The organism is Cohnella massiliensis, assembly GCF_900169535.1.
In the GTDB taxonomy this organism is placed as follows: domain Bacteria; phylum Bacillota; class Bacilli; order Paenibacillales; family Paenibacillaceae; genus Cohnella; species Cohnella algarum.
On record NZ_LT821255.1, the window covers coordinates 257,550 to 315,220 of the forward strand.

Below are 57,671 nucleotides of genomic sequence, written 5' to 3' on the forward strand. Positions count from 1 at the left end.
GGCCTTCTTTTTGGTCAAAACTCAACAAACAAGGATAGTTGAGTCTTGTCAAAATATGAAGAAGGTCTCTAGTGGCCTGAGATCGGAATCCAATTCAAGTGAGGTTTCAGAATGAAGATTCTAAATAATATTGACTCCAGTCATTTCAACGATATAAAGAACTTGGTCAAGGACGCCGACGAATTGCACATTATCAGTCCGTTCCTGATGGAATCATTCGATGTATTCTTCGATGAGATTATCGCTCCCTCTGGAGTTAAGCGTATCGTCTTAATCACAACCTTACGGGACAATGATCCCGACCTGTTCAAAAAGGCCAACTCCCTCTACTCGTTTTCAGTAAATTGTCTCACTCGCTCGATTGCGTATAGAGTACACGTTGACAACAAACTGCACGGTAAAATCTATATTGCGAGTAAAGACGGCAGTCCGATCAGGGGTATCATTACATCAGCGAATTTCACGGATCGGGGGTTAAGCCACAATCACGAGTGGGGTGTTCAGATAGATGACTCGGCAGCGTTAAAGCAAATCATTGCCGATATCAGTAAAGTCAGCAGTCACGCTCTTACGAATGAGGAGCTTCACAACATTATTGTTAAAATCGACAGTTACACTAAGAACTCGGGAGAACCGGTCGCTCCTAAGATCAATCTGGAAGTAAATAGCTATATCAAGCATAAGGTTATCGAAACCAAGTCGGACGTTCGTTATTTCATAAAGCCGGTTGGATTTTCAGATGAACCCTTCGAGCCTTCAAGGAAAATATCGAGCGATATTGAAGTAATGCACTTTTCGAAACGACGCCCGAATTCAGTTCGGGTTGGAGATATTCTAATCTGTTATGGGGTCGGCTCGACAAAGCTATTGGGGTATTTCAAGGTGATAAGCGAACCGTACATATGGAACGAAAATTACAGATGGCCTTGGGAAGTAAAAGCTAAAAACCTCTGCCCGAAGTATAGTCAAGCTTGGTTTACATTAGATAATACGATCTCGAGTATTCAGGCTTCTTTTGATTCGAAGCTGCCCATTACTTATGTCGGAGGAAGAACGCTCGGCGCTTTGCAATTTGGTGCAGACAAAATTAGGCTTACTGATGAGTTTGCCCAGCATGTAATTAGTATCATTGAGGGCAGCGCATAAGAGTTCAATACTTAAATTCTTACTATTGGATCGGTGACTTAAGGTGGCACATATCATTCATTCTTCAAAAAATCGGCTATTCGGAATTTGTGGTGGAATAGACTCTGATGACATTATATCATAAAACGGATAATTATCTGGAAACATACCAGGGGTTTACCTTTGGTATGTTTCCCTTTTTGTTCCGCAACGCTATACAAATTTATTATAAAAATGGAGACTACTCATGAGCTATATATTCAAATCGATAATGGCTGTCTTTATTCTAGCGATGATCGTTACTGCTTGTGGTCATGAAAAGGGGGGAGAAAACCAAGCACCAGCACCAGCATCAAATACGCCTACTATCAATAAAGTTGTTGACCAGCCAACGAAAAACGAAAAACCACCTGTAACTCAAGCGCCGTTCTCTTTACCCGATGGGTATCAAACAGTTGAAGCGTCCACGTTTACTTTTGCAATTCCGAACAGCTGGCATGTGGAAAAGGGGAGTGGTAAAGACGCTTTCTCATTCCAAAAAAATGGGGAACAAATAGGTGAAACCGAGATATTAGGATGGTTTGATTCTGAAACATGGAAAAACTTCAAGCCTAATCATGCTGAACAGACAGATTTCAAAGAACGCAACGACTTATTAGCAATTGCGAATATGGATGTTCACATTTATAAGATTCAGTTGACCCACACGAAACCGGCTGCTGATAAGGAACCCGAATGGAAGTACAAGGAAATCCGCTGGTATGTGTCCGTTAAGGAAAATGGCCGTTCATACGGCTTTTATTTTAACAGCGAAAAAATAGACGAAAATGTGATGGAAACCGTACTATCATCATTTCGACTTAAACCCAAATAATATAAGCCCGGCAAAACAAATTGGTCACAGAACTTAAACCAGCAGCGTAGTTCCAAGATATTGCCTGTATAAATAGGAAGAAAGGCAGTACAGAACTCTCACGATCTGAGTTTTGGCACTGCCTTTCATTTCCGAAGAGATAAAAAGGTTGCTTGTTTTTCGTTTTATGACTCATTCGCGTTATTCGCATGTTCAACAAAAGCTCTCAAGGCATTATTCCAACTGCCGAATCGTTTTTCATATGTACTTACTGAATATTTCGATATTGAAGGAGAAAGATCATCATAGCGCGGCTGTCTGCCGAGAGAAGTCCATACCGCTCTTAAATTATCGAACAAATCTTCTTCCGAGATATTTATCGGACTTCGTGTCGGTTGCAGCCTTGCCAGTTCAAGACAGGTAAACCATGACCCGAATCGCCTTGTCAGAGTAGTGCCATGATACTTTCCGTTAGCGTTGTATTCTTCAAGAGTAATTTTTGTTTTATTCAGTTCTACGGCAACTCTCTTTAAGTCATTGATCAGTTCGTCATCACTCAGGAACCTATGGACTTCCTCTAACTTAAACTCCATCGTAGTATCCCCCGTAACAACATAATCAAAAGGCTTCTATATAAAGTCTACCACAAAACGGCAGTAAAGAACTCCCTCTCCCGATTCTCGACGTTGCCTTCTTGGGCTAACTCGTAAAAATCCGCTCTACGAGGCTCACAAATCGATTTTATGGTTCTCTCACCTCCGCTATCGGGGTTTGATCGCTTATAAGCCGTTACACGGCTAAATTGGGGCACCCGCTCTCAATGGTTTGCTTTTGCCTTTCATTCGGTTCGAATAGATCGTCTGTCGGTTAGGTGTTCAAGAACTTCCCCATCTCGGGGGTTATAAGAACAGTTTTCTTCTCTGCCCAAACCGCTTATACGCAACTTATAATTTATCGCTTTCGTCTATTGGTTATGGAGATGTAATAGATCGGAGGTTTCCTGATGAGCAGAAAACGATTCATCATATTTTTCACTGTAATACCTTTTTTGTTCGGATGCGAAGATAAGTCAGGATTCCAAAAGCCAGCAACTCAGATACAACAGTCTGCGCAAACCCCTGACGTGAAACGAGCCCTTTCTTATATCAAAACTGATCCAAACGATGAATATGAAGGATTCGTTTACGAAGGCGTACTACACAAGGAACTGAGAGAAAACGAATTTGGTTGGCCATTGTTTGATGTTGCTAAGGCGTTCGGGATTGCTATTCAAGAAATTGAGAAGCCGGAACAATATCAGGATTTCGTGATACCATACGAGTTCAGAATTGGAAGCAAGGATAATGAGGTCACCTTTAGGTTGGATACGAGTCATAAAGAAAGCTTAAAGTATTTGAAATTCGCTGAAGGGGCTAACGCAACTTATCACGTTTTTCAGAACGACCATGAAGTGAAGATGGAGACACAGCCTTTCACTCATCATGGAGGCGGTATCAATATTCAGCCTTTGGAGTTATTGCAGTTGCTTCATATCGGATATATCCAGAAGGGGCAAACCATTTATGTCGGTCAAGATAAATCAACGCCGATCAACGGAAAAGTGTTGTTTGACAATAAGGTTGAGATAGGCAGCGACCAAAAACTCAATGTCAGCCTTGTTTATTACTATGATCCGGGTACAAAACCAAACTATGAGAAAGTCGAACTGATTATTGATGGAGAGCCGGTCATCCTCTTTGATCAAGACCATAAAGGAAGTTCCAACTACTATCAGAACGGTTTTGTTGAAGCCACTACTTTTAGAGGAAACCAGCTTCTGAAAGTAAATTTGGATGAAGATGCTATCATTCTAAAGAGAACCAGCAATCGTTGGGAACGAGTTTTTTCACCGGAAAAATATAATTCTATCCTGCATGGCACTCTGTCGCTTCAGATTGCTTCTGATGGATCAGGAAAGTTTATCGATAGCGAGCATCATCTGGCACATGAAGTAAGTACCACAGGCGGTATGCCTAATACCGTGTATCCAATTGACTTGATCTCTTTCGGACATTTCGAATTAGATGAAGCACAGAAGAAACTAGCAATTACGGCGGAGTTAAGCGCAAGGAATGAAGGCCGGAGTATTTTTAACATGAAAGTCCGATTCCTTTTCGACGGGACAACATTTATCCCGAACAGAATGGCTTCTTGGGATGATGGTAAATTCGGGGCGGATAAAAGCTCCGGTAAAGAGATAAAGTCCTTGGACGATTACATGCAGTTTTCGTATTCGCTGTAAATGATCTCAGAAAATTGACAGTTTAGGACTCCTGCCCTGAGCTTTGTACTTTCCGAAAGTTTTTATCTCGTAAATTCTGTTACGAGGCTCACAAATCGATTTTCTTGTACTCGTCCTTCTGTGATCGGGGTTTGATCGCTTACAAGCCGTTTAACGGCTAAATCGGGGTATTCGCCCTTAATGGTATGCTGTTGCCTGTTATTTGGACGCATAAATCGTCTGCCGGTCAGGTGTCCAAAAACTTCCCCATCTTAGGGGGTTAAAAGAACAGTTTTCCTTTATGTCCAATCCGTCGCTTTATTTTGGGGTGTACAATTATAGAAGGAAAAGAGGTTGCACATTCTGCTTTCGTTGTGAATATCTGTCCGGTGTTCCTACTACTCGATGTAACAGTACCATATGGTTAAGTCAGAGCTACTATGTCAATAAAGTAGAGCCATGTTATTATACAGAGCCAGGCGGGGATTAAGCTAACGGGCAGATATGTTAAACAATGGATATGATGGTCATAGTAAAATGATAGTAATTTGAATGGGGAGATACGATGCCGATTTTTTCTGTAATAGCATTTTCTTCCTTGGTTTTATCAATTGTGTCATTATTTTTCGCAATAAGAGGGAAACATCAACTTTACTGGATCTCAGCCATCGGAATTTATATCTTTAGTTTTTTAGCGGGATTTTCGATAGGCCAACTAACAGTTGGTTTAACTTTTATTCCATTAACTTTGGCAATCGGCTATTCATTGGGATGGATAAAAAACAAAGGACACAGCATTTTTTCTTTTTGCTTAGGAACTTTAATTGGAACCTTGATGGTGGTTTATGTAGGTAACATGCTATTCTATCCGCTGTTTCCATTTTTGAATTAACGGATACGATAGTTCAATTTTACAACTGTGAGCCACCTCAGATCGAGGTGGCTCACTACGTTGTGAGCATGGCTCTATTTCGTTAACAATGTGGCTCTTACTTATTAACCAAGCGGCTCTGTCGCACTAATTTATTCATACTATTCAGAAAAAGGCAGCAAAGGACTCTCCCTACGAGTTCTGACTGTCTTTCTTTTTGTATCTCGTAGAAATAGTTCTCCAGGAAGCCGCAGGTACGGGTTCTATTAGGCAGTGTAACACGGAGCCAATATACATATGTCATGGATGCGGTATCGCTAACCAGATGTGTACTCCCATCCCTCCTACGTGGGTTCTCGTTCTTAGCGATCCGCATCCGTACCAACAGTCATGACACAGTCATCCGAAGTCTGCCCAAAAGAACAGGTTTCCTTCTTTCCGTGGTCAGGGGGTTTTATTCTGGTCGACATGAGGTTCACTATGCCCGGAATCCCCTCCCTTCTAACTCGTCGCACAATAGTCATTATATGACGAGTTTGGTCTTCGGGCTGGCGGTTAACGCCACCTGTTCGGGCATATCTCGTCGTACAATGTACGTTTACAACTCGTCGTATAACGTTTGGCAAGGGGGTGCAAATCTTGAGAATCGATGCGGTCGCCGCGCTGTGCTTGAAGCGGTTGGAAGCCGATGGGAAATCGGCAAATACGCTTAGAGGCTATGAAATGTGCTTCAGGCGGTTCCTGAATTGGTTGGCAGCTTCATGGGGTGAGGTTACGGAGATCGAGGACGTGACGCAGACCGTAGTCCGGGACTTCAAGGCGTTTCTCCAATCAAGAATGGATGTACGGACACAGCGGCAGTTTGCCCCGGCGACGATAAACCAAAATTTGATTGCCTTAAGGACGTTGCTTGTATTCGCAGGAACCCTCGGGGTACAGTTCCGCTCCGACCCGATCAGCGCGATTAAGCTGATCCCGGTTGCCAAACAAAATGAAACCAGATGGCTCAATCAAGATGAAGTCGCAAAAATCTTCCATGCCATTGAGTTATTAAAGCGCACCAGCGACAAAAGAAAGGCGCTCTACAAAGCGGTCGTTTCCGTCTTAGTCAACTGCGGTTTGCGTGTCGATGAAGCCGCCAATCTAATGTTGACTGATGTGATCTTACAATCCGGCCTGATTGTTGTCAGAAGCGGAAAAGGCGGAAAGTACCGGCATGTTCCGTTCAAGCAGAAGACGAAAAATACTCTCGAACGCTGGCTATCTTACCATGATAGGAAATCGCCATACCTGTTCTATTCGCAGCGGAGCAACCGTATGACGACCCGGGCGATTCAGCACATGATCGAGAAGTTGTCGGAGTTAACGAAGATCGATTTTACGGTACATCAGCTCCGCCACACGTATGCTAAGGGGGTTGCCCGAGAAAGCGGCCAGATCGAAACGGTCGCATCTCTGCTCGGACACGCCAATATTCAAACGACCAGGCGGTACATCGAGCCTTCGATGCAGGAGATGGGTTCGGTCATTGAACGAGTGGAGTTTGAATGAATTTGGTTACTCAAATCAAAATGATATGGAGTGGTATTCAATGAACGTTATCGGCGGAAAGTTTATTCCTGTGGTGGACGAGCAATTCAAAATTGTTGCTTATGAGGCTGGAATTGAGCTAATGGAGTTGGAAAAGGAAGAGGCCGATTTCAGTCTCGACGGCATCGACCTAAGCAAGCTTTTCGCTAACCCGGACTATTTCATTCAAAAACTTGCTCTCGAGAATTACCGAGGATCGGTTCCGTTAATTCTTAAAGCTGACTGTGCTGATCCACTTCCCGATTCGTTTCCAAGACCCGAAGGGGTTCAAATCGTTCTTCTGTTGAAAGAATGGATGGATATAAAATATCTTGATCGCGTCTTCGAACTCTACGCTGGCGAGGGGATTTCGTATGCTTTGGCGGAAAACGCGCAAGGGGTAATGCCTTGGCCTTTTCACTTTAATGCTCACCCGGAGTTTATTAAGATATCGCCGGATCGACGTTTTCCTCGCAATCAAATGCTTATTGACTATGCGGGAGATAAGTGGGCATTGAACAACTTGTTCGAGTGCTTTTATAAGCCGATCAAAGACATGGGTATCCGTATCATCGCTTGCGATATTCTTTCCGAAGAAGATTTTGAACTTATGAAGCCGGTTGCCGATGCGTTCATGGGGACTTGGATTTCGGAGCAGGTGGCATCTCGAAAAATCGAGGTTCACAATGGAGCCGAATAAACCCGTCTCCACATTACAGTTGCATCCGGTGTACCAACCGATTGTCGACCGCCAGCTATCGGTCATCGGTTACGAGTCCTTTATCCGGGGTACAGATGCGAGTCAAGTATTAGCCGATTTCCTCTCTCCATCTTTTCAGCGGCTGGATCGGATCGTGGCGATGGACACGTTATGCAAGCAGCTGGCGCTGGAAAAGTACACGGAATCCGCTCCCTTATTTCTAAATTCACATCCGTACTCTTGCGATCCGTTCCCGCAGCCGCTCTCGCTTCCGAAGCGGCATGGTTTGGTCATAGAACTAACCGAGCATGCACTGGTGTATCAAGAACAACGTTTGTTGAAAAATGTCGAATGGTTGTCGGCCAGAGGGGTTCGCTTTGCCATAGACGATTTCGGCTATGGCTTTCTTTCTTTGCCGTTCATCATGCGGCTCCAGCCGCAATATATCAAGCTGGCCAAGGAAGTCGTCCAATCCTGCTCGGATGAGCGATCTCAGGACGTATTGAAAAGGATTTTACAGCCGTTCCGTGACATGGGTATCCAGATCATTGCCGAAGGTATCGAGTCGGAAGCACAATTTGAGAGTTTGCTTTTGGTTGTTGATGCTTTCCAGGGGTTTTGGATTTCTAAACCCAAAATCCTGCTTGGAGCATAAAGAAGCGCGGCGCGTTTAATGGATCATGCGCCGCGCATTACAAGTTGTGGATTTTAAGTGAGGGGTTCCGACAATGCACATAACTGAAAAGCAAAAATGGAGCGAGTTTGGTGTTCAAGTGGAGTTTGCGCCGGTTGTTAATCGAGATTTTCAGCCTATCGCTTATGAAGCTATTATGCAGTTCGATGCTTCCTATCAGGAGCGGTTTTCGTACCTTGCTTCAGACCGGCATAATGTTCAGACCAATCTGGATTTTTACTATACAAAGTTGTCCGTCGAGACTTACAAGGGAACGGTTCCGCTGATCTTGAATTCTCGGCCAGAAGTAACCGATCCTTTTCCCAACTTGTTGTTGCACCCAAACAGTGAGATCATCCTTGCAGTCGAATATTCTCAGATGCTGTCTTATGGAAGGATGCAGCATCAGTCAGATCGGCCATCTAGAAATGGGATTCAAATTGTACTTTCGGGTTTTGTTCAATGCTTTATTTCTTTGCCGATCTTGATCGATATTCGACCAAAGTTTATTAAGTTGGCTTGGGATGTGATTCAGTCCTGCGCAGACGATGACACAATGAATGGTTTAGCTAAACTGTTGAAGCCGCTTAAAGAGTCGGGAACTTTGATTATTGTTGACGGTATCGAGAATCGAGATCGGTTTGAGCGCGTAGAATTGGTTGCCGATGCCTTTCAGGGGTTCTGGTTTTCGCAGCATGGGCGGCAACAATCTATGCACAACAAAGCATAAAAAAGTAACATTCCGTTGAAGGTGCCGATAAAACGGCACTCTTTATTTTGGCGAGACGTTTTTGTACTGCTGCTTGTTTTACTGGAAAAAAGTTTTTTCGTACACCGGATACTCATTTCTCTACAGGCAGTATGCAACGGAGCTTAAATACAGCTTGTATGGATGCGGTATTGTCTCTGGGGTACATATTTTTCTAACCATACTGCTTCCAAAATGAAGATGATGAGGAGGAGTTTTTGTGAACGTTTCGTCCCATGAAATTAACAAGCATGTGGAGATGGCAGGATTGAGTCCGCTTGAACTTGCAAAGCTTAGGGCTGTGACGGCTGTTTACGCGCGTATGCTCATTATGTTTTATGAATATTCCCTTGAGAAGTATCTCATGACGAAGGAATGTCGCACAATCGTGGATTGCTCCTCGGCAATTGAGGAGTTCAGTAATTCAAGAGAGATCAAGGATCGAATCTTCACTGAAGTTCAGTCCAGGTTATTTAATTTTATTGAATTAGAGAAGGTATGTGGTAACGTCGGCCAAGCAACATCTATTCAAGAGGTTCAAGCCTTTATGAAGAAATTTGAAGCAAATGAGCACCGCCTGAGAAGAAGAGTAAAAGTGTGGCTCGACAGGAGTTTATATAGAACCAAGTAAGTGAAACGCGACGAATGTTCACAAATCGGCAGTACAGACCTCGCTACTCGAGTTTTGGTACTGCTGCTTCTTTTTTACTGGCAAAAAGTTACCCCGTATACCGCATACTCATTTCTCTACAGGCAGTATGGCGCGGAGCCTAAATACAGCTTGTATGGATGCGGTATTGCTGTTCTGAACCCCAGTGGGTACATTCAGTTGGCTAACCAAGTCCCATTTCAATTCAAGGAGGAGTTTTCAATGAGTGAGCTTTACAGAGAAAATCAAACAGTAGGTGTATACCTACCGATTGTCGACCGCGAGTTCAACATTATCGCGTATGAAGCAGCGGTAAAGCATGTTGAGACTGGCGCAGAACATGGAGATTTCGATTTGAGCGGCTTTCAAGACAACGAGGTAACGAATATCTGGGACTATTACTACCAGTACCAGGCCATCTCAAGCTACAAAGGGACTGTTCCCCTGCTCGTTCGTGCCGATGGTCGAGAAGCTTGCCCTGAGATTCTACCCTCTGCGACCGAGAATAATGCAAATATCATTTTTCTCTTAAAGAAGAGAAACATCGATTACGACTATTTAGACCTTCTTCAACTCAATCCGTCGTTCGCTTTGGAAGAGAATAGCGAAGGAGTCCTTGTTTGGCCTTTCTCGAGCAATTGGACGATTCCTGCATTCATCAAGACCTTTCCTTCGTTTATTAAGCTTAGGAGCGGGGATGGAGACCGCCCATTTATTCGTTCTGAATGTATTGAGGGTGGCGATGAAAGTTTTGTCGACCTGATCTTATCTCCCTTTAAGAAGCTTGGTGTCAAGTTCATTGTATCCGGGGTTAACTGCAAAAAAGATTTCGAGTTAATGAAGTACGCCGGGGACGGCTTCATGGGATCGTGGATCACGGAGCAAGTGAACGGTAACAAATATGAAATTCAATAAGTAAAGCCAGTCACTCAGGGGTTCGCTCTCTTCGAAGGGAAGCGAGCCCTTTTTTATGCGATATATATCTTCGGGAAAAATAGTTCAGCTTGAGCCTTTTGGCCTAGTAGGGTATCATTAAAGGATAATGTTACCAAGTACAGCAGGAGGCTCTATGAACTTTTCATATGATAGAGAAGCTGAACTGAGGGAGTGATTCTGGTTGTCATGTGTCTATCCTAATTTGGGGTTCTGATAATCACTCAATCGATATTAATCAGTAAGAGAGACGTAACTCCCTGTCCGGGGTAACAAGAAATTTTGCTCTGTGCAAAATTATTTGTCCGACCTATCCAGAACGCAGTCATTTTCCCAAGAACAATATTTTCGACCGTATATACAGATGTAGTAAATATACATCAAGCAGGAAGAAGACAACGGCAGCCAATGAGTAATACTTCATAGATCGTTCAAGCCAAAGACTTCAATTCTAGTTAATGCGGTTAGAGGCGAAATTCGTGCTGGGGGTTATGCCCTTCTTTTTGTCCATTATTATCATGCCATCTCGTTTGGTTCCTCGGCATCCTAGCAAGCAGCCGCAGAGTTTTATTGGCGAGAAGCTTATACCGCGCCATACTCCTTTTTAACAAGTTGGAAGTGACTTAAAGTCCGTGGCAGGATAACATCAATTCTGCTTATCATTGATATTGTAATAATCAGAGTGATATCGAGACAATGAAGGGTGTGGTTTACATGGAGCAAAAATTATCGGCAACAGTTGAATTGGCTTCAGGAATGATGGAGATCGCTGGTTATTTGTCACACTTTAAATGTTGAATTTTATTGAAACATCTTCACTTTCACATCTTTGAATGGAGGCAGTATTAATGGCTATCAGAATGACAGACCAGCAAAAATTGTATGCTGAGATGCTTATTAGGGTTTTAGGTTTTCAAGATGACATGGTCGATCTATTTTTTAATGAAGGCACCGTCATCTCAAATGTATATCATGAATTATGTCAGCCTACTGTGTCAGAAGAAAACCAAGTTATTAAAGATCTTGAAAAACAAGATTTCATTACTGTTCACGTTCTTAGGAAGTTAACGATGACTGATGAAGTAGAATTTCGTGAGGTCAGCTTTTACATCGGCTTCCATCTTGGTGATGTACCTGCTGACTTTACAATAAGCAATCAAGAGAAAGATGATGTTATATATCTTTCAAACTTCTTACTTGGGCCAGGAGTAGTAGGAAGAGAGGACTTGCTTCAGTTCGTACAGAAAGCAAATGAAGTGTGTATTGGAAAAGGCATACCTGCAAGAAAGGAACCAGTAGTTGGGGAACTTCTTTTTATTAAAGCATATGTGGTTGAAAAGCCTGCGAATAAAGGATATTTTAAGAACGTTGCAATCGGGAGAAGAGCTGGCACTGATAGTTCCACTAAGTCCAATCTGGATGTAGCTCTTCTATCCAGCGAGTTCCATTTAACTGAGATAAATATATTCGATATTGGTTATCTGGCTTTAGAAGAAGCAACAGTCCCCCATGAAATAGTGGATTCACTAAGACGATTACCAACATCTCCTTGCGGTTCCGATCTCTTCATAGAAGCTGAGGGCCTGTCAGAAAAGATTTTGCCTTCATTGGATTATGATTCGATATGGGCACACTTAAATAGCGATTTTAGCGTAAAGAATATGTCGATAGTGGTCAGAAGTATTTTGAACCAAAACATTGACATTGATGAAGTGCCAGATGCACAGGCCAAGGGCGCAAAGAGGTTATCTGATCCGGTTTTAATATTACGAGAGGGTGATGGTGAAGATATCACTAAGAGATTTCTTGTGTTATCTTATGAAGTGGATACCTTGAATTATCGAGAAATTAATAGAGTAGTCTACGGAATTTGTGGCGAATACGAAGATATTTTTTATACAGACATTGCCCCATTTTATTCAGATATGGAAGGTAAGCATACGATCTATTTGTCAATTTTTATACATACTTCAAATGGAGACTGGGGGTTAAGCTGGGTTGAACTAGTACTCTTGGGGTCCGAGAAAGGAGCTACAATTAAAGCTGACTTTTATCAGGATGAAGTGCATCATTTATTTTCTCGTTACTTACTGGAGAGTTGGAGAGAAGAATCCTCACTAAGGTTATTGGAGGGCTACATAAAGAGGATGTTTTCCATTAAGTTTAGCCGCCATGAGGAATAATAACAGCTCACCCCCTTAAGAGCGGTGGTACTGTTTCAGTAAGCTCGCTCGAAACTTAGTTTGTTCAAAAGAGCCATCCGGCTCTTTTTCTATTTGCACGATCATCCGACCATCTCAGACCTTATCGCCCCTTCTGACCACACTATCCACCCTTCCCACTACCGCAAAAACTACTTGAAAGCCCCTCCCTCTTACGCTACCATCAACGAAACTAGTGAGGGGAGGCTCATACCTATGTCACAATTTCCTTGTCCAGACTGGCTAAAGCCCGCTTTTAAACAACGCTTCGATGAGTTGGCTTTTGCGGCTGGAGAGTATCAGATCAATAAAGAAGTTCGCCAGAATCAGGAAGCGCTCATGAAGAGACTTCGCGGCGAATTGTCGGAAGAGCAGCTGAAGTTATTGCTCGAATGGGACGAGGCGGCAAATTATCGAAACGCGATAGAGAAAGAGCAGATGTACTACGCCGGGATCAAAGATGGCATACTCATCAGCAAGCATTTCTTTGGTTTTATGTCGGCTGATGCTGATAAATCGTGAGTAACTTGGTAAAGTGGCCAATCCGTGATCCGGGGCAGTCCAGCCACGAAGGTCGCGATAAAACGTCCAGTTACCTTCAACCATCCCGAGTATTCCATGTTCGGTCACAGGGCTACCACTGATTTTTCGGCGGTAACCCTCTTCTGTTTGTGGGGGTATTCAAAATCCGCCGCAGGACAGCGCGGCGGCAACCATCATATTAGTCCATAGATTTAAGTTACCTATTTCATACCCATCAACTTCATGCTATGATACGGGTAACTTAAATCATAGAGGTGACGTTCATGCCCCGAGGGGGTAAACGAGAAGGCGCAGGTCGGAAAGCGATTGGAATTACGCGCAAGGTATCGCTCACGTTGTCCGAGGAAGAATGGGCCGAACTCGAAGCGTCTGGCAAGACATTATCGGCTTTCTTCCGCGATGTCATACGTCAGCCGCCGACAGTCTCGGAGCCAGAGCCGGTTAAAGAATCGGTTGCCTATGAGCGCCGCCATGTCGAAGAGCGTTGGGATATTTATTTACGTAACACCGAGCAGCAGCCATCGCCGGAAGTGATTGAGAAGGCAAAAGATGCCACGTTCTGTCTCTTGTTTCCAGACGGAGAGAATGTGGCGAAAGTCGAGACGAAAACACAGTATGTCTGTCCGTTCACGGGCAAACGGTTCGGTTCAATGGATGCTTTGGTTCGCGCCGCGATACCGTATCTGATTAAGAGTGCCGAAGCGGATCAGCATTGGAAAAACGCCAGTAAACAGCCGCGTTCCCCTCAGTATTTCGATCAGATTAGATAAAGGTTCCTTTTTTCAAAAGTCGTATATGCAGTATGGCATCCCCCTGTCTTGCCGCTCATGGGGGTATTTTAAAGCCGCCTTGCAATATGCGAAGGCGGCTCTACTATTTCTTTTCCTTAATCAGTTCATTGCCGTTGATGCCGAGAAGTTCATATGCCTGTTGAACCATATCACGGTCTTTGCCGAACAGTTGAAAAGACTTGTTATAAATTCCGCTGATCGCTGTAACGTGATTGAGATTTTGAACCATAAATTGGGAGTTGCACAGGACGGCAACTCTTTTCGAATAGTTCAATAATTTCTTTTGGAACTCGACCGCTTTCTCCGCAACCTCCGGCGAGTACACAGCCGGTTCCCCATCTGCAGCGAGCATGAATCTATGGTCGACCAGCAAGCTTATCTCCCCTCTGTCAAAGCCAGTACAAAGCCCAATCAGCGTTCTATCCATGTATGCCACATCTTGTGGGGTCAGAAGGCCTTTTACGGTAAAGGCCAGCACTCGTGTTTCAGGATCAAGATGGTACTTAAACCGTTCCTGAATCGGCTCCGTAAAGTCTTTTTGTTGATATGTGGGGGTTGCCGAGAACCTTTCCCCAGAAAACATATATTCAATTGAAACTGTCAGCGCGGCAGCGATCTTTTCGATATTCACCAGACTGACATTCCGTGCGCCGCGCTCAACATCCGTTATATATGTCCGATCAAGCCCGGCTCTGTGAGCCAGTGTTTCTTGTGACATTCCGCTACGCAGCCGCAGTTCGCGTACTCGTTGACCAAAATGATGGCGTATATCTTGCAAATCAATGACCTCCCGACAACGACCAATCTATATAAAAATATCGGCACAGTAGGTATGGGGATTTAGGTCTTGCTAAATGTCACTTAAAGTCCGTGGAAAATTATACTTCGTTCCACTACCCTTAGTCTCGAAACGCAAAAATCCGTCAGGAGATACCTGACGGATTTTCGAAGGTTTGCAAGTTAAGTCACTCTCTCCCCTTAGGGTTCTGCTTTTCGATCTCGCTCTCTAATAACTGGACAAACTGAGAAGGCTTGATCTTCAGTGCCGAACATAGTTCGAATATCTTGGTCATTGATGGTTCGTACTTACCAACTTCAATCATTGAGATATATGCGCGGTCAACCTCACATGCTCCAGCGAGATCTTCTTGGCTCATGCGTTGTTGTTTGCGGAGTTTTTTAAGTGTTTTAGCGATAATGGGTTTAAGCAGGTCTTTCTGGCTCAATGCAGTGTACCTCTTTTTACCCAATTATCAATTGTGTTATTATGGACATACCAGAAAGGATACTCAACAAAACAAGATTTTTTTGGTGCTTTATTTAAGTATATATCTTTGTCTACGCTTTTTAGTCATAAAACAAGAGAAAAGGGGAAGGAACATGACAACATCAAACTGGTTTGTTAACTTACTCGTTTTTACTGCTGTTATTACGTACATCATCGTTGAGCAGAAGCGAGGATTGAATTGGCGTAAATGGGCAGCTGAGAATTGGGGAACTCTTTCAAAAGGCGGATTGGTTGTCGCGGCGGTTTATCTGGTATTTTGGCCTATTTCATATAATTCTGAGGAACCGTACACCGCAGTCCATGTGTGGGGTATTATTGTCAGTTTTCTCATATTGCTATTATCGTTGTTCTTGATCTATCAGGCAAACTCTGAGAAAAGAAGGCCATTTATTGCAGGGATAATATTGGCAGACCGAGTGATTTCAATTGGTGCAATTATTCTGCACTCTTTGTTCGAGAGTCCTCCAACTGGCTACATATGGGGTGTAATGACGGGAGCTTCCGCTCTCTTTGTATTTCCTTTCTTCCTAGCCACACTGATTATTGTTGGCTTAACACTCTCAAAGAGAATCTCTTATAGTGCTTTGGGTGAAGTATCGATCCCTGAAAAATTGAAGGTCAAATTTGAAAAGGTTTTTGTTGAACCGACAGAGCAGTATATTGCTTCGCTCGGTAACGGATATATCGTTAATTTTCTATCTGGCAGTGGTCTTGAACGTGGGTTTTCCATTCTTAGTAGTAAAAGGGTCTATTTCAAAGGCCAATGTTTTTATCGCGAGAACAGTAAATTGAAGAGGTCATTTGAAGAACGGATCGTTGACCTTAAAGATATCACAGGCACGGGGTATACAAGATTTGATCCACTATATCTTTTTATTACAGCCGTTGTTCTATTCATCGCAGCTGCCATTTCATTAATGATCAAGAGTGAAGAATATAATTCGTGGAGAGTCACCTTCTTTATCATTACGTCTTTAGTTTCCTTGGTTTCTTTAATATCCTACTTACTGAAGCGCCGGGACTTATTTGAGATTTCGTTTGCTGGCGGTAAGATGGCGTTTGACGTCAATCTTTATGACAAATCGGAAATTGATGAGTTTCAGAAACAATTAAGAAGGGCGAAGGACATCGTAGTCGAATCCGCACCAATACATAAGGCTATCGATTCATCTCCAATCAAGCAAGAGACGGTAAATCCCTCCCCCATCGGATTTGCAGACGAGTTAAAGAAGTATGCCGAATTACTTCAGCAAAAATTGATTACCGAAGAAGAGTTTGCAGAGGTAAAGAAAAGACTCCTCTTCAACGACAGTAAATGAAATCAAACTGGATATGGTTCATTTACTATTCAAAATAATACACAAGAAAAGGAGCTACGATAACATGAGCAAAGGATTACAGAAGATCTCGGTTATGCTGGTTTTATCATTTATGCTTTCGGCGTTTACAACGTTTACCGCAGCAGCCGCGAGTGAGTCCAAAACAAACTCGACATCTCGATCCATTGGTTCTAGGGTTCAAACCATTCAATCGAAATTTGAAGATGCAGGCGCATTCTTCGGTAACGAAAATGCCGAAGTAGCTTTTGTCAAGTTAGGCGGAAAATGGGGGCTAATTGATAAATCAGGTCAGGTTATTGTTCAACCTGTTTATGATAGCTTCAAAGGGGCCAGCTCTACTGCAAAATTTGTTCAGCGCAATAAAAAATGGGGTTTAATTGGCTCTGACGGAAAAGAAATCGTACCTCCCAAATATGATTCTGTAGGCAGCGGTTTTTATGATGGACTTGCTGCAGTCAGTGTTGGTGGAAAATGGGGCTATATAGATGGAAAAGGAAATGAAGTCATTCCTCTCGTATTTGAGTTTGCCAGTGCCTTTGATGATGGAGTTGCTTTTGTCGGAGGCTACTGGGATCAATCTGATGTATTTATACAAAGCTTTATAGACACGTCTGGTACAACAGTAGCGTTGTTACCCAAAAATCTTAGCTATCCTTGGAACGTTGATGGAAATCAAATTTTTAACGAGGGGTTGTTATGGGTTGAATCTACAACATCCATAAACCCTTCTGAAAGCGCCAGTAGCGAATTACAGGGAGCGCATACTTCTGAAGGGACTAAGATCATAACGAAAACCGGCGTGGTTGACCCGAAAACCGGTGAGGTCATCTTAAATGCAGAATATGACGATCTGGTTTCGGACACGAGTTCACATTATTTCCAAGGTGGTTATGCTATCGTAGCCAAAGACGGTAAAAGAATGATTGTCAATAAGGAAGGTACAGTTATCAGCGACCTTCCGCAGTACAAGGACGCAGAGTTTATTTATGAGACTGGGTTCAACGAAGGGTATGCTGCGATTAGCGTTGATGGAAAATGGGGTTATATTGATACATCGGGCAAAGAGATCGTGGCTCCCAAGTACGATGAAGCTTTAAACTTCTCCAACGGGTTGGCAGCTATCAAAGTAAATAACCAGTGGGGTTTTATCGATAAGTCTGGTAAAGTTATCATCTCCCCACAATATGATGAAGTCGGTTATTTTTCGCCTGAAGGGTTTGCCTACGTAGTGAAGGGTGAAAAATACGGATTCATCGATAAAGCCGGAAAAGTCGTAACGCCAATCCAATATGATGGGGCATCCAACTATTATGATGGATATGCAGTAGTGGTTGAAGGGAAAAAGATGGGATTGATCGACAAATCAGGGCAAGTCATTGTAAAGCCGCAGTACGACTCGATATACACATTTGGAGGCAGTGACCGCTCTGACTTATATTTCGCACGTCAGGTAACCGACTTTAGTAAAAAGCTTTTCGTGAAAGGGTTCGCAACTGTAAAGCTTGATGGGAAATGGGGGTTCATCTCTATTCAGGAGTCTGCTTCCTCCCCATCCTTATCTGCAACGCCAACAGCTTCCAAAGTCTTAATCAACGGCAAGGAAGTTTCATTCGAAGCTTACAACATTGGCGGAAACAACTACTTCAAACTGCGTGATCTCGCCGCGGCGCTGAACGGATCGAAGAAAAGCTTCGAGGTTAAGTGGGACGGTGCAAAAAATGCGATCAGTCTGGAGTCTGGTAAAGTCTACACGCCGGTTGGCGGTGAGCTTCAGGTTTCGGGTAAATCGACGGCACAAACAGCGACAGCCACGGACTCCAAGATTTATCTTGACGGCAAAGAGGTTCAACTTACAGCGTACAACATCGGAGGTAATAACTACTTCAAGTTGAGAGATATCGGCAAGTTATTTGATTTCGGGGTTACTTGGAATGGAAAAGCCAATACAATCGAGGTTGATACGTCTGCAAGTTATAAAGACGAGTAAGTCGGCATTTATAAAAGAAGGTCGAGGGCAGATGTTCTCGACCTTTGGTACGTGCAGCCTTTGCTGGAGGAGGAGAAGCTGGAGATGATCAAACGAGTAATAAGTGTTCTAGTTGCATTGGTTCTTTTTTTGGCTCAATTATTTAGTGTTTCTTCGGTTCATGCACATGGAGACGGTTATATTGCTGGTGAACCTCGATACGCTATTAAACCGATGTTTGAAGATATGAAGAGTCGTGATGGCAGCTCGTTTTATGCTGGTACACTAGCCTTTAGTGATGGAGTAGCATTTGTTGATTATCAGTTCATTGATAAATCAGGGAAAGTGAAATTCAAATATCCGGGTTCCTCTGTCTTAGGTTATCCTGCGTTTAAGGATGGTCTTTTGATTGTTGAATCTGTGCATGGTGTTTTGAATAACGATGGTAATGTTGTAGTCAAACCTTACTATTATGATGATGTCGAACGAATTGATATAGGAATACTGGGGACGGGGTATGTAGAAGGCGTATTAATGGTGAAAAAGAATGGAATGTACGGATTAATTAGCCGTACTGGTGAGGAGATTGTAAAACCGCAATATGAAGAAATTGAACCCGTCAAGGTATATGTTGCTGAAGGCGCTTCTACTCATGCTGATAATATTTACACAGTCGGGTTTGTAAAAGTCAAGTTGAATGGAAAGTACGGGTTGCGTGATCTTAGCGGCAAAAATATTGTTTCACCACAATATGATGATATCAGCGTATATCCTAATTCTGTCGGTAACAACAAAAGGTTCATGGTTAAAGTCAAGTTGAATGGAGTGTACGGCCTTTTCGATACTACAGGAAAGGAAGTCGTTGCTCCGAAATACAGAGAAATTGGTTTCTACTCTGACGGCTTGGCACCAGTACTCAAAGACGGAAAGTATGGCTATATTGACCAGAATGGTGCGGAAGTAGTTAAGCCACATTATGATTTTGCAAAAGAATTCTCCGGCGGTTATGCAGGAGTGAAAATAGATGGTAAATGGGGGTACATAGATCAAACCGGGAAAGAAGTCGTGAAACCGCAGTATAGCCCTGATGATTTCATCAAAAACGATCCAAGTCGCATTAAAGATCCAAAGGATACTGAACCTACTGAGCCAGAGAGACTTATAGAAAAAGACGGAAAGTATAGTATGATTGATCGAACCGGCAGAGAAATCATTCTTAATTACGAGCATGTCGATTACATGGGAAAAAACATGTATGTAATTCGTAGCAACAAGAAATATGGGCTAGTTGATAAGAAGACTGGTAAAGAAATTGTGAACCCTCGATACGATAAAATTAATGTAGTTACGGATACTCTGTTTTCTGTAGTCAAAGACGGGAAACAGGGATTTGTAGACTCGACGGGCAAAGAAGTTGTCCACCCACAATACGACATATTTGATCAACCAGTATTTCAAGCTGTTTCTACTGGAAGAGAAGGTTTGATACTGGTTACAAAAAATGGTAAGTTTGGCCTTATAGACTTTTCTGGTAATGAAGTTATCAAGCCACAATTCGATTATATTAACAAATTCAGTGAAGGGGTCGCAGCCGTAGAAAAAGACGGTTTATGGGGGTTTATATATGATCCTTTGGACATCCCTTCGGACTGGGCAAAACCGGAAATTGAAGTTGCTTATTCCCTGAATCTTATTCCTGAACAGTTCAATTATGGTTTTACCAGTAACATAAACCGTGTCGACTTTAGCAGATTAATCGTCAATCTTATTGAGGTTAAGAAACAGAAAAGCATTTCAGAAGTGCTTACGGATCAGAACAGAGTGCTGGCTACAAATGCTTTTAACGACACCAACGACCCCACTATTCTCGCCGCTTACTCTCTCGGAATCGTTGGCGGTAAAGGAAACGGCATCTTCGATCCTAATGGTGATATAACCCGTCAAGAAGCCGCTGTGATGCTGGCCAGAACATCCAAAGTATTAGGAATCGACAATGATGGCGGAAACGTAACTTATGCTGACGACGATGAAATTGCAGGTTGGGCAAAAGATTCGGTGTCACTTGTTTCCACCATCGAGGATAAAACGAATCAGAGTCCGGTGATGGGCAGCACGGGTAATAATAACTTTAGTCCGAAGGCCAGTTATACGAAGCAACAGGCGTTTATTACGATGAAAAGGCTGTTTAATGCCATATAAAGACTTGAATCGATAAGTTTGAGGAGGACACTTTTAATGCAAATTATCCGCTTCTCGAGGGTTGGATTAACTTTGATAGTTTGTTTGCTGTGTACAGTGCTGTCAAGTCCCTTCACTATGGCACAGGAAAACAATCAAGCACCGACAAGTTCAAATACAGCCCCATTTGTTTGGTTGCTGAAACCTCAATTAGCTTACACATACGTTCTCTCTTTGTCAGATGGCCTTGCAGTGACGAACCGTGGAGGCTATTTTAACATAATAAAGGGGTATGTCGATGGAGGAAAATTTGGGTATGTGAGCAAAACGGGACAAGAAGTGGTCGCTCCAATCTACTCCGATGCTAGAGGCTTTTCTGAGGGACTAGCCGCTGTTCGAAATGAGGAGAAAAAATGGGGCTTTATAGATAAAAAGGGAAACAGAATCATCCCCTTCGAATATGAAGATGTAGAACCCTTTTCCAATGGCCTTTCTTGGGTAAAGAAAGATGGAAAATGGGGGTATATCGACAAAAAAGGGAACAATGTTCTTCCTTTTAAGTATGCTGAGAAGAAGGATATTACGAACCAACTTGTACAACTAATCGTCAAGGCAGATTACAGCCAAGGAGTTTATAATAAAGTCCGTAGAACATTCATCATTAAAGAGGATACCTATGACGATATTCAATATGGTGACGGTTTATTTGAGGTTAGAAAGAACGGGAAAAACAGTTATGTAAATATGAGTGGCCAAGTAGTTATCCCTTACTCTTCACTGAAAGATCGATTAATTGACGGCCCTTTTCATGACGGAATGGCACAACTTCGAGAAGAAAGCAAAGCAGACGACTATTGGAGATTAGGATTCATCGATAAAAGCGGCAAGACTGTGATCCCTCCAAAATATCGGAAGGTTGGTACTTATTTCTCCGAAGGTGTTATTGCGGTATCCGAAAATTGGGATCGTACAACTCAATCAGGTACTTTCCGTTTAATAGATAAAACAGGCAAAGACGTTTTAGGAAGAGATTTGGGTATTTTTTCTGATGTTTTTCCATTTTATAACGGTCTTGCTGTAGTCCAAAGGTATGATGCGCAGAAAAAGAGTTACCTTCAGGGGTTGATTGATAAAACAGGGAAGCTGATCATACCTGTTGAATATGACTCTGTCGACTATGTCAAGTTTTATTATGATTTGAGTGATGGTACGGTAAAGTATCAACCGTATCCGAACGGTATTATCTTAATCAAAAAACTAGCAGATCCAAAGTACAAAAGATATTATACTGGCATAGCTGATGCTAACGGCAATGTGCTCTTGGAACCCGATAAATATAAAGGAAGAGTTGTTCCGTATTCTTATGATTCTGTAGCACAAATTTTGGCAGAAAACGCCTTCATGTTAATTAATATTCATACAGGGCAAGAAGAAATGTTTGCGTTTTACAAATGGATATCTAATGAGTACTCTATTATTGCAAAACGTGCTGAATATTCACCAACAGGTGAGCCGGATCATAAATTTTACTTTTATGATTCAAAAGGTACTCGGATATTTCCGTTATCAAATGAGGAGTACTTCTCAGATGCTTATGTTTCTCCTGAAGGAATAACTGTCGAACAGAACGGCAAATGGGGTATTCTATCGAACCCGAATGATACTCCATCCGATTGGGCGAAGCCGGAAGTTGAAAAGGCGTTTTCGCTTAACCTTATTCCCGACGAGATGAAGTCTGGCTATATCAGCAACATTTCCCGAGCCGACTTCAGCAAGTTGATTGTCCATCTCTTGGAGGTCAAAACTGGCAAAACAGTCGCTACTTTATTGGCCGAGAAAAACAAAAAGATTGATTCATCAGCTTTCAGTGACACAAGTGATCCTGACATTCTGGCTGCTTACTCTCTCGGTATCGTAGGCGGAAAAGGAAACGGGGTATTCGATCTGGATGGGGACATCACTCGCCAAGAAGCCGCTGTTATGTTAGCGAGAACCGCCAACATATTAGGAATCAGTCCTACAAACAGTCCTCTGAGTTTTACGGACAACAACGACATAGCAAGCTGGGCGAAGGGATCTGTATCGGCGGTAACCTCTATCAAGGATAAAACAAATCAGAGTCCGGTTATGGGCAGTATCGGCAACAATAATTTTAGCCCAAAGGCTAGTTATACAAAGCAACAGGCTTTCATTACTTTGAAAAGGCTTTTTAATGCGTTATAGAAGTGTATTATATCTGATCAGGGATCGAGAACTTTTGTTTTCGATTCCCCGATCATATGAGATAATGTATTTTATTACAGTCATTTAATGGCAGGAGGAATACATATGCAAGCTAACCAAAAGAACAGGAACACAGATCGTAGTAACCAGTACGCTGAGGACTTGATGAAGGCAGTCAGTATGGATATTTCTGTTATTACCGCTTTCCGTCAAGGTCGAATCCTTAAAAGTGACAGCCTTCTCAACGGAGATTATGAAGAACTTAATGATGAAGATCTCAAAGTAGTTGAGCAATTGAAAGGGTGGAACAATCAAGTCTACCATGTGTTAAAGGGTATTGTGAACGTAGCAGGAGCCAGGGCAGTATTGAATGGAGTAGAGTCATTGGTCAGTACTGGAGTGAATTTGTGGGAATCCACCAGTTATTTATGTGTACCTATCGATTTCGCTAAGGAATTCGGTGTCGACGATGAAGAGATTATTCAAGAATCTATTGATCATTACTTAAAAATGGCGAAAAAAGGTTATCTTTTTTCGTATACAGTAGTCGATGGCGTGGGCGACATGGGTGATATCGTTGTCACTTCTGAAAATGGAAAGCTCAAGCGTATCGGGTAAATGGTTTTATCAGTCGGGGGTTGATCTTCGCGTCCTGCGAACTCAAGCGTAGGCCGAAGTCCTCTCGGCTGACCACGTTCGATGGTGATCCAGCCGACTTTGAGTGGCTTCCTCCTTCCGATTAGTCTGGTAATTATGGGGGCATCGGGGGCATGGTTTTTTGCAAACTGATACCGAATAATATTGTCTTTGAATGCATCGACAGTATCTCCACATGTCGGGCAATCCGGTGAGGGGTTATCTTTGATTGGAGAACCCGCATAAAAGCCACGAGGTTAAACAATTCGCCTGCCACAATACATGGCTAACTCTCATGTTTCGATTAAAAATTGCACTTATGCCCTGAGGGTATGACTGTTGAACGGTCATTCCGATACATAAGTGCTCTTTTATTTTGTCATCAATGAAGTTGGTGACTAAAATTTGCCGCGGCGGTTACTTGGGGGCAACGGGGGCATGGGTTTTGAAGAATTCTCATTCTCACTCAGAAATCAATATCTTGCTTCCTCTCTCCTATGTTGATAAAATAGTACTTGTCCGAAAGCATCGGCAATCCTCGTCGGGAAGCACCCACGAGGATTTTTATTTGGGTCAAAGTCAACATACTATTTGAAGGCGGCTAACCTTTCATATTAAAATAAAGAGATACATTCTGCAAGCAAGAGGTGCAAACATGACGCAAATTCTTGAGTCCGTAGATAAAGAACGATTAGCAGTGAACCCGTTACTGAAGAACAAATCCGAATTAGGGCAGTTTTTAACTCCTTCGAGTGTCGCAAAGTTTATGGCTTCACTATTCGACAAAAAGTTGATGTCAGACCCTAAAATCCTTGATGCAGGTGCTGGTATTGGTTCATTAACAAGCGCATTCTTGGAGCGTATTGTATCGGAAAACCTCAGTGATCGGGCTTCTGTGACTGTCGTTGAGATAGATGAAGTTTTAAGATCTCGGCTTATAAGGACGCTAGGTTTATTCGAGAATAAGCTTAAGCTTGATAAGCAGATTATAACAGAGGATTTTATTGAATGGGCTACAAACGCTCTTCTTGACGAGAATAGCTTACTGGCTAGTTCAAAAATCCGCTTTTCCCATGCTATTTTGAATCCGCCTTATAAGAAAATAGCTAGTTCATCTCGACATCGTAAGTTATTGCGCGGCGTCGGAATTGAAACAGTGAATTTATACTCTGCTTTCGTCGCACTGACAATTGAGTTGATGGAAGAACACGGCCAGATCGTTGCTATTATTCCACGAAGTTTTTGCAACGGCCCTTACTTTCGTCCTTTTCGGCAGCTGCTTCTTGAAAAAACTGCAATAAAGCACGTGCACTTATTTGACTCTAGAGACAAGGCTTTCAAGGACGATGAAGTTTTGCAGGAAAACGTTATAATGCTACTTGAGCGGGGGGCAAGTCAAACCGAAGTCAAAGTGACTACATCTCGAGATGACAGTTTTGCTGATTACGAAGAAAACTGCTATCCCTTTGAAAAGATCGTTCAACCGAATGATTCGGAACTCTTTATTCATATTCCTACATCAAATGATCTTAGTTTTATCGAGCGATTTCCTTCTGTACATTATTCACTAAAAGAAATCGGCGTAGAGGTTTCTACAGGGCCAGTAGTTGATTTTCGTGTAAAAGGACATTTGCGCAATATGCCCGAAGAAGGAACTGTCCCCCTCTTCTACCCAAATCATTTTGTCGGTACATCGATAGAATGGCCAAAGGTAATGAAGAAGCCAAATGCGGTCTTTGTAGATGATACGATGAAAAAGTGGCTCTATCCAAACGGGTATTACACTGTGGTAAAGAGATTTTCGTCTAAGGAAGAAAAACGCCGGATTGTGGCAGGGGTATTAACTCCCGAAAGCATTAACTATTCAGAGGTTGGGTTTGAAAACGGACTTAATGTCATCCATTATAAAAAACAAGGGATACCTGCTGAACTGGCGTTTGGTTTGTACGCATATTTAAACTCTACTGAAGTGGATAGGTATTTTAGAGTTTTTAATGGGCACACCCAGGTTAATGCAACTGATCTTCGTACAATGAAATATCCTAGCAGGGAGAAGCTAGAAAAGTTTGGTAGATGGGTAATGGCCAACTCTGATAAAATAGGACAAGAAGAAATTGATCAGAAGTTGGAGGAGATTCTGTGACAGAGGGCATTCATCCCAATCTTGAAGGAGCACTGGAGATACTCAAAGCTCTTGGCTTACCAAGAGCGCAATTAAACGAGCGTTCGGCACTTTGCCTTTTGGCCATATTGAATCTGACACCGGATAAATCATGGTCACAGGCAGAAAACCCGTTAATCGGCATCACACCAATGATGGAGTTTAGCCGAGTACATTACGGTAAAGAATACGCGCCGAATACTCGGGAAACCTTCAGGCGGCAGACAATGCATCAGTTTATCGAAGCTGGTATCTCGTTGTACAATCCTGACAAACCGACCCGTCCTGTTAATAGTCCTAAAGCTGTGTATCAGATTGAACCCGAGGCATTAAAGTTAATACGGAAATACGGAACTTCTCAATGGGAGCCAGCTTTAGAGGCGTATCTTGCAACCAGAGAAACACTTGTCGAAAGATATGCCAAGGAAAGAGAGCAGAACCGACTGCCTGTACAAATTGCTCCCGGTAAGCAGATTCATATTAGCCAAGGTGAACATAGTGAGTTGATCAAGGCGATCATCGAGGATTTCGCCGCGCGTTATGTGCCTGGGGGGATTCTTATATATGCTGGAGATACCGGCGATAAGTGGGGATATTTCGATGAGGAATTATTAAGTCGTCTTGGAGTGCGAGTTAACTCTAAGGGTAAGATGCCAGATGTAATTCTTTATTATCCTGAGAAGGACTGGTTGTTGCTGATAGAGTCTGTGACAAGCCACGGGCCGGTTGACGGAAAACGTCATGATGAATTAGCGCGGCTGTTTAAAGATTCTTCTGCCGGTATTGTTTATGTGACAGCCTTCCCGAACCGTGCAGTAATGGCTCGGTATCTAAGTGTCATTGCTTGGGAAACTGAGGTATGGGTTGCCGACGCTCCCTCCCACCTTATTCATTTTAATGGGGTTAGGTTTTTAGGGCCATATTAACTTTCCACTTGAATTTGAATATTCAACTTAACTTTGAGCTACAGTAGGCGGTCCAAAAATTTCACACCTATTTTGTAAAGCACGACTGTTTTATCGGTCTACGCTTTACAAAATAGGTGTTTTTTGTTTTCAGCGATGGATTTAGAGCGCTGCAGAAATTTATCCAAGACTGCAGTTTCATCTGCAGAAAGATAACTGTTTGTATCTGATCAGAAAGGGGGGCCGTCTGCCTAGTAATCCACGTTGGTTCGCATTTCTTTGAAAACTGAATACGAAGCCTTATTTGGAAATTTTTTCACTCGTCCCAAGTCGTCGTCTGTCAAGCAACATCTTCTAATGGCTATAAAAATTACGTGAAGGGTGAGGTTACTATGAACACTAATCAATCCATCGTGAGCTTTGTTCAGGAAAATTGTGTAAATGTGGTTGCTGGCGAAGACATCAATTACATTAAGGCGAAAGACGCTTTACTTCAATGCGTAATTGAACATGCTTCCGATCTATCTGAGGAGTCCATCGAATTGTTGGCATCTGACCTTGTTAAATTACGAGAAGATGGTGAAGTACTTTTGAAACAGATCTTATTCCGCTTGAAAAAAGAAAACAAATTGACGAAACTAGCGGATTCTTTAGCAGCTGCATATTATCACAAAAAATCAATGTTCTCCCTTCTACCAGCTGGTTTTGCTATACTGGAGAGATTTGGTTATCCGAGCGGTTTCTTTAATGCTGTTGAAGGCCCAGATCTTGCGCAAGTTAGGGCTGTTAGATGGAGAAATAGAGGGTTATCGCTTGATAAAAAAGGTGAACCAAAGATTAATCCTAATATCTTTGCTTCGCATGTACTTAGGAGGATGACCCTCGTTCAACATGAGAGCGGCCAGTTTTTCGTTTACAGTAAGAAGGGGATTTTTTTTGCAATCTCTGATCTGGTTATTAAGGCGGTGTGTCGAAACATCATAAATGAAGCTGAACCCAACCTCTGGCGCAGGAAGTTGGAAAAGGAGTATTTCGAGGCATTGAAACTTGAAATCCCTATTGTAAAGTCTATGAACCCTGAAAAGGGGTTTGTGAATCTAACAAACGGCATGCTCAATTTGTACAAAATGGAATTGATTGAGCACAGTCCGAAATTCCTGTCTACTATTCAAGTCCCGTTCGACTACAACCCTGATGCCGAATGTCCAACCTTCATGCGGTTTCTCGAAGATGTATTTGAAGGCGACCAAGAACGCATTATGCTGATTCAAGAAATTTTGGGCTATTTATTCCTGCCCGACGTAAAGATTCAGAAGGCTTTCTTTTTCGTAGGGCTTGGGTCAAACGGAAAGAGCGTTTTAGCTGAGGTTATTCGGAACTTGGTTGGCCATGAAAATGTTTCGAATGTTTCGCTAACTGAAATGGGTGGGCGTTTTGGAATGCAAGATTTACCAGGGAAACTTGTGTGCATGTCAACAGAGAACGAATTTTCAGGAAAGTTTAAAACCCAGAAGTTCAAAAATGTGACAGGCAGTGATTCACAATATATTGATGTGAAGTTTAATAAACCAATTAATGCAGTTTTGTCGGCAAAAGTTGTCATCTTACTAAATCGCATGATGGACACAGAAGATTTATCACATGGCTTTTTTCGAAGATTACAAATCATTCCGTTTAACAAAAGATACGAAGAGTTGAAAGCCGGTCAAATTCGTGAAGAAGGCGTAAGTTACGCAGATAAGAACTTAGTTGGTAAAATTCTTAGCGAAATGCCTGGAATTCTACGTTTTGCAATGGAGGGGTTGACTCGGTTAATCGAAAATCAGTTCAATCTGACCGAGAGTAAAGTTTGTGAGAAAGCTTTGCAGGATTACAAGGCAAAACAAAATCCTGTTGTTGAGTACTTTCATTCTCGCATTGAAGCTGGGGTGATAATCGTCGATCCGAGTGCAACAACACGCCGCTCGAATTTCAAAAAAGACTTTGACGAGTGGGCGCGTGATAATGACTACAATGAGCTGACATCAATCAATAGTAGTACTTTTTTAGAATTATTCAGAAAAGTTTTGTATGAAAAGAATATTACCTTCGAAGAACCAAAGCATCATGGAGAGTTTGTGATAAAGGGCTTGCGACTCTGCGGATACCTTTAATCAGGGGCATTGGGGGCAAGGGTTTTCAAAAATCTTTATTCATATGCGCCCCTGCCCCCCCCCCATTTTTTCTTTAGATGTCGCGAAATAGTTCATGTGGTAATATTGAATTAGACTTTCTAATTCAAAGGAGGAACTTTTTTGGAGCTTCCATCTATAAATCAGATCCAAGTGTTTTATAACAAGGAAAAATTCTTACAAGAATACTTCATCTCGAAGAATAGGCGTCCGGTATATCCATTACCCAAGCGCGGCGGTAAACGAGCAGGAGCAGGACGAAAATCACTTGGTGTCAAGAAGCCGGTGTCAATCACACTTCCTGATGAAGTGTGGAATGAAATCGACAATCTAATTCAAAGAGGGGACTATAGGAGTTATGCTGATTATTTTAGAAGCTTAGCGCTTAAAAAATGACTGCTTGATTGGCAGTTAACATTATTTTTAGCACCTTTGCAATGGATATTGACTACCACATGGTCAATCCAATGCTTAGGTGCTATTTATTTTTGTGTTTTATGTAGTTGAAATACGGATGCTCAGTAGCGCGGATAATGAAGTTATTTAGCCCTTAAGGGGGTATTTTGGACTTAAAGCTTGTATATTAGATCATTGAGGATGGATTTGGACAAAATCATTAGCAATATTTTTTGATCAGTAACGCAGTTGAAAATTTCATTTCTCATAATGCGACTCATCTAAAGCACAGAAGGCATGGGTCAATCCCAAATTTGCGATGTATGGGGATGATAAGCATGCCTTCAGTATTTGATAAGCTCGTAAAAACGGAAGAAGAAATCAAACAAGATGTAATCAGTGACTTTACATCTGCGCTTTTAAGTGAGATCCAAAAGCTGGTTGAAAAATACGGAAAAGAGGGTCTGAAAGAGATGTTAAAATAAGTTCAAACCCTTTGAAAGGTGATAACCGCGCTGGCATCAAATATTTCGATGCTGGCGCTTTTCTTTTTATTATCGGCTACAAACACACTATGACACCTTATGTGTTTTGCATGGTATAGTTATTTTGTTGGGAGGTGGCTGCATGAGTGATAGAAAAACGGCTGTCGGCTATATTCGCGTATCAACAGACGAACAGGTACGGGAAGGCTATAGCTTAGACAATCAGATCAAAGAAATCGAGAAAAAATGCGAGCGCGAAGAATGGGAACTTCTGAAAATCTTTGATGATAAGGGTGTATCTGGAGCTTTGTTAGAGCAACGAACTGGCTTAAAGTCGATGCTAAAATTCATCAAAGAGAGGAAGGTTAATTATTTAGTCATTTATAAGATGAGTAGGTTAAGCCGTAAAATCTTCGATATAGTGAATATCGCTGAGTTTTTGGAAAAGAATAGCACCTATCTTATCTCTGTAGAAGATAAGATCGACACATCAAATCCTATGGGGAAATATTTTTTGGTCTTTTCCTCCATCATTGCTGACATGGAGAGAGAAAACATCATTGTTCAGGTAAAGGGCGGGATGTCTCAAAAAGCAAGACAAGGAGAATGGAATGGTGGAGAACCGCCATTAGGCTATGATCTTGTTGACAAAAAATTGGTTATAAATGTTGAGGAAGCCGAGATCGTGAAGTTAATCTATTCAGAGTATCTTAAAGGAAGTGCATATTTGGCGATAGCTGAGATGTTAAACCAGCGTACTATTAAAACCAAAAAAGGTAAAAATTTTAGCGGTACAAGCGTAAAGGGCATTTTGCAAAACCCGACATACACCGGGAAAATAAGGTGGGGTCACCGAAAAGACTGGGGAAAGCGGCATGAAGACAATAAACGTAAAAGGCAATATGATGACAATCCCATTATAAGCAAAGGGATACACGAAGCAATTATTGACGAAGAGTCGTTTAATAAGGTGCAGGAAATGATTAACAGCAATCCGCGCCGTAATATGAAGAGGTTTGACGGCAAGCATTTATTAAGTGGATTGCTGAGATGTCCTGCATGTGGTTATGGTATGTCTTATCAACCTGCTACAAGTAAAGGTAAAGAGTATGGATATTACATATGTAACCAATACATGAATCTCAAGACCTGCAAGCCAAATGGGGTTCGAAAAGACCTTATTGAGGAAGAGTTTTTAACCATATTCGAACAGATCGTTAACGAACCGGATTTTAAAGCGAAAATGATGTCATCTTTGAATAATTCCGATGAACAAATTAAGGAGTTAGAGCGGAGCGTCAAGCGTAAGGAAAGCGAAATTAGTATATTGAAAGGTAAGCAAGACAAACTGTTCGATGAGTTGACCGAAGGGAATGAGGCGTATCGGTCAGAAGTTCGAATTAAAATCCAAGAGAATCTGGATAAGATCGCAGCATTTCAAGAAGAGATTAGCGCTACGCGGGAAGAAATAAGAAATCTTAGGGGAAGTCGTTTAGACCTTGATGAGATAGTTGAGCTATTCGAGAACGTTGGAAAAGTAATTCGCTTATTAGATAAAGAAGCCCAGCAAACGCTGGTTAGAAAGCTGATAAGCAGCATTAAAATCGAGAATAAACACATCGCAGAGGTACATTTCAGTTTTCAGCAAAGTTTTAGGATTGGGGGTGGTACGGGGAACCGTATCACAAATAGTGGTAAAACAAAGAGTAGAAATTGTGCTTGAAAATCAGTGGTTAGATAAGTTATTTACTAACATAAAATAAGGAATAAGAGAAGATTAAACATTGAAAAAGCCTCCGGTATACACCAAAGGCTTATATCATCTTTTAAGTTAGTTTATTGCATTAACTAGTGCTTTTGCAAATTCTTCGGCGCCATCTGGGCCGTCACCTGTGATAATGTCACTATGTGCAATAACATGTTTCTCGACATATTTTACATTATTTTCTTTCAGTTGGTCTTTTTGTACGTCAACAGGGTAGCAAGTTGCCTCTCTACCTTCAAGTAATCCGGTTTTCACAACAGTGACTGCACCAGCACAAATTCCGGTAACTATAACATTATCTTTATATGCTTTCTTTAAATAGGTGGATAATTCCTTGTTTTCCCAAAGATGATCATATGTGCCAGATCCGCCAATGACAGAAATAACGTCAAAGTCGGTTGCTGTAGTATCGGAGAAGACCTTTTCGGAAATTGCCTTACCTTCAAAGTCTCCAATAATTTCGCCAGTTTTTGTGCTTGCAATTGTTACTTCTATTCCTGCATTTTCAAGTGCCTCTTTCGGTTTAAATAATTCATCTTCATTAAATCTTTCGGGTGGTATAATTAAAAGTGCTTTTTTACTCATAATTGTTATTCCTCCTAAAATAGTTTATCTTTAACTCACATATTTATATTACAACCTGTTTGTAATTCTGAGAAGAATGCACTTTTTTGTAACAGAGTAACCTTAAAGTAACAATTGAAAGCGGAGGCCGAAGATATGTTGGATACACTTAGAGATGAAATTAAAGAGAAGATAATAAATGGTGATTACAACTGTGAAAAAGAACTTACTTTATCGATTATCAGTGGAAAGTGGAAAGTTGTGATTCTATGGCATTTAGGTGTTGAAGGTCCGCACCGCTTTAGTGAATTGCAAAGATTATTTCCTAAAATATCCCACAAAATTTTAACGAATCAATTAAAGGAATTGGTGGAAGACGGCATTGTACATCGAGAGGTTTATCCAGAAGTTCCGCCTAGAGTGGAATACTCAATGACTGAGTTGGGAATGACGTTACTTCCAATTGTGGAAATGATGTATGATTGGGGAAAAAAACGAATAGAAGAAATCAAAAGAGAAATAGGGAAATCAAATTAAAAATGATAGAGTGTTTAATTGAAAAGGTATTGTGTATAAAGGAATTACTATTAAAAAGTGATGAGGTAAGAAACCAGAGTGTCATCAGCCACTTTAATTGACGGTAGATTCGGAACCGCCAATGACGGTGGCTTTTTGCTTTCCTCACCGCCGTTTCGGAGACAATTATATTTCGCCTTTGTTTGTCGGCGTAAAAAAACTGCTCCGAAGAGCAGTTAGAACAGCGGTCGGACGCGGTACTTGGCATGTCGGTGGAGCCAGAACTTCGAATTTCCAAACTTCACGTACCAGTCCGTGAGTCTGTAAAATACTTTGTGTAAACTCTCAAACCTACTAAAATGAAATCATGGAGAGGTTGGGGAGCACACATGGGATTATGGACGAAAGAGCAGCTGCGGAGTTTCATCAAGGAGAATAATCTGGTCACCGCACAGGATGCGCAGAATGCGCTAAAGGACCTGTTTGCCGAAACGCTGCAAGAAATGCTAGAGGCCGAAATGGATACGCACCTGGGCTATAGCAAGCATGACGTGCAGAACAAGCAGACGAAGAACAGTCGCAACGGTAAGAGCAAGAAAATCGTCACTAGCGAGTACGGCGACCAGGAGATTGCCGTGCCACGGGATCGCCTGGGCGAGTTCGAGCCGCTCGTGGTGAAGAAGCATCAGTCCAACGTGACGGGGATCGAGGATCAGATCGTCGCCCTGTACGCCAAAGGCGTCAGCACGCGGGAGATCCAGGACCATCTGCAGAATCTCTATGGTTTGGAGGTCTCGCCAACCTTTATTTCCAATGTCACGAATAAGATCATTCCGCTCATCAAAGAGTGGCAGAATCGGCCGTTGCAGGGCGTATACGCGGTCGTCTTCCTGGACGCCATCCACTTCAAGGTGAAGCAAGACGGGGCGATCGTGAACAAAGCTGCCTACATGGTCATTGGGATCGACATGGACGGCAACAAGGACGTGCTGGGCATGTGGATCGGCGAGAACGAGTCCGCGAAGTTCTGGCTGAGCGTCTTGAACGATCTTAAGAATCGCGGCGTTCAGGACATCCTTATCACCTGTGTCGACAACCTCACGGGCTTCTCCCAGGCGATCTCTGCCTGTTATCCGAAGACGGAGATTCAGAAGTGCATCATCCACCAGATCCGCAACTCCACGCGCTACGTCTCCTACAAGGATCTGAAGAAGGTGACGGCCGATCTGAAGCCCATCTACAAGGCTGCTACGGAGGAAATGGCTCTGCTGGAACTCGACCGCTTTGAGGAGACGTGGGGCGCCAAGTATCCCCTTATTGTCCGCTCATGGCGCAGCAATTGGGACGAACTCGCCACCTTCTTCAAGTATCCGCCTGAGCTTCGTAAGCTCATCTACACGACGAACATGATTGAGAGCTATCATCGCCAATTGCGAAAAGTCACCAAAGGGAAAAGCATCTTCCCAAGCGACGAGGCGCTACTGAAAATGCTGTACTTAGTCACGATGGACGTCACCCGCAAATGGACCGGTCGTGTTCAAAACTGGGGACAGATGCTCCTGCAGCTCTCCGTCTTCTTTCCGGACCGGATCGGCCAGCACTTACCTTGAGGAGGCTAATCTCCCCTTCGGAGAGATGCCTATAAAAGAGTTTACACAAAATTATTGACAGACCCCAGTCCGTATCGAGCTCAAGGTTGGATGGCAAGAAGTGCTTTCCTACTTGAATCATCACGGCATCACCACAACGTAGCGAGCAAAGCAACTCTTCTCCATCGTACACGTTCCAACGCTCGGTATCTCCATGAAATCGTATCTCATTCATATTTGTCATCCCTCACTGTTCCTTAAATTCAGCTAGGATCCTCGTCACATGGACGGTATCAATCATTTTGTCTTTTCGCAGCACTGCATCCAGAAGCGCAGCGGTGCAGACGTTATTTATCTCTCGGCATATCCCCCGAGCATGCGCGTATATGGCGTCCATCGCTTCTGTCGTAAACACCGGCCCTGTACTTCCGGCAACCTCCAATTGGTGGGAGATGTAATCGCGGCACTCCTCGAGCGACAAGCCTTCCAAATGAAAACGCACGTTCATCCGCTGTGTAATCGGCTTGAAGATTCTCAGTTGCAACGTGGCCTGTAGTTCCGGCTGTCCAATGAGCAGCAGGGCATGCCGCGAAATCGTGTCCATGCGAAAATTCGTCAAAATGCGTATTTCTTGCAGCATGTCTCCTGAAAGCAGGTGCACTTCATCCTCGACAATAACGGCGACCTTCTGCTGGTTCTCGTCCAAATCGCATACGAGGTGCTGGAATTGCGGTTTGGCTTCGCTGCGGAGAAACTTGGGCGGCTAGCCGAAGTGGTGGAGGAGTTCACGGTAAAAGTCCCTTGGTTTCAGATTCGCATCCGACAGATAGATAAACCGGTACTTGTTCGGATCCAGTTGGTCTTTCAAGTAGCGAACGGCTGTCGACTTGCCGCAGCCAATTTCACCGGTGACGCAGCCAATCGAGCGAGTCATCACCATATACTGCATCCGTGCTACACATTCTTCGAATCGCTTGGAGCGGTGCAGATGCCGTGTTTCAATCTCCCGGGTGAACGGAACGCGCTCCCACCCGAAGAAACCACGAATCATGAGCGATTCACCTCTTTCATCGCTCGCGAAAGCGCAGCGCCTTGCGCTTCGCGGGTCTGCCGTTTCTGTTCTTCCACCAATAATTCCACATAGTTGAGGCCCGTCTTCGGCGGTTGCATGACGGCCTTCGGTTCATCCTGCTTCGGCCGGTTTTTCGGATCGCGGAGCTTCATTGGCTTCGCGTCTTCATAGCGCTGGCCGTCCTTCCACACCTGGATGACGGACAGGTCGTGCGGATCGAATCGCACCTGAATCTTCGAGCCGGCAAGCTCTGTCTGGACCTCGAATATCGTGCCCAGCAGCGAGATGCATCCCGTTTTGTCCACTTTGCGGGATTCCTCCAGCAAGAATACTTCTATGAGTTCATGCGGCGGCAACATGCGAATCGGGTGGTCGTCTTTTTGGTATCGGTCGACTGGGCGCTGCTTAAAGCTGTTGTGGACTTTCTGGTGGTAAGCAATCTCAAGCCACGCCGAGAAGAATCGATTCAAATCGTTAAGCGTCTGGATCTTCCCTTGTTCAATCAGGTCGTATGCCTCCGGCACAAAGCTCTGGTCGACAAATCGGAAGAACTTTTCTTGCTTCCCGCGTCCCATAGGACGTCCGGGGCGAGTATGCTTAAGCTCTGCCCCCAGTCGCCCGCAAATCCGCTCAAAATGGTGTGAAGAATAGATGGCGCCGTTATCGACATAGATCATTTCCGGCACTCCGTTCTTTAAAATCGCCTTCTTCAGGCAATCCTCCAGCCGGGCCACACGTTCCTCGAAATAGAACTGGCCATGCACAACGAAGCGAGAGTAATCGTCAATGAAAATAACCAGATAGGCCATGACCTTCTTGCCGGGCTTGTCCGGATGCGGAAGGTAAAGGGTATGCTGCACATCGCCTTGCCACATGCTATTTCGGTGCGTGGCTTCAAACCGGCGAAAGTGGCTCCACCCCGTATTCAGTAACGCTTTGCGCGTGACGCCGCGGCGGCGAAGCTGCTTGCTAAGCGTGCTTTCTTTCAGGGTGCCGGGGGCCACGAATGCCGCCAGTTCCAGAATCGCAATAATCTGCCTGACGCTTCGGCCGGGTTGCTCCTGCTTTAAGGCAATCGCTTTGGCAAGCACATCCTCGGGGATTTCCCTGGTCGTGAGTTTGTCTGCTCGGACGGAGGGCAACAGCGCCTCCCATCCGCCTTCGCGATACGCTTTTAAATATCGCTCAAGCGTTCGTAGACTAATTCTCCTTCGCTGTCCCGACGACGTTTCATACTCATGGCTTACAATTTCGCGCATCAACGCCATCTGTTCTCCGGGATCCAATTTGCGGCTAACCAGTGATGCAATTAAGCCATAACGGAAGTTGGCTTCTTGCTGCCTTGCTTGCTCATCCATGCTAAATCTCCTCTCCCTGTGGTCTATGAGAGTATCGCATAGACGCTAGAAGCCAGGGAGGGCGCATATTTTGTGGGATCAGGAGGGCAACTTGCCGTCCAGGCGATTTTTAAAGCAATTTTGGAGGCGATTTTCGTTTGCCTTGCTCCTTGGCGGTGGATGCTGAAGGGATTTATAAGCGTGATGCTACAGGTAACCTCGCATTTAGAAACGTCCAATAGCCCCGTCTGGATGCGCCAGCGGGGATGAATCGGGGTAACAGTTTGTCCAGCCAATCCAATGTATCCATTGGCGTTTGGTTCATCATGGTGGGGTAAAGGTGGAGCATATCCGTGTCGTCCCCCTGGGCTACGAGTTTCCCAGCAACCCATAGTGCTGCATCCGCTGCGCGGCGCAGATGTCTTGCCCACCAGCGTTTCAACGTACGGCGGCTATAACGCACGGCAGGAGTTGTTGTGCTTTCTGTCGTCTGCCGCCAAGAGAATCCCTTGTGCTTGCGCTTTAATGCCGCTTCTCGCACCCAAGTCGCATACCGGGCCCATGGAATCAGGAACTCCGGCAGGAGGGAGATTGTTATTCTACAGGTAGGACAATATCGACGGTAGATCGGGATCTGGATGACCTCATGCTTCGTCACAATTCCTCGCCAATAACGACCGTGTTTATGGAGAAGCCGACCGCAGTTTTCACAGCAGAGCTGGACGTCAGGAGATTGATTTCCGAATGTGCGTAAATAAGCCTTGCAAGAAAGGCCGAAATAAAGTATTTTTGACATGATGAAGTGAATGCTCCCGGGGATCCTCGCCAAAGGTTCGGGAGCATTTTCCTTTTTAATCGACAATAGCCTAACCCCCCGTCTTTGTACAGAAGGGATTAGGTTATTGTCGGCTGTTTATTCGGTTTGGCTCCGCCACACCGAAGGGCGAATTCATGCCTTTTTCCCGCCATAAAGTCAGGCGGCGAACAACCAGAGACACGCCTAATGGCATCGGCTATATACAGATTACATTGTATATTACATCGGGTGTTCATACAGAAAACCCGTTAAAAATTCAGAGTTCAAGTACTTTTATCTCGTACGTGAATCAAAATGGGCGAGAAATAAAAAAACAGCCCCTGCCGGGACCGTCGTTCGATGTTCGATATTCAGGTGGCGGAGAGGGTGGGATTCGAACCCACGCACGCCTTGCGACGCCTAGTTGATTTCGAGTCAACCCCCTTGGGCCTCTTGGGTACCTCTCCGCAACAGGAGTTATCATATCATAATTTCGCTGGACATGCAACTATGAATTCTCCTGCCCGCTGTCCGTCTCCTGCTTGCCGGCAGACCGCAACACTTTCTTCATGCTCTTCTCGAACTTCGCCCGAGGCAGCAAAATGCTATGCTTGCATTTCACGCATTTGATGCGGATGTCCATCCCCATCCGGATGATTTCCATTTCGTTGGCCCCGCACGGATGCTGCTTTTTCATCTGGACGATATCGCCGAGCTCGAATTCTTTTTTATCCATCGTCATCCCACCACCCGTTCATTGGCCTCGCGGGAAACATAGCGCGGGTTGCCCGCGTTTTCGAACGCTTTCTTGATTTCGGCGTTGAGCCGTCGGGAAACCGCAGCTTGCGTGTTCGGCTTGCAGACAGCGGTCATTCTCAGCACGACATCGCTTGCGCTTATTGTCTGGATGCCAAGCAGCTCGGGCGTGCCGACGACGTTGGCATCCTCGAACCGCTGCAGCACGCCGCGGACCGTTTCCATCGCTTCTTCCACCGAGTCGGTGGCGGCGACCGAGACGTCGACGACCGCAAGCGATTCGTTGACGGAATAGTTGGTCACGTCCACGATCGAACCGTTCGGGATAATATGAATTTCCCCCGTCCAGTTGCGGATTTTCGTCGAGCGAAGCCCGATCATTTCGACCGTGCCCTTGAACTTACCCGTTTCGATGACATCCCCGACCGAGAAATGATCCTCGAAAATGATGAAAAAACCGGTGATGACGTCCTTCACGAGACTTTGCGCGCCGAAGCCGATCGCAAGGCCCACGACGCCCGCGCCGGCGAGCAAGGGCCCGAGACTGATGTTGAATTCGCCCAGAATAAGGAGAATGACGATGAAGTTGATGACGTAGCCGGCCGTGTTTTTCAGCAGCTTGCCCACGGTCTGGAAGCGGCGCGTGCGGACTTTGATCCGTTTCGGCGAACGCACGTTGGTGAACTGGTCGATCATTCGGTTGACGATTATGCGGACGATTCGGCTTATAATCAAAATGGCGACAATCCGCAGCAGCACCGTGAGCGCCGCCATCCACATCGCGGTATCGTTCAGCGTATTCCAGATGCTATCCATAAACTCTTGCCATAGGCCGATATCGGCATTCCCGGCAAGCGTCCATCCCCAATGACTGCTCCCCTTCAAGGCTTCTCCTCCTCCTCTTACATGTCGATCTGTTCGTACCCCCCCGAACCAAGGGGCCGGAACATTCCCCGAATTTCAACCTTTTCGCCGATCAGCACCGTCCGCGCCTGCTCCAGCTCTGCCTCGGGAAACTCGATCGACAACGCGCACCCGGCCGTGATTTCCTTCGGCGTCGGGCGAATATCGATATTGATTTCGGCGTATTCCAGCAGCATTTCCGCCCGCAGCGCTTGCTGCGTCGAATCGAAAGCGATCAGAAGCGAATCCATCCGTGAGCCTCCTTCTCCTGGACGCCCGCAAAAGCCCGTCCCAATTGAGTATAAAAGCGTTATTCCGTCCATATACTAGTAACAACCTATGGGAGGAGGCGAAGCAGACGAATGAACGGCGCTTGGGAGAAACGGCAGCAATCATCCGGCGAATCGGCTGCGCTCTCTTTAAAAATTCATTACAACGAACCTGCCGTCCATCATCGATTGACCGAACGTTTGAGAACTCAACTGGAGTCCCTGCAGCCGGACAGGCCTATCGCCGTTGTCTGCGTAGGCACGGACCGCTCCACGGGCGATTCTCTCGGCCCGCTTGTCGGCAGCCTGCTCTCTCGGGAGACGAACCCGCAATTCGACCTGTACGGAACGTTGGACGAACCCGTCCACGCCATGAACCTGAACGACACGCTTGCGAAAATAATGCGGACGCCGCGCCAGCCGTTTGTCATTGCCGTCGACGCTTGTCTCGGACAAGTCTCCAGCGTCGGCTGCATTCAGCTGGGCATCGGTCCCGTCCGTCCCGGCGCTGGCGTCAACAAGGACCTTCCGCCCGTCGGGGACGTTCATCTGACCGGCATCGTCAACGTCGGAGGCTTTATGGAATATTTCGTCCTGCAAAACACGCGCCTGAATTTGGTGATGAAGATGTCGGACATCATCGCCCAAAGCATCCTTCTCGCCATCCGGACGGCGAGATCGGCTCCTATTCCTTTTGCAGCGCCTGATTGATCGCGGTCTTTTCCTCGGGGGTCAGCATGTAAGCCGACTGGCCTTTGTCGAGCGGCTTGGCGTACAAAAACGCCTGTTCCCGGCTGTGAATGCAGGTAATGACGACCCCGTCCTGCTGGTCGTTCACGATCGCGACGGAAAAGCTGAGGTCGCTGCCCGTATCCGCAAACGCGTTGAAACGATGAACGCCGATCCGTCCTTTCAGCGCGGTCAGGCGTTTATCCTGTTTATTCTGGCGCGCTTCAAGCTCGTCTTGGCGCGCGCTCGTTTCGCCGAGTTTTCGATGCAGCGACTCCATCACCTCTTCCAGCTTCGGCACGCCGGTTTCTCCGACGAGCTGGCGATGGGACTTTTTCAGTTTGCGAACTTTGACACCCAATACGATCAATCCGATCAACGCCGCGGCAACCATCAGGCCTTCCAATGCAACGATCGCCAACCAAACTTCCTCTTCAAGCCCGAACATGCCTTCTCCCCCATGCCCATTCAATCGATATTAGTTATGTTTTACCCCGTGGCCCGACAGTTCGCGCACCGCTTCGATCAACGACGCGATTTCCGATTCGGTCGTAAAATATCCGGGGCTGGCCCGCACCGCTCCGGTCTCCGTCGTCCCCGCGCTCTCGTGGCCGAGCGGCGTGCAATGATAGCCCGCCCGGACGGCAATGCCGAATTCGCGGTCGAGCCGAAACGCGATTTCGGAAGGATCGGCCCCTTCCGTCAGAAACGAGACGATCGCGGTTCGTTCCTCCGCGATGCCGGGACCGAGCAGCTTGACGCCCGGAATCGCCTCCAGCCCTTCCATCAGCCGTCTCGTCAACGCTAGCTCGCGCTCGTGGATTCGCCGCGGCGTTTGCTCCAGCACGAACTTGACCCCTGCCGCGAGCCCGGCAATCCCCACCGTATTCGGAGTGCCTGCCTCATACCGGTCCGGCCGAACCGCCGGTTGCTCCGGCGCTTCGGACTTGCTGCCCGTTCCGCCGTGCATGAGCGGTTCCAGATCGAGATCGGGGTGAATATACAGCCCCCCCGTCCCCTGCGGCCCCAGCAGTCCCTTATGGCCGGGAAAAGCCAGCATGTCGATCCCCATCGCCTCGACGTCGAGATCGAGCACGCCGGCGCTCTGCGCCGCGTCCACGAGCAGTTTGACGCCATGCTTTCTGGCGATTTCGCCGATCTCGCCGACCGGGGCGATCGTGCCGAGCAGATTCGAACTGTGCCCAAGCGCGATAAGCCGCGTTTCCGAACGGATCGCCTCCCGGACTTTTCGCGGGTCGAGGCGGCCCTGCGCATCGGTTCCTACGTAAGTAACGTTTAAGCCAAGCTTCCGTTTCATCGCTTCCAGCGGCCTGCGCACGGAATTGTGCTCGATGCTCGTCGTCACGACATGATCGCCCGCCCGAAGCCATCCGGCAAGCGCCATGTTGAGCGCATGCGTCGTATTGAGCGCGAACGCGATATCGTTCGGATTGCCGACGCGAAACAGCTTGGCCAGCGCCTTGCGGCCCTCGAACAACACCCGGCTTGCCTGCACCGCCATCCGGTGGCCTCCGCGCCCCGGGTTCGCGGCCGCTTCCCGCATGCAGCGTTCCATCGCTTCCATGACCTGCGGCGGTTTCGGCCAAGTCGTGGCCGCGTTATCCATGTATATGATCCCTTTATCCATCGTATCCATCAGTATACCCCTTCATCGTCATCCTGACGCAAGGATAGCATACCTCAGTTTAATCTTTTGGAAAAAAGATTACAACTTGGGTATGCCATCCGATTGTCATTATGCCAACGCCTGAAGAATTTCCAAAATCCGCTCCAGATCGTTTTTGCTGAAATACGTCAATTCGATGCGGCCTTTATCTTTGCTCGCCTTGATTCGCACGGTCGTCTTGAACTTTTCCCGAAGCATCGCTTCCATCTCGTCGATGTAGGGATCGCGTTTTTTCGCTTTCGGTTTTTCCTTCCCTTTCGCTTTGACGTCGAGTTGTTGGACCGCATCCTCCAGCTCCCGCACGCTCCAGGAATTCGCCACCGCCTGCTTGGACAGCTCGATTACTTTTTTATTTTCTTTGACCCCGGCGAGCGCTCTCGCGTGTCCCATGCTCAATGTTCCACGTGAAACATGTTCCTTGATTTCGTCCGGCAGCGCCAGCAATCTCAAAAAGTTGGCGATATGCGAACGGGACTTCCCGACCTTGAGCGACAACTCCTCCTGGGTTAACGAAAACTGATCCATAATCGCCTGGTAGGCGACCGCGACCTCGATCGCGTTCAAATCTTCCCGCTGCACGTTTTCGATCAAGGCGATTTCCATCACCTGCTGATCGCTGTACGTGCGCACGACCGCCGGAATCGTCGGATTGCCCAGCAGCTGCGATGCCCGGAACCGCCGCTCGCCGGCGATGATTTCGTAACCGCGCAGCGCCGCCCGCACGACGATCGGCTGAATGACGCCGTGCTCGCGAATCGATTCCGCCAGTTCCTTGATCGCGTTCTCGTCGAACGTTTTCCGAGGCTGATACGGATTCGCCCGCAATTGCGCGAGAGGAATCTCTATGATTTTATCGTCTTCATTGATCGACAACGAATTGAATAAGGCGTCAATTCCCTTACCTAGCCGCTTGCTCATACGTAATCACTTCCTTCGCCAGTTCGAGGTATACCTCAGCGCCTTTGGATTTAGGATCGTATGTGATGATGGATTGACCATGCGAAGGGGCTTCGCTCAGTCGAACGTTGCGAGGGATGACCGTCTGGTACACCTTTTGTTGAAAATACTTTTTGACTTCTTCGATGACCTGAATGCCCAAATTCGTCCGCGCGTCGAACATCGTGCACAGAACGCCTTCGATTTGCAGCGACGTGTTCAAATGTTTCTGCACGATCCGGATCGTGTTCAGCAGTTGGCTCAATCCTTCGAGGGCGTAATACTCGCACTGGATCGGAATGAGCACGGAATCGGCGGCCGTAAGCGAGTTGATCGTCAGAAGGCCGAGCGAAGGCGGACAATCGATTAAAATGTAATCGTAGTCGTTGCGCACCGTCGCCAACGCTTTCTTCAAACGAACCTCCCGCGAAATCGTCGGCACGAGCTCCACTTCCGCTCCGGCCAATTGAATCGTGGCGGGAATCAGCTTCAAATTCGGAAGCCCCGTTTCGACGATCGTTTGGCTCGGATGGACATCGTTGATCAGGATGTCGTAGATGCAATATTCGACATCCGCCTTGTTAATTCCGACACCGCTCGTCGTATTCCCTTGGGGATCGATGTCGACAATGAGCACCTTGCGGCCCAATGTTGACAAGCAGGCCCCCAAATTGACCGATGTCGTGGTTTTGCCGACGCCGCCTTTTTGATTGGCTATGGCAATAATTTTAGACAAACTCATTCACCTCAATATAAACTGCTCTTGCATAATGCGGAAAAGAAGAACATGCGGCCCGTATTCGGCACCGCATGTGCAAGTGTCCCAGGAGTTTATCCGCCTTGCGACGCCGCTTCGATGCCGCAACAACCGGCAACGCCGGACGTCGGACAATCGTTACCGCTTCGGAATATGGATGACGATCTCAATATGGTCTTCGCAGTCGCGTTCGCTCGATTTAATCGGGATTCCCGAACCGGTAACCATATCGACCGATTGGCGAATCGTATTCAGCGCAAGACGCACGTCCTTCGTGAAGGAAACCCGCTTGGATTTCGGCTTCTTGTTCGCCTCCAGCAGGAAGGCGATTCTCGTTTCCGTCTGCTTGACGTTCCATTCCTTGTCGATGATGTCTTGCAGAACTTTATTTTGCAGTTCCTCATCGGGCAAAGCCAGCATGGCGCGGGCATGCCGCTCGGTAATCTTCCGTTCGAGCAGCGCGGTCTTTACGGTTTCCCCCAACTGAAGCAGCCGAATTTTGTTCGCGATGGTGGATTGACTCTTCCCGAGTCGCTGCGCAAGGCTTTCCTGCGTCAATTGATGGAGATCCATCAATTTCTGATAAGCGACCGCTTCCTCGATGGCCGTCAACCCTTCGCGTTGAAGGTTTTCGATCAATGCCATCGATGCCGCTTGCGAATCGTTAATTTCGCGTACGATTGCCGGAATGTTATCCATTCCGAGCTTGGTCACGGCACGCCAACGACGCTCGCCGGCAATCAGCTCATATTTGCCGTTGCGAAGACGGACGACGACCGGTTGAATGACACCAAGCGTTTTGATCGTTTGACAGAGTTCGTCGATTCGTTCGTCGTCAAATACCGATCGGGGCTGATACGGACTCGGAACGATATCCGCAACAGGGATTTGCTTCACTTCTTCCTGATTGCTCCGATCCGACAGCCCGAAAATACGCGACAACGGTTCTCTCATATTCCTTTTACCACCACGTTCATATTATATAGGAGATTCTAAACCAGCGAAACACAAACGAGCCTAAACTGCTTTTGGAAAATAACGTCTTCTTGCGATTTCCGGCTTGACTTCACAAAAACGCCGCTGCATATTGACGAAAAAGCGCCGCATTTCCACGCCTTTACAGCGCATATGCGGCACGTCGCTTTTCTCCGTATGTATTTAATTCGCTATCGAAAGCCATTCTCCTGCTTTTGAAAAAACTTTCATAGCTTTGACAAGAAAAAAATGTTCCACGTGAAACACGTTCGGCGCGAACGCCGTCATGTTCCACGTGAAACATTCGATCAAATGCGGATGCCCCCGGACAACAATGGGGTTTTGAGCGGTATGCCCGCTTTTCGCGGATATGCCTTTGGCGTCGAATCCTTTTTGCTCATGACGATCAAATGACGCTCGGACTTTTCGATCGGCAGCTCCAGCCGCTTCGTCCATTCGATTTCGGCATTCAATTTCCCCGCGCTGAATTTGCTTTCCTCCAGCTCTTCGGCGATATCCGAACCCTTCATGGCGATAAACCGGCCTCCGGGTTTCGCAAAAGGAAGACAAAGTTCGTTGAGTCCGGCAAGGCGGGCCACCGCTCGCGCCGTCACGATGTCGTGTCGGTCCCGTTGTTCGGGAAGCCGGGCCACATCCTCCGCCCGACCGTGCAGACAGGCAACATCCTCCAAACCGAGCGAAGCGACGACTTCCTCCAAAAAACGAATGCGCTTGGCCAGCGAATCGACGATCGTGACCCGAAGCGCCGGGAACGCGATTTTCAGCGGGATCGACGGAAAGCCGGCTCCCGAACCGATATCCGCAAGAGAAGCCGGTCCGGAAAGATCGGCGACGGTCGCCGGCGTTAACGAATCGTAAAAATGCTTTTCGTAAACGGCTGCTCTTTCCGTGATGCCGGTCAAATTCATTTTTTCGTTCCACTCGACAAGAAGCCGGTAATACGTTTCGAACTGATCCAACTGCCGAGCCCCGAGCTCGATGCCGAGGCCGGCGGCCTCGTTTTTCAGCCAGGTTTGGAGCTCATCCATGCTGCACCCGCGCTGCCGTCACCCGGTTGTAATGCTCCAGATGCACGAGCAGAATCGATAGGTCGGACGGCGTGACGCCCGAAATCCGCGATGCCTGGCCGAGCGAGATCGGTCGGATTTTATCGAGCTTTTGCCGGGCTTCCGTCGCGAGCCCGTGAATAACGCTGTAGTCGATATCGTCCGGAATCCGCTTTTTCTCCATTTTGGCCAATCGTTCGACTTGCTGAAGCTGCTTTTCGATATATCCGGTGTACTTCGTTTGGATTTCGACTTGTTCCTTCATATCGTCGGTCAATTCGAACGGCGACGGCGACAAAGCTTCCAAGTGCGCGTACGTCACTTCCGGACGGCGCAGCAGCGTCAACCCGTCGACCGAATTGACGATCGGCGCCGAACCTGTCGAAGCGAGCATCGCCTGCACGCGTTCGTCGGGACGGAATTTCGTTTCCTTCAATCGCCCGATTTCCGCTTCTACGGTGTTTTTCTTGTGCAGGAATTTTTGATAGCGTTGTTCGGAAATCAAGCCGATTTCGAAGCCGAGCGGCGTCAGCCGCAAATCCGCGTTGTCGTGGCGAAGAAGCAGCCGATATTCCGCCCGCGAAGTAAGCAGACGATACGGCTCGTTCGTTCCCTTCGTCACCAGGTCGTCGATCATGACGCCGATATAGCCATGCGAACGATCGATAATGACCGGATCGAGGCCTTTCGCTTTCCGCGCTGCGTTGATCCCGGCCATAATTCCTTGTCCGGCCGCTTCCTCGTACCCCGACGTTCCGTTGATTTGGCCGGCGGTGAACAGGTTCGGGACCTGCTTCGTTTCCAGCGAAGGCCAAAGCTGCGTCGGCACGACCGCGTCGTATTCGATCGCATAGCCGGTGCGCATCATTTCGACCTTTTCCAATCCCGGAATGGAACGCAAAATGCGCAGCTGCACGTCCTCCGGCATGCTCGTCGAAAGGCCCTGCACATAGTATTCCTTCGTATTGCGGCCTTCCGGCTCCAGGAAAATCTGATGCTTCGGCTTGTCGGCGAAGCGAACGATTTTGTCCTCGATCGAAGGGCAGTAGCGCGGTCCGGTGCCCTCGATCGCACCCGAGAACATCGGGGCCCGATGCAGATTATCGTTAATGATCTTGTGCGTTTCTTCCGACGTATACGTCAGCCAGCACGGCAGCTGCTCGTTCGCCCGCTCTTCGTACTCGGTTTCGAACGAGAAATATTTCGGCTGCGCGTCGCCGGGCTGAATTTCCGTTTTCGAAAAATCGATCGTATCCTGGTGAACGCGCGGCGGGGTCCCCGTTTTGAAGCGAACGAGCTCAAGGCCCAGGTCCTTCAGCGATTGCGACAGCTTAACCGAAGGCTGTTGATTGTTCGGACCGCTCTCGTACATCAGCTCGCCGATGATGACTTTCCCGCGCAAGTATGTCCCGGTCGTCAGTACGACCGTTTTCGCGCGATATTCGGCCCCCGTTTTCGTCACGACGCCGCGGCAAATGCCGTCTTCGACGATCAGTTCCTCGACCATGCCTTGGCGAAGCGTCAGCTTCTCCTGCTTTTCGATCGTTTCTTTCATCATATGCTGGTACAAAAATTTATCGGCTTGCGCCCGAAGCGCATGCACGGCCGGACCTTTGCCCGTGTTCAGCATGCGCATTTGAATAAACGTCTTGTCGATATTGCGGCCCATCTCGCCGCCGAGCGCGTCGATTTCGCGGACGACGTGGCCTTTGGCCGGGCCGCCGATCGACGGGTTGCATGGCATAAACGCCACCATATCCAAATTGATCGTCAGCAGCAGCGTTTCGCATCCCATCCGGGCCGCGGCCAGCGCTGCTTCGACGCCCGCATGGCCGGCGCCGACGACCAATACTTCGTATTGTCCTGCTTCGTAACTCATTTTCGTCCCTCCTTATAGCTAACCCATTATATCATTTGCCCAAGCAAAATTTAGAGAAAATTTGATCCAGCAGCGACTCTCCGACGGAATCGCCGACAATTTCGCCCAGCGTCTCCCACGCCGAGGAAAGATCGATTTGAATCAAATCGATCGGCACGCCGCTCTCCGCTCCCTCCATCGCATCCCGAAGCGACGATACGGCCTGGTGAAACAGCGCGATATGGCGCGCATTGCTCACGTACGTCATATCCTCCGTCTCGACTCCGCCGCCCAAGAACAGGCCGGAAACGGCTGCTTCCAAGTTTTCCAGTCCAGTTCCTTCCTTCGCTGACAAATAAATCAATCGTTCCTTCGGGAACCTCTTCTCCACCTCTTCGATCTCCAGCTTGCGCTCGAGGTCGATTTTGTTGATAACGGCGATGGCGGGGCGATCTTGCAGTTCGTCCAGAAGGCGGAGCTCCTCTTCGTTAAGCGGTTCGTTCATATTCAAAACGAGCAGGATCAGATCCGCTTCGTTCAAAGCTCCGCGCGAGCGTTCCACGCCGATCTTCTCCACCACGTCGCTCGTTTCCCGAATGCCCGCGGTATCGAGCAACCGCAGCGGAATGCCGGCGAGCGATACCGACTCTTCTATAATATCGCGCGTCGTCCCGGGAATGTCGGTCACGATCGCCTTGTTTTCCCGAGCGAGCGCATTTAATAAGGAAGACTTGCCCGCGTTCGGCCGGCCGACGATCGCCGTCACGATCCCTTCCCGCAAAATCTTGCCTTCGTTTGCGGATTTCAATAAACGCTCGACTTCTTCCAGCACTTCGGCGCATCGCTCTTTGATCATTCCGGCCGTCACTTCGGCTACATCGTGCTCCGGATAATCGATGTTCACCTCGACGTGGGCCAACAGCTCGATCAGTTTGTTCCTGAGCGGAGCGATCCGCTGCGACAGCAGCCCTTCCGATTGCCGCTTCGCTACCTGGAACGCCCGCTCCGACTTCGAGCGGATCAGATCGATGACCGCTTCCGCCTGCGCCAGATCGATGCGGCCGTTCAGGAACGCCCGTTTCGTAAATTCGCCCGGCTCCGCCAGGCGCACTCCGCTGCGAAGCACGAGCGCAAGTACCGCCTGAACCGCGACGATGCCGCCGTGGGTGCTGATTTCCACCACGTCTTCGGCCGTGAACGACCGCGGCCCCTTCATCACCGACACCAGCACTTCGTCGATTTTGCCGCCGCTGGCCGGATCGACGATATGGCCATAATGAATCGTATGCGAATCCGCCTCGCGCAAATCGATTCTCGATCGGAACAGGGAGGCGATTTTCGTTATCGCTTCGGGACCGCTCACCCGGATGACGGCAACGCTGCTCTCTCCCATCGCGGTGGCGATCGCCGCAATCGTATCTTCGGTCATGCTGCATCCCTCCAATATCGGTTCGCTTCCTTAATGCAAGTAAAACGGCTGCGCCAGCTTGCCCAGGCGCACCCGTTTCCAGAAAAAACGCAATGTCCCGCAACTCGTTGCGGTTTCCATTGCGCAGCTGCATCGATTATTTCAAAGCGATGACGACGCTTCGGTTCGGTTCATCGCCTTTGCTGTACGTCTTCACCAGCGGATGGGATTGCAGACGGGCGTGAATCACTTTGCGCTCCTGCGAGGACATCGGTTCGAGCACGACTTCTTTCCGCGTTTTGACGACTTTATCCGCCATTCTCTCCGACAGCGACTCCAACGTCGTCTGACGGCGTTCGCGAAAATTTTCGGCATCGAGCACGATCCGCAAATGCCGGTCCGAATGCCGGTTCGCCACGATGTTCATCAAAAACTGAAGCGAATCCAGCGTCTGGCCGCGCCGTCCGATCAGCATGCCGAGGTCCGAGCCCGTCAAATTGATCCGCACGCCGTCGCGGTCGTCCGACCGCTTCGCTCTTACGTTCACGTTCATGGCTTCGGTCACTTCGCCGAGAAAGCGCATCGCTTCTTCCACGCCGTCGGGAATCAGCTCGAGCTCCACTTTCGCATCCTTGGCTCCGAACAGACCGAATAACCCCTTGCTAGGTTGCTCCAGGACCGCGACTTTTACCCGATCCTGGCCGACACCGAGCTCATTTAGACCGTTTTTTAGTGCTTCTTCCACCGTTTTTCCTGACGCCACCAGCTTTTTCATGAGCTTTGGCCTCCTTGCCAGAAGTCGCTTCCGGTTTCGGGGAACGTCCGCGTCCGTACATAAAGTAGTTTTGGATGATCGTATAGATGTTGCTGTAAATCCAGTAAAGCGGCAAAGCGACCGGGAACGAGAGCGCCATGACGAAGATCATGATCGGGAATACGAACATGAGCACCTTCATCGGTCCCATTTGCTGCTGCGGCTGAAGAGCGATCATCATCCACGATTGGACGAACGTCGTCAGCGCGGCGACGACCGGGATCAAATAATAGTACCAGGTTCCGGACTGCGACGGGGACAACCCGAGCTCAAGTCCGATAAACGTATGGGTCCGAATCGCGCTGTTCATGAAAATCGAGTTATAAAGCGCGATGAAGATCGGCATCTGGATGAGAAGCGGAAAACAGCCGGCCAGCGGGTTGACCTGATTTTCCTGGTAAAGCTTCATCATCTCTTCCTGCATTTTCTGCGGGTTGTCCTTATGCTTCTCCCGCAGCTTCATGATTTCCGGCTGCAGCTTCTGCATCGCCTTCGAACTCTTGTACTGTTTGATCGAAAGCGGCAATATAAGCGTCCGCACGATAATGGTCAGCAGTAAAATGGATAACCCGTAAGACCCCTGGAACCAATCCGCGAACGTGTCCAGCATAAGCGAAAACCAGTAAACGACGTTTCGCTGCCACCATCCGCCCTCCAGCATATCTTCGGTCGTCGTCGTCGCCGTATTGGTAGGCGCGCATCCGGACAACACCAGAATCGCCGTCAGCAGCAAGCCGCCGGCAATCCACCATTTGCGATTTCGCAGCAACACCAAAAACTCCTCTCGAGCATGTGCGTAAGCAAGCTTGGCTTGTCCAAGCAGAAACGCCGGAAAATATCGATACGATTCGATTGAGTTAAAACGATTCCATCTTCCAATATACCATAAGACTAAAGGCAAAGGAAAGCGCGCGGCTGACCGTTTTTCGACTTGGGGGACACGCCTCCGGCCCCTCTCCCTTTAGGCGATTTCTCGGGAGGAACGGAACCTTTCGTCAAACCCGCTTTTCGCAGCACGTGCAGGATGCTTTTTTCCATTTCCCAATAAGAGAGAGAAAGCGCCGGTTTGCGAACGATAAGGATGAGGTCGTGGCCTTCGTTCAACTTGTGCGCATTGCGCCGAACGATTTCCTTGATCATTCTGCGAAGCCGGTTGCGAACGACCGCGCCCCCCAGCTTGCCGCTGGCGGAAATGCCCAGGCGGAATTGCTCCGTCTCCGGGAACTTGCGCCAGTAGACGACAAACTGCGAGTTGGCAAACGATCGTCCGTGCCGGTATATTCGGTTGAAATCCTCCCTGTTCCGCAGCCGCAGTTTTCTTTGCATCCTTCAACGCTCCATTGCCCGTCATTCTTTTTCTCGCGAAAGCATCCTCATCCAGTATCGTCCGGATATAAAGAAAAAAGACCACCTCACGTGGTCTTTATCGATTAAGCGGACAGCACTTTCCGTCCCTTTTGACGGCGAGCTTTCAGAACTTTACGTCCGTTCTTCGTGCTCATGCGCTTGCGGAAACCGTGAACTTTCTTCCGCTTGCTTACATTCGGTTTAAATGTCGGACCCACCGTTCAATACCCCCTAACTTGAAAACTCAGGTCTTTCTATTAAAGCACAGCGCCTTCCGATTGTCAAACCAAAAAAACGGCGCCAAGTTATCCCTATCTCTATATAGAAAGAACGCGTTAATCGAAAATAATTATGCACATGTGAATAAAAGAAACGAAAAAGACGGTCTTTGCGACTGTTTGTCGAATTATCTCACAATTTATCAACAATATCTTGTGTTGTGCACAGAATTCATCCACAAGTTATTGAATTTGTGGATAACGTCCGCAAATTCGTTGAATTCCGCGGGTTGATCTGCTATGATTAGTTCGATATTTTTCCGTGGATAACCGAATTTAACCTCAAAATTATCAACAGATTGTGTATAACATTGTGAACAACATCCCCTTCTTATGGACATCTATATAAAGAATTCAGGGAATTTTGTGGATAACTTGTCGATCTCGCCTTTTTTTCGACATTTCCTCTCCCTCGTCCGCCTGTTGGGTTAAAGGAGTGACTTCATGTGGACAACCGAAGCAGCGAGATCTGGCAGCAAGTATTGTCGGTCATTCAAACCAAGCTGAGCAAACCTAGCTACGATACGTGGTTCAAGGCAACGAAAGCGACGTTCCTGGACGAAGGCACCGTTATCGTTACCGCTCCTACGACGTTCGCGGTCGAATGGCTGGAAACCCGCTATACGAAGCTGGTCGTCTCGACGCTTTCCGAATACTTGGGAACTCCCGTGGAAGTGAGATTCGCCATCGAGGAGAACCGACCGACCGAGCCGCCGGCTCCGTTTCTTCAAGCTCCCGTAGTCAAACCTGCGGTTGCCGAAGAGAACGTCTCGATGCTGAATCCGAAATATTTGTTCGACACGTTCGTCATCGGGGCGGGCAACCGGTTCGCGCACGCCGCTTCGCTCGCCGTCGCCGAAGCGCCGGCGAAAGCGTACAATCCGCTGTTCCTTTACGGGGGCGTGGGCTTGGGCAAAACGCATCTGATGCATGCGATCGGGCACTATATTTTGGAACACAATCCTCATATGAAGGTTCTGTACCTGTCGTCCGAGAAGTTCACGAACGAATTCATCAACGCGATCCGCGACAACCGCGGAGAAAGCTTCCGCAACAAGTACCGGAGCATCGACGTGCTGCTGATCGACGACATCCAGTTTCTCGCGGGCAAGGACGGGACGCAGGAGGAATTTTTCCATACGTTTAACGCACTGCATGAAGAACATAAGCAAATCGTCATCTCCAGCGACCGGACGCCCAAAGAAATTCCGACGCTCGAAGAGCGGCTTCGCTCCAGGTTCGAATGGGGATTGATCACCGACATCCAGCCGCCGGATCTCGAGACGCGCATCGCCATCCTCCGGAAGAAGGCGAAAGCCGAAAACCTCGACATTCCGAACGAAGCGATGGTCTATATCGCCAACATGATCGATTCAAACATTCGCGAGCTGGAAGGCGCGCTCATCCGCATCGTCGCATACTCGTCCCTGACCAATCAGGACGTCACGACGCATTTGGCCGCGGAAGCGCTCAAAGACATTTTGCCCAACGGACGCAACCGGATGATCACGATCCAGGATATTCAGCAGCGGGTAGGCGAATTTTACGGGCTCAAGCTGGAGGATTTCAAAGCGCGAAAACGGACGAAAGCCGTCGCGTTTCCCCGTCAGATCGCCATGTATTTGTCGCGGGAGCTGACGGACTACTCCTTGCCGAAAATCGGCGAAGCGTTCGGCGGGCGGGACCATACGACCGTCATCCATGCCCACGAGAAAATAACCGGACAACTGAAAGTCGACCCGGAGCTTTACAAAATCGTGCAGAACCTGACGGAGAAAATCAAAAACCTGTCCTGATTCGGCAACAAGAACCAAAAAACGCAGTGGAAAAACCGGAAGCCTGTACACAAAGCATACACATGTGGATAGGCTCCGTTTTCGCGTTTTTTCGACTTATCCACATATTCACGCCGCCTACTACTACGGCCTTAATGATTTTATAAAACAGCTACTTTAAAACTGAACGACGAGGTGCGCCCATGAAACTGACCATATCACGCCACGAATTGAACGAAGCGGTGCAGCAGACAGTCAAAGCCGTCTCGTCCCGCACGACGATTCCGATTCTGAGCGGCATTAAAATCGACGCCAACGAGCGGGGAATCACCCTTACCGCCAGTGACACCGATATTTCGATCCAAAGTTACATCCCGGCCGAAACTCCGGAAAAAAGCGTAGCCGTCATCTCCAAAAGCGGCAGCGTCGTGCTTCCCGCCAAGTTTTTTTCCGAAATCGTCCGCAAGCTTCCGCATGAGGAAGTCAATATCGACGTCGGAGACCGGTTCCAGACGGTCATCCATTCCGGAACGAGCGAAATTCAAATCGTCGGCATGGATCCGGAGGAATTCCCGGTTCTTCCAAATCTGGAAGAAGACAAAGTGTTCAGCGTTCCCGGCGATCTGCTTCGATCGATGATTCGCCAGACCGTGTTTGCCGTCACGACGAACGAATCGACGCCCGTGCTGACCGGCGTGCTGTGGAGCCTTCAGGACGGAGTTTTCAAATTTCTCGCGACCGACCGTCACCGGCTGGCGACGGCTTCCATCCAGGTCGAAACCGATTCGGACATCCGCTTCGCCAATGTCGTCATTTCCGGGAAGACGCTGGGCGAATTGTCCAAAATCATTCCCGACCAGATCACGCTGGTCGACATCGTTGTCGCCGAAAGCCAGGTGCAGTTCAAACTCGGAAATGTGTTATTCTATTCCCGGATGCTGGACGGGACGTTTCCGGACACTACAAAGATTATTCCGACCAGCTACAAAACAGAACTCGTTCTGCCGACGCGGGTGCTCAGCGACGCGCTCGACCGGGCCTATTTGCTGTCGCGGGAGGAAAAAACGAACATCGTTCGCCTGTCGACGACGGAAAACGGCGGCGTCGAAATTTCGTCCAGCTCCTCCGAGCTCGGACGGATGCAGGAGCAGCTGGAAACGACCGAATTGACCGGGGATCCGGTGCGCATCGCGTTCAACTCGAAATATATGCTCGACGTGCTCAAAGTAACGGACAGCGAGCAGCTTTTTATCGGCTTTACGGGATCGATGAGCCCGATCATCATCAAACCGCGGGAACACGATAACGCCTTGCATCTTATTCTTCCGTACCGGACCACGAATTGAGGCGGCGAACATGAAAGAAATTTCGATTCGGACCGAATACATTACGCTCGGACAGCTGCTGAAGCTGGGCGATTGCGTCGGAACGGGCGGAGAAGTCAAATGGTTCGTCAAGGAGACGCCCATCCGGGTCAACGGAGAAGCGGAAAACCGCAGGGGACGCAAGCTCGTTCCGGGCGATAAAGTCGAGGTGGAAGGCTTCGGCACGTTCGTCGTGAGGTCCATTTGAGTTGAGGCGGAATCGCGCGGGTTGCGTCGTCTCCCGGATTCCGAGGAAAGGAAACAAGGCATGCAATTGAATCGGCTCACTTTGCAGGGCTACCGGAATTACGAGCGGCTTTCGCTGAATACGAGCGCGGGCGTGAACATTTTAGTGGGGCCGAACGCCCAAGGGAAAACGAATTTGCTCGAAGCGATCCACGTGCTGGCGCTGACCAAATCCCACCGCACGTCCAAGGACAAGGAACTGATCGGCTGGAACCAGCCGTTCGCGCGCATCCGCGCGGAGCTGACCCGCAAATACGGGGACATCTCGATGGAACTGCAGCTGTCCCCGCAAGGAAAGCGAGCGAAAGTGAACGAGCTCGAGCAGCGCAAGCTGAGCGGGTTCGTCGGCACGATCAACGTCGTGCTGTTCGCGCCGGAGGATCTCGATATCGTCAAGGGAGCGCCGGGAGTGCGCCGCCGATTCATGGACATGGAAATCGGCCAGGTGCATCCCGGCTATTTGTACGATCTGCAGCAATATCAGAAGATCATGCAGCAGCGGAACAACTACCTGAAATCGACCGATCTCGCCCGCGCTTCGCAAGCGATGCTCGACGTCTGGAACGAGCAGCTCGCGGCCTCAGGTGTTAAAATGATGCAAAAAAGGAAAACCTTTATTCATAAGCTTCAAGGATGGGCCGAGAAGATCCATCGCGGAATTACGGGCGGAGGCGAACTCCTGACGGTGGAATACCGGCCGTCGTTCGGGGGCTCGGAAGACGGCGCTTCGCAAGATGAAGCTTACTTATTCGAGCAATTTATGTTAAAGTTAACACAAGGCAAAGAACAGGAATTCCGCCGCGGCATGACGCTTGCAGGACCTCATCGGGACGACCTGGCTTTTTTCATTAACGGCAAGGACGTTCAATCGTTCGGGTCGCAAGGGCAGCAGCGGACGGCGGCCTTGTCGCTCAAGCTGGCCGAACTGGAGCTGATGCGGGAGGAGATCGGGGAATATCCGCTCCTCCTGCTCGACGACGTTCTGTCGGAATTGGACCAACAGCGGCAAACTCACCTGATCGAGACGTTTCAGAGCCGGGTGCAAACGTTCATTACGACGACCGGCCTGGAAAGCGTGAATATGAACCGGCTCCATGACGCGGCCGTCTACGAAGTCCGCAACGGGGAGATCGTGAGCTGAAACGAACTTTGCAACGGGAGGCGCGGCATGTACATCCATCTCGGCGGAGAGAAGATTATCCGTACGTCGCAGCTTGTGGCCATTTTCGATATTTCCATCGAGCAGTCTTCCAAGTTGTCTAGGCAATTCGTAACGAACGCCCGCAAAAACCGCGAGGTGGAGACGATCGGGGAAGAAGAGCCGAAATCGATCGTCGTTACGGAAGAGAAAGTCTATTATTCGCCTATTTCATCGTCAACGTTGAAAAAAAGGGCTCATCTATTACTCGATTTATAGCGGGGAGACTGCGGCGCATAGGCGCCGTTTCGCCTGTCGGTGCCATAATCGCGTTTACGAAAGAAGGCGGTGGAGGGTTTGTCCGTGAATACGCAACAGAATACGTATGACGAAAGTCAGATTCAGGTCTTGGAAGGTTTGGAAGCCGTCCGCAAGCGTCCGGGCATGTACATCGGCTCGACGAGCGGCAAAGGGCTGCACCATCTCGTGTGGGAAGTCGTCGACAACAGCATCGACGAGGCGCTCGCCGGCTATTGCAGCCGGATCGATATCATCGTACACGAAGACAACAGCATCACGGTTATCGATAACGGCCGGGGCATTCCGGTAGGCGAACATCCGAAACTGAAAAAGTCGACGCTCGAAGTCGTCATGACCGTTTTGCATGCCGGCGGGAAATTCGGCGGCGAAGGGTACAAAGTATCCGGCGGCTTGCACGGCGTCGGGGTTTCGGTCGTCAACGCCTTGTCCGAGCATGTGACCGTTCAAGTCAAACGCGACGGCCACGTCTACAAGCAGGAATATCGCCGCGGGGCGCCGCAATACGACGTGGTCATCGCGGGCGATACCGACGAGACCGGGACGCAAACCCGTTTCAAACCGGATCCGGAAATTTTCACGGAAACGACCGAATACGACTACGATACGTTGGTTGGACGGATTCGCGAACTGGCGTTCCTGAACAAGGGAATCGAGCTCAACATCAAGGACGAAAGAACGGGCAAAAGCGATACCTTCAAGTACGACGGAGGCATCAAGGAGTTCGTCCTCTATTTGAACCGGACCCGGGAAGCGCTGCACGAGCAGCCGATTTACGTCGAAGGCAGCAAGGATTACATCCAATGCGAAATCGCGATGCAGTACAACGACGGATACACGGAAAATATTTATTCGTTCGCGAATAACATCAATACGCACGAGGGCGGGACGCACGAATCCGGCTTCAAGAGCGCTCTTACCCGCATTATCAACGACTATGCGCGCAAATCGGGCATGGTCAAGGAGAGCGAAGGGAACTTGACCGGCGACGACGTGCGGGAGGGACTCACCGCGATCATCTCCGTCAAAATTCCGGACCCGCAGTTCGAAGGCCAAACGAAGACAAAGCTTGGCAACAGCGAAGTGCGCGGCATCGTGGAATCGCTGTTCGCGGACAAGCTGCTGGAGTTCATGAACGAAAATCCGTCGATCGCGCGGAAAGTCGTCGAAAAATCGCTTCAGGCGTCGCGCGCCCGCGAGGCCGCGCGCAAGGCGCGCGAGCTGACCCGGCGCAAAAGCGCGCTCGAGGTCAGCAGCCTGCCCGGCAAGCTGGCGGATTGTTCGTCCAAGGACGCGTCGATCAGCGAGCTGTATATCGTCGAAGGCGACTCCGCGGGCGGCTCGGCCAAATCCGGCCGGGATCGGAATTTCCAGGCGATCCTGCCGCTGCGGGGCAAAATTTTGAACGTCGAAAAGGCGCGGCTGGACCGCATTCTTTCCAACATGGAAATTCGCGCGATCATTACGGCGCTCGGAACGGGCATCGCCGAAGACTTCGACATTGCGAAGGCGCGGTATCACAAGATCATCATCATGACCGACGCCGACGTCGACGGAGCGCACATCCGCACGCTATTGCTGACCTTCTTCTACCGCTACATGCGGGAGCTGATCGAGGCGGGCTATGTCTATATCGCGCAGCCGCCGCTGTTCAAGATCGAGCGGAACAAAGTCGTTCGCTACGCGCAAAACGAAGCCGAGCGCGACCGGATTATCGCCGAGTTCGGCGAAGGCGCCAAGGT

The 57,671-nt window shown here is 47.5% G+C and carries 54 protein-coding genes, 1 tRNA gene and 2 pseudogenes (1 of these 57 only partly in view); 33 read left to right on the plus strand and 24 right to left on the minus strand.

The features are described from left to right. Window positions 1–111 precede the first annotated feature (111 nt). Together B7E11_RS04475 and B7E11_RS04480 are read left to right on the plus strand one after the other, a co-directional pair. On the plus strand, window positions 112–1,146 hold the full coding sequence (locus B7E11_RS04475) for a restriction endonuclease PLD domain-containing protein (RefSeq protein ID WP_080832406.1): 1,035 nt from the start codon (window positions 112–114) through the stop codon (window positions 1,144–1,146). Window positions 1,147–1,372: 226 nt separating this feature from the next. Next, window positions 1,373–1,999 carry a hypothetical protein gene (locus tag B7E11_RS04480; protein WP_080832407.1) on the plus strand — a complete coding sequence of 209 codons (627 nt, stop codon included), beginning with the start codon at window positions 1,373–1,375 and terminating at the stop codon, window positions 1,997–1,999. A 164-nt stretch (window positions 2,000–2,163) separates the two neighbouring features. On the opposite strand, the gene B7E11_RS04485 is transcribed toward B7E11_RS04480, so the two are convergent. Next, window positions 2,164–2,571 (minus strand): homing endonuclease associated repeat-containing protein, encoded by a 408-nt coding sequence (locus tag B7E11_RS04485; protein ID WP_080832408.1) that lies wholly within the window; start codon window positions 2,569–2,571, stop codon window positions 2,164–2,166. Window positions 2,572–2,981: 410 nt separating this feature from the next. On the opposite strand from B7E11_RS04485, the gene B7E11_RS04490 reads away from it, so the two are divergent. The 11 genes from B7E11_RS04490 (at window position 2,982) to B7E11_RS29380 (ending at window position 13,895) form a co-directional block, all read left to right on the plus strand. Then, the gene (locus B7E11_RS04490; protein ID WP_080832409.1) at window positions 2,982–4,259 is read left to right on the plus strand and encodes a hypothetical protein; all 1,278 of its coding nucleotides are present in this window, start codon (window positions 2,982–2,984) and stop codon (window positions 4,257–4,259) included. A gap of 544 nt (window positions 4,260–4,803) precedes the next feature. After that, window positions 4,804–5,130, plus strand: a complete 327-nt coding sequence (locus B7E11_RS04495; RefSeq protein WP_080832410.1) for a hypothetical protein — start codon at window positions 4,804–4,806, stop codon at window positions 5,128–5,130. A 618-nt stretch (window positions 5,131–5,748) separates the two neighbouring features. Then, a complete protein-coding gene (locus tag B7E11_RS04500; RefSeq protein ID WP_080832411.1) occupies window positions 5,749–6,660 on the plus strand; it encodes a tyrosine-type recombinase/integrase in 912 nt (303 codons plus the stop codon). Further along, on the plus strand, window positions 6,638–7,378 hold the full coding sequence (locus B7E11_RS04505) for a hypothetical protein (protein WP_139787064.1): 741 nt from the start codon (window positions 6,638–6,640) through the stop codon (window positions 7,376–7,378). The genes B7E11_RS04500 and B7E11_RS04505 overlap by 23 nt, the downstream gene beginning before the upstream one ends. After that, on the plus strand, window positions 7,365–8,033 hold the full coding sequence (locus tag B7E11_RS04510; RefSeq protein ID WP_176220606.1) for an EAL domain-containing protein: 669 nt from the start codon (window positions 7,365–7,367) through the stop codon (window positions 8,031–8,033). The genes B7E11_RS04505 and B7E11_RS04510 overlap by 14 nt, the downstream gene beginning before the upstream one ends. A 73-nt stretch (window positions 8,034–8,106) precedes the next feature. Continuing rightward, window positions 8,107–8,781 (plus strand): EAL domain-containing protein, encoded by a 675-nt coding sequence (locus B7E11_RS04515; RefSeq protein WP_080832414.1) that lies wholly within the window; start codon window positions 8,107–8,109, stop codon window positions 8,779–8,781. Between the two features lie 238 nt (window positions 8,782–9,019). Next, window positions 9,020–9,430 carry a hypothetical protein gene (locus B7E11_RS04520; RefSeq protein WP_080832415.1) on the plus strand — a complete coding sequence of 137 codons (411 nt, stop codon included), beginning with the start codon at window positions 9,020–9,022 and terminating at the stop codon, window positions 9,428–9,430. A 240-nt stretch (window positions 9,431–9,670) separates the two neighbouring features. After that, on the plus strand, window positions 9,671–10,363 hold the full coding sequence (locus B7E11_RS04525) for a hypothetical protein (protein ID WP_139787065.1): 693 nt from the start codon (window positions 9,671–9,673) through the stop codon (window positions 10,361–10,363). Window positions 10,364–11,229: 866 nt separating this feature from the next. Beyond that, window positions 11,230–12,564, plus strand: a complete 1,335-nt coding sequence (locus B7E11_RS04530) for a hypothetical protein (protein ID WP_080832417.1) — start codon at window positions 11,230–11,232, stop codon at window positions 12,562–12,564. Window positions 12,565–12,798: 234 nt separating this feature from the next. Next, complete coding sequence (locus B7E11_RS04535) at window positions 12,799–13,104, plus strand: hypothetical protein (RefSeq protein ID WP_080832418.1); 306 nt, start codon at window positions 12,799–12,801, stop codon at window positions 13,102–13,104. A 356-nt stretch (window positions 13,105–13,460) separates the two neighbouring features. Then, complete coding sequence (locus tag B7E11_RS29380; protein WP_176220587.1) at window positions 13,461–13,895, plus strand: hypothetical protein; 435 nt, start codon at window positions 13,461–13,463, stop codon at window positions 13,893–13,895. A gap of 103 nt (window positions 13,896–13,998) precedes the next feature. Here B7E11_RS29380 and B7E11_RS04545 read toward each other — a convergent pair whose 3' ends face one another. Continuing rightward, window positions 13,999–14,694 (minus strand): helix-turn-helix domain-containing protein, encoded by a 696-nt coding sequence (locus B7E11_RS04545; protein WP_245809617.1) that lies wholly within the window; start codon window positions 14,692–14,694, stop codon window positions 13,999–14,001. A gap of 187 nt (window positions 14,695–14,881) precedes the next feature. Next, window positions 14,882–15,142 (minus strand): helix-turn-helix domain-containing protein, encoded by a 261-nt coding sequence (locus tag B7E11_RS04550; protein ID WP_080832419.1) that lies wholly within the window; start codon window positions 15,140–15,142, stop codon window positions 14,882–14,884. Between the two features lie 154 nt (window positions 15,143–15,296). Here B7E11_RS04550 and B7E11_RS04555 point away from each other — a divergent pair, with 154 nt between their 5' ends. The 11 genes from B7E11_RS04555 to B7E11_RS04600 all read left to right on the plus strand — a co-directional run bounded on the left by B7E11_RS04555 (window position 15,297) and on the right by B7E11_RS04600 (window position 31,388). Beyond that, the gene (locus tag B7E11_RS04555) at window positions 15,297–16,523 is read left to right on the plus strand and encodes an SHOCT domain-containing protein (RefSeq protein WP_080832420.1); all 1,227 of its coding nucleotides are present in this window, start codon (window positions 15,297–15,299) and stop codon (window positions 16,521–16,523) included. A 64-nt stretch (window positions 16,524–16,587) separates the two neighbouring features. Continuing rightward, entirely contained in the window at window positions 16,588–18,531 is a 1,944-nt protein-coding gene (locus tag B7E11_RS04560; RefSeq protein ID WP_176220607.1) for a WG repeat-containing protein, read from the plus strand. Between the two features lie 84 nt (window positions 18,532–18,615). Beyond that, entirely contained in the window at window positions 18,616–20,709 is a 2,094-nt protein-coding gene (locus B7E11_RS04565; RefSeq protein ID WP_080832422.1) for a WG repeat-containing protein, read from the plus strand. A gap of 36 nt (window positions 20,710–20,745) precedes the next feature. Beyond that, the gene (locus B7E11_RS04570; RefSeq protein ID WP_080832423.1) at window positions 20,746–22,911 is read left to right on the plus strand and encodes a WG repeat-containing protein; all 2,166 of its coding nucleotides are present in this window, start codon (window positions 20,746–20,748) and stop codon (window positions 22,909–22,911) included. Between the two features lie 105 nt (window positions 22,912–23,016). Further along, window positions 23,017–23,529, plus strand: coding sequence for a hypothetical protein (locus B7E11_RS04575; RefSeq protein WP_080832424.1), 513 nt, complete (start codon window positions 23,017–23,019; stop codon window positions 23,527–23,529). 673 nt (window positions 23,530–24,202) lie between these two features. Beyond that, the gene (locus tag B7E11_RS04580) at window positions 24,203–25,690 is read left to right on the plus strand and encodes an Eco57I restriction-modification methylase domain-containing protein (RefSeq protein WP_041049188.1); all 1,488 of its coding nucleotides are present in this window, start codon (window positions 24,203–24,205) and stop codon (window positions 25,688–25,690) included. Then, window positions 25,687–26,634 (plus strand): BsuBI/PstI family type II restriction endonuclease, encoded by a 948-nt coding sequence (locus B7E11_RS04585; protein ID WP_197081083.1) that lies wholly within the window; start codon window positions 25,687–25,689, stop codon window positions 26,632–26,634. The genes B7E11_RS04580 and B7E11_RS04585 overlap by 4 nt, the downstream gene beginning before the upstream one ends. Window positions 26,635–27,005: 371 nt before the next feature. Further along, on the plus strand, window positions 27,006–28,766 hold the full coding sequence (locus B7E11_RS04590) for a DNA primase family protein (RefSeq protein ID WP_080832425.1): 1,761 nt from the start codon (window positions 27,006–27,008) through the stop codon (window positions 28,764–28,766). Window positions 28,767–28,907: 141 nt separating this feature from the next. Continuing rightward, window positions 28,908–29,180, plus strand: coding sequence for a hypothetical protein (locus tag B7E11_RS04595; protein ID WP_245809618.1), 273 nt, complete (start codon window positions 28,908–28,910; stop codon window positions 29,178–29,180). Between the two features lie 338 nt (window positions 29,181–29,518). Next, window positions 29,519–29,665, plus strand: a complete 147-nt coding sequence (locus B7E11_RS29385) for a hypothetical protein (RefSeq protein ID WP_156158243.1) — start codon at window positions 29,519–29,521, stop codon at window positions 29,663–29,665. A gap of 142 nt (window positions 29,666–29,807) precedes the next feature. Then, window positions 29,808–31,388, plus strand: a complete 1,581-nt coding sequence (locus B7E11_RS04600; protein ID WP_080832426.1) for a recombinase family protein — start codon at window positions 29,808–29,810, stop codon at window positions 31,386–31,388. Window positions 31,389–31,496: 108 nt separating this feature from the next. Here the strand turns inward: B7E11_RS04600 and B7E11_RS04605 are convergent, their stop codons facing one another. Continuing rightward, window positions 31,497–32,015, minus strand: a complete 519-nt coding sequence (locus tag B7E11_RS04605) for a DJ-1/PfpI family protein (protein WP_019154241.1) — start codon at window positions 32,013–32,015, stop codon at window positions 31,497–31,499. Between the two features lie 135 nt (window positions 32,016–32,150). On the opposite strand from B7E11_RS04605, the gene B7E11_RS04610 reads away from it, so the two are divergent. Both B7E11_RS04610 and B7E11_RS04615 read left to right on the plus strand, forming a co-directional pair. Continuing rightward, window positions 32,151–32,531 carry a winged helix-turn-helix transcriptional regulator gene (locus B7E11_RS04610; protein WP_010648814.1) on the plus strand — a complete coding sequence of 127 codons (381 nt, stop codon included), beginning with the start codon at window positions 32,151–32,153 and terminating at the stop codon, window positions 32,529–32,531. Between the two features lie 368 nt (window positions 32,532–32,899). Continuing rightward, window positions 32,900–34,120: an IS256 family transposase gene (locus tag B7E11_RS04615; protein ID WP_080831775.1), complete on the plus strand. Its 1,221-nt coding sequence runs from the start codon at window positions 32,900–32,902 to the stop codon at window positions 34,118–34,120. Here the strand turns inward: B7E11_RS04615 and B7E11_RS30875 are convergent. The 8 genes and pseudogenes from B7E11_RS30875 to B7E11_RS04650 form a co-directional block, all read right to left on the minus strand. After that, window positions 34,023–34,343 carry a DUF5348 domain-containing protein gene (locus B7E11_RS30875; protein WP_176220608.1) on the minus strand — a complete coding sequence of 107 codons (321 nt, stop codon included), beginning with the start codon at window positions 34,341–34,343 and terminating at the stop codon, window positions 34,023–34,025. The genes B7E11_RS04615 and B7E11_RS30875 overlap by 98 nt on opposite strands. A gap of 3 nt (window positions 34,344–34,346) precedes the next feature. Then, window positions 34,347–35,150: pseudogene (locus B7E11_RS30750) on the minus strand (ExeA family protein). Then, on the minus strand, window positions 35,147–36,529 hold the full coding sequence (locus tag B7E11_RS04630; protein ID WP_080832306.1) for a DDE-type integrase/transposase/recombinase: 1,383 nt from the start codon (window positions 36,527–36,529) through the stop codon (window positions 35,147–35,149). The pseudogene B7E11_RS30750 and the gene B7E11_RS04630 overlap by 4 nt, the downstream one beginning before the upstream one ends. 172 nt (window positions 36,530–36,701) lie before the next feature. Continuing rightward, window positions 36,702–37,304 (minus strand): DUF6431 domain-containing protein, encoded by a 603-nt coding sequence (locus B7E11_RS30880; RefSeq protein WP_425430053.1) that lies wholly within the window; start codon window positions 37,302–37,304, stop codon window positions 36,702–36,704. 376 nt (window positions 37,305–37,680) lie between these two features. After that, window positions 37,681–37,771 (minus strand) — tRNA-Ser (locus tag B7E11_RS04635). Between the two features lie 41 nt (window positions 37,772–37,812). Beyond that, window positions 37,813–38,040: a DUF951 domain-containing protein gene (locus tag B7E11_RS04640; RefSeq protein ID WP_080832429.1), complete on the minus strand. Its 228-nt coding sequence runs from the start codon at window positions 38,038–38,040 to the stop codon at window positions 37,813–37,815. A 2-nt stretch (window positions 38,041–38,042) separates the two neighbouring features. Next, window positions 38,043–38,945 carry a mechanosensitive ion channel family protein gene (locus B7E11_RS04645; RefSeq protein WP_139787066.1) on the minus strand — a complete coding sequence of 301 codons (903 nt, stop codon included), beginning with the start codon at window positions 38,943–38,945 and terminating at the stop codon, window positions 38,043–38,045. Between the two features lie 17 nt (window positions 38,946–38,962). After that, a complete protein-coding gene (locus tag B7E11_RS04650) occupies window positions 38,963–39,214 on the minus strand; it encodes a putative Se/S carrier protein (RefSeq protein WP_080832430.1) in 252 nt (83 codons plus the stop codon). Window positions 39,215–39,325: 111 nt separating this feature from the next. On the opposite strand from B7E11_RS04650, the gene yyaC reads away from it, so the two are divergent. Continuing rightward, entirely contained in the window at window positions 39,326–39,943 is a 618-nt protein-coding gene (yyaC, locus tag B7E11_RS04655; protein ID WP_080832431.1) for a spore protease YyaC, read from the plus strand. On the opposite strand, the gene B7E11_RS04660 is transcribed toward yyaC, so the two are convergent. The 12 genes and pseudogenes from B7E11_RS04660 to rpmH all read right to left on the minus strand — a co-directional run bounded on the left by B7E11_RS04660 (window position 39,918) and on the right by rpmH (window position 51,028). After that, entirely contained in the window at window positions 39,918–40,382 is a 465-nt protein-coding gene (locus B7E11_RS04660) for a DUF4446 family protein (protein WP_213084120.1), read from the minus strand. The genes yyaC and B7E11_RS04660 overlap by 26 nt on opposite strands. A 57-nt stretch (window positions 40,383–40,439) precedes the next feature. Continuing rightward, a complete protein-coding gene (locus B7E11_RS04665; RefSeq protein ID WP_080832471.1) occupies window positions 40,440–41,609 on the minus strand; it encodes an aminotransferase class V-fold PLP-dependent enzyme in 1,170 nt (389 codons plus the stop codon). Window positions 41,610–41,717: 108 nt separating this feature from the next. Continuing rightward, window positions 41,718–42,566, minus strand: a complete 849-nt coding sequence (locus B7E11_RS04670; protein WP_080832433.1) for a ParB/RepB/Spo0J family partition protein — start codon at window positions 42,564–42,566, stop codon at window positions 41,718–41,720. Beyond that, window positions 42,547–43,320 carry a ParA family protein gene (locus B7E11_RS04675; RefSeq protein ID WP_080832434.1) on the minus strand — a complete coding sequence of 258 codons (774 nt, stop codon included), beginning with the start codon at window positions 43,318–43,320 and terminating at the stop codon, window positions 42,547–42,549. The genes B7E11_RS04670 and B7E11_RS04675 overlap by 20 nt, the downstream gene beginning before the upstream one ends. Before the next feature lie 159 nt (window positions 43,321–43,479). Further along, complete coding sequence (gene noc, locus B7E11_RS04680) at window positions 43,480–44,295, minus strand: nucleoid occlusion protein (RefSeq protein ID WP_080832435.1); 816 nt, start codon at window positions 44,293–44,295, stop codon at window positions 43,480–43,482. Between the two features lie 329 nt (window positions 44,296–44,624). Then, complete coding sequence (gene rsmG, locus B7E11_RS04685) at window positions 44,625–45,365, minus strand: 16S rRNA (guanine(527)-N(7))-methyltransferase RsmG (protein WP_080832436.1); 741 nt, start codon at window positions 45,363–45,365, stop codon at window positions 44,625–44,627. Continuing rightward, complete coding sequence (mnmG, locus tag B7E11_RS04690; RefSeq protein WP_080832437.1) at window positions 45,358–47,262, minus strand: tRNA uridine-5-carboxymethylaminomethyl(34) synthesis enzyme MnmG; 1,905 nt, start codon at window positions 47,260–47,262, stop codon at window positions 45,358–45,360. Before mnmG ends, rsmG begins: the two co-directional genes overlap by 8 nt. Before the next feature lie 31 nt (window positions 47,263–47,293). After that, window positions 47,294–48,670, minus strand: coding sequence for a tRNA uridine-5-carboxymethylaminomethyl(34) synthesis GTPase MnmE (gene mnmE, locus B7E11_RS04695; protein WP_080832438.1), 1,377 nt, complete (start codon window positions 48,668–48,670; stop codon window positions 47,294–47,296). Between the two features lie 136 nt (window positions 48,671–48,806). Then, complete coding sequence (gene jag / locus B7E11_RS04700; protein ID WP_080832439.1) at window positions 48,807–49,424, minus strand: RNA-binding cell elongation regulator Jag/EloR; 618 nt, start codon at window positions 49,422–49,424, stop codon at window positions 48,807–48,809. Then, complete coding sequence (locus B7E11_RS04705; RefSeq protein WP_080832440.1) at window positions 49,363–50,232, minus strand: YidC/Oxa1 family membrane protein insertase; 870 nt, start codon at window positions 50,230–50,232, stop codon at window positions 49,363–49,365. The genes jag and B7E11_RS04705 overlap by 62 nt, the downstream gene beginning before the upstream one ends. A gap of 215 nt (window positions 50,233–50,447) precedes the next feature. After that, a pseudogene (gene rnpA / locus B7E11_RS04710) lies at window positions 50,448–50,789 on the minus strand (ribonuclease P protein component); the annotation flags it as partial. Between the two features lie 104 nt (window positions 50,790–50,893). Further along, window positions 50,894–51,028, minus strand: a complete 135-nt coding sequence (gene rpmH, locus B7E11_RS04715; protein ID WP_019004989.1) for a 50S ribosomal protein L34 — start codon at window positions 51,026–51,028, stop codon at window positions 50,894–50,896. Between the two features lie 506 nt (window positions 51,029–51,534). Here rpmH and dnaA point away from each other — a divergent pair. The 6 genes from dnaA to gyrB all read left to right on the plus strand — a co-directional run. Beyond that, window positions 51,535–52,884 carry a chromosomal replication initiator protein DnaA gene (gene dnaA / locus B7E11_RS04720; RefSeq protein ID WP_080832442.1) on the plus strand — a complete coding sequence of 450 codons (1,350 nt, stop codon included), beginning with the start codon at window positions 51,535–51,537 and terminating at the stop codon, window positions 52,882–52,884. Window positions 52,885–53,066: 182 nt separating this feature from the next. After that, window positions 53,067–54,209, plus strand: coding sequence for a DNA polymerase III subunit beta (gene dnaN, locus B7E11_RS04725; protein WP_080832443.1), 1,143 nt, complete (start codon window positions 53,067–53,069; stop codon window positions 54,207–54,209). Window positions 54,210–54,219: 10 nt separating this feature from the next. Next, window positions 54,220–54,435 (plus strand): S4 domain-containing protein YaaA, encoded by a 216-nt coding sequence (gene yaaA, locus B7E11_RS04730; protein ID WP_080832444.1) that lies wholly within the window; start codon window positions 54,220–54,222, stop codon window positions 54,433–54,435. 60 nt (window positions 54,436–54,495) lie between these two features. After that, window positions 54,496–55,614, plus strand: a complete 1,119-nt coding sequence (gene recF, locus B7E11_RS04735) for a DNA replication/repair protein RecF (RefSeq protein WP_080832445.1) — start codon at window positions 54,496–54,498, stop codon at window positions 55,612–55,614. Window positions 55,615–55,641: 27 nt separating this feature from the next. Beyond that, window positions 55,642–55,890 (plus strand): extracellular matrix regulator RemB, encoded by a 249-nt coding sequence (gene remB / locus B7E11_RS04740; protein WP_080832446.1) that lies wholly within the window; start codon window positions 55,642–55,644, stop codon window positions 55,888–55,890. 84 nt (window positions 55,891–55,974) lie between these two features. Further along, window positions 55,975–57,671: the 5' portion of a DNA topoisomerase (ATP-hydrolyzing) subunit B gene (gene gyrB, locus B7E11_RS04745; RefSeq protein WP_080832447.1), read on the plus strand. The gene runs 214 nt beyond the window's last position; the window shows 1,697 of its 1,911 coding nt (coding positions 1–1,697); its start codon is at window positions 55,975–55,977; its stop codon lies beyond the right edge, outside the window.

Excerpts from the sequence above, each read along its gene's own strand:
- B7E11_RS04475 (WP_080832406.1), top strand. The coding sequence starts at position 112 with ATGAAGATTCTAAATAATATTGACTCCAGTCATTTCAACGATATAAAG.
- B7E11_RS04480 (WP_080832407.1), top strand. The coding sequence starts at position 1,373 with ATGAGCTATATATTCAAATCGATAATGGCTGTCTTTATTCTAGCGATG.
- B7E11_RS04485 (WP_080832408.1), bottom strand. The coding sequence starts at position 2,571 with ATGGAGTTTAAGTTAGAGGAAGTCCATAGGTTCCTGAGTGATGACGAA.
- B7E11_RS04490 (WP_080832409.1), top strand. The coding sequence starts at position 2,982 with ATGAGCAGAAAACGATTCATCATATTTTTCACTGTAATACCTTTTTTG.
- B7E11_RS04495 (WP_080832410.1), top strand. The coding sequence starts at position 4,804 with ATGCCGATTTTTTCTGTAATAGCATTTTCTTCCTTGGTTTTATCAATT.
- B7E11_RS04510 (WP_176220606.1), top strand. The coding sequence starts at position 7,365 with ATGGAGCCGAATAAACCCGTCTCCACATTACAGTTGCATCCGGTGTAC.
- B7E11_RS04515 (WP_080832414.1), top strand. The coding sequence starts at position 8,107 with ATGCACATAACTGAAAAGCAAAAATGGAGCGAGTTTGGTGTTCAAGTG.
- B7E11_RS04525 (WP_139787065.1), top strand. The coding sequence starts at position 9,671 with ATGAGTGAGCTTTACAGAGAAAATCAAACAGTAGGTGTATACCTACCG.
- B7E11_RS04530 (WP_080832417.1), top strand. The coding sequence starts at position 11,230 with ATGGCTATCAGAATGACAGACCAGCAAAAATTGTATGCTGAGATGCTT.
- B7E11_RS04535 (WP_080832418.1), top strand. The coding sequence starts at position 12,799 with ATGTCACAATTTCCTTGTCCAGACTGGCTAAAGCCCGCTTTTAAACAA.
- B7E11_RS04555 (WP_080832420.1), top strand. The coding sequence starts at position 15,297 with ATGACAACATCAAACTGGTTTGTTAACTTACTCGTTTTTACTGCTGTT.
- B7E11_RS04560 (WP_176220607.1), top strand. The coding sequence starts at position 16,588 with ATGAGCAAAGGATTACAGAAGATCTCGGTTATGCTGGTTTTATCATTT.
- B7E11_RS04565 (WP_080832422.1), top strand. The coding sequence starts at position 18,616 with ATGATCAAACGAGTAATAAGTGTTCTAGTTGCATTGGTTCTTTTTTTG.
- B7E11_RS04570 (WP_080832423.1), top strand. The coding sequence starts at position 20,746 with ATGCAAATTATCCGCTTCTCGAGGGTTGGATTAACTTTGATAGTTTGT.
- B7E11_RS04575 (WP_080832424.1), top strand. The coding sequence starts at position 23,017 with ATGCAAGCTAACCAAAAGAACAGGAACACAGATCGTAGTAACCAGTAC.
- B7E11_RS04580 (WP_041049188.1), top strand. The coding sequence starts at position 24,203 with ATGACGCAAATTCTTGAGTCCGTAGATAAAGAACGATTAGCAGTGAAC.
- B7E11_RS04590 (WP_080832425.1), top strand. The coding sequence starts at position 27,006 with ATGAACACTAATCAATCCATCGTGAGCTTTGTTCAGGAAAATTGTGTA.
- B7E11_RS29385 (WP_156158243.1), top strand. The coding sequence starts at position 29,519 with ATGCCTTCAGTATTTGATAAGCTCGTAAAAACGGAAGAAGAAATCAAA.
- B7E11_RS04600 (WP_080832426.1), top strand. The coding sequence starts at position 29,808 with ATGAGTGATAGAAAAACGGCTGTCGGCTATATTCGCGTATCAACAGAC.
- B7E11_RS04605 (WP_019154241.1), bottom strand. The coding sequence starts at position 32,015 with ATGAGTAAAAAAGCACTTTTAATTATACCACCCGAAAGATTTAATGAA.
- B7E11_RS04610 (WP_010648814.1), top strand. The coding sequence starts at position 32,151 with ATGTTGGATACACTTAGAGATGAAATTAAAGAGAAGATAATAAATGGT.
- B7E11_RS04615 (WP_080831775.1), top strand. The coding sequence starts at position 32,900 with ATGGGATTATGGACGAAAGAGCAGCTGCGGAGTTTCATCAAGGAGAAT.
- B7E11_RS30875 (WP_176220608.1), bottom strand. The coding sequence starts at position 34,343 with ATGACAAATATGAATGAGATACGATTTCATGGAGATACCGAGCGTTGG.
- B7E11_RS04630 (WP_080832306.1), bottom strand. The coding sequence starts at position 36,529 with ATGGATGAGCAAGCAAGGCAGCAAGAAGCCAACTTCCGTTATGGCTTA.
- B7E11_RS30880 (WP_425430053.1), bottom strand. The coding sequence starts at position 37,304 with ATGTCAAAAATACTTTATTTCGGCCTTTCTTGCAAGGCTTATTTACGC.
- B7E11_RS04640 (WP_080832429.1), bottom strand. The coding sequence starts at position 38,040 with ATGGATAAAAAAGAATTCGAGCTCGGCGATATCGTCCAGATGAAAAAG.
- B7E11_RS04650 (WP_080832430.1), bottom strand. The coding sequence starts at position 39,214 with ATGGATTCGCTTCTGATCGCTTTCGATTCGACGCAGCAAGCGCTGCGG.
- yyaC (WP_080832431.1), top strand. The coding sequence starts at position 39,326 with ATGAACGGCGCTTGGGAGAAACGGCAGCAATCATCCGGCGAATCGGCT.
- B7E11_RS04665 (WP_080832471.1), bottom strand. The coding sequence starts at position 41,609 with ATGGATAAAGGGATCATATACATGGATAACGCGGCCACGACTTGGCCG.
- B7E11_RS04670 (WP_080832433.1), bottom strand. The coding sequence starts at position 42,566 with ATGAGCAAGCGGCTAGGTAAGGGAATTGACGCCTTATTCAATTCGTTG.
- noc (WP_080832435.1), bottom strand. The coding sequence starts at position 44,295 with ATGAGAGAACCGTTGTCGCGTATTTTCGGGCTGTCGGATCGGAGCAAT.
- rsmG (WP_080832436.1), bottom strand. The coding sequence starts at position 45,365 with ATGGATGAGCTCCAAACCTGGCTGAAAAACGAGGCCGCCGGCCTCGGC.
- mnmG (WP_080832437.1), bottom strand. The coding sequence starts at position 47,262 with ATGAGTTACGAAGCAGGACAATACGAAGTATTGGTCGTCGGCGCCGGC.
- mnmE (WP_080832438.1), bottom strand. The coding sequence starts at position 48,670 with ATGACCGAAGATACGATTGCGGCGATCGCCACCGCGATGGGAGAGAGC.
- jag (WP_080832439.1), bottom strand. The coding sequence starts at position 49,424 with ATGAAAAAGCTGGTGGCGTCAGGAAAAACGGTGGAAGAAGCACTAAAA.
- dnaN (WP_080832443.1), top strand. The coding sequence starts at position 53,067 with ATGAAACTGACCATATCACGCCACGAATTGAACGAAGCGGTGCAGCAG.
- yaaA (WP_080832444.1), top strand. The coding sequence starts at position 54,220 with ATGAAAGAAATTTCGATTCGGACCGAATACATTACGCTCGGACAGCTG.
- recF (WP_080832445.1), top strand. The coding sequence starts at position 54,496 with ATGCAATTGAATCGGCTCACTTTGCAGGGCTACCGGAATTACGAGCGG.
- remB (WP_080832446.1), top strand. The coding sequence starts at position 55,642 with ATGTACATCCATCTCGGCGGAGAGAAGATTATCCGTACGTCGCAGCTT.